At 65.9% G+C, this 55,813-nt stretch carries 52 protein-coding genes, 1 tRNA gene and 5 pseudogenes (1 of these 58 cut by a window edge); 30 read left to right on the plus strand and 28 right to left on the minus strand.

The features are described from left to right. Together ACTFO6_RS14965 and ACTFO6_RS14970 are read right to left on the minus strand one after the other, a co-directional pair. Nucleotides 1–363, minus strand: a 363-nt coding sequence (locus tag ACTFO6_RS14965; RefSeq protein ID WP_439935250.1) for a DUF523 domain-containing protein, incomplete at its 3' end; no start/stop codon positions are given. Between the two features lie 695 nt (nt 364–1,058). Next, nucleotides 1,059–1,892 (minus strand): prevent-host-death protein, encoded by an 834-nt coding sequence (locus tag ACTFO6_RS14970; RefSeq protein WP_439935251.1) that lies wholly within the window; start codon nt 1,890–1,892, stop codon nt 1,059–1,061. Nucleotides 1,893–2,381: 489 nt separating this feature from the next. Between ACTFO6_RS14970 and ACTFO6_RS14975 the strand changes: the two genes are divergently transcribed. From ACTFO6_RS14975 to ACTFO6_RS14985, 3 genes are all read left to right on the plus strand, one after another. After that, nucleotides 2,382–2,696, plus strand: coding sequence for a Cys/Met metabolism pyridoxal-phosphate-dependent enzyme (locus tag ACTFO6_RS14975; RefSeq protein ID WP_439935252.1), 315 nt, complete (start codon nt 2,382–2,384; stop codon nt 2,694–2,696). Then, on the plus strand, nt 2,693–3,361 hold the full coding sequence (locus tag ACTFO6_RS14980; protein WP_439935253.1) for a response regulator transcription factor: 669 nt from the start codon (nt 2,693–2,695) through the stop codon (nt 3,359–3,361). Before ACTFO6_RS14975 ends, ACTFO6_RS14980 begins: the two co-directional genes overlap by 4 nt. Before the next feature lie 104 nt (nt 3,362–3,465). Next, a complete protein-coding gene (locus ACTFO6_RS14985) occupies nt 3,466–4,656 on the plus strand; it encodes an ATP-binding protein (RefSeq protein WP_439935254.1) in 1,191 nt (396 codons plus the stop codon). Between the two features lie 444 nt (nt 4,657–5,100). Here ACTFO6_RS14985 and ACTFO6_RS14990 read toward each other — a convergent pair whose 3' ends face one another. Continuing rightward, entirely contained in the window at nt 5,101–6,015 is a 915-nt protein-coding gene (locus tag ACTFO6_RS14990) for a LysR family transcriptional regulator (RefSeq protein ID WP_439935255.1), read from the minus strand. Between the two features lie 105 nt (nt 6,016–6,120). Between ACTFO6_RS14990 and ACTFO6_RS14995 the strand changes: the two genes are divergently transcribed. Together ACTFO6_RS14995 and ACTFO6_RS15000 are read left to right on the plus strand one after the other, a co-directional pair. Then, nucleotides 6,121–7,692 carry a proton-conducting transporter transmembrane domain-containing protein gene (locus tag ACTFO6_RS14995; protein ID WP_439935256.1) on the plus strand — a complete coding sequence of 524 codons (1,572 nt, stop codon included), beginning with the start codon at nt 6,121–6,123 and terminating at the stop codon, nt 7,690–7,692. Nucleotides 7,693–7,739: 47 nt separating this feature from the next. Further along, nucleotides 7,740–10,142, plus strand: coding sequence for a YbcC family protein (locus ACTFO6_RS15000; protein WP_439935331.1), 2,403 nt, complete (start codon nt 7,740–7,742; stop codon nt 10,140–10,142). 274 nt (nt 10,143–10,416) lie between these two features. On the opposite strand, the gene ACTFO6_RS15005 is transcribed toward ACTFO6_RS15000, so the two are convergent. Beyond that, nucleotides 10,417–11,571 carry a hypothetical protein gene (locus ACTFO6_RS15005; RefSeq protein WP_439935257.1) on the minus strand — a complete coding sequence of 385 codons (1,155 nt, stop codon included), beginning with the start codon at nt 11,569–11,571 and terminating at the stop codon, nt 10,417–10,419. Nucleotides 11,572–12,205: 634 nt separating this feature from the next. Between ACTFO6_RS15005 and ACTFO6_RS15010 the strand changes: the two are divergent. The 4 genes and pseudogenes from ACTFO6_RS15010 to ACTFO6_RS15025 form a co-directional block, all read left to right on the plus strand. Beyond that, a pseudogene (locus ACTFO6_RS15010) lies at nt 12,206–12,320 on the plus strand (transposase); the annotation flags it as partial. Nucleotides 12,321–12,380: 60 nt separating this feature from the next. Beyond that, nucleotides 12,381–12,629 (plus strand): hypothetical protein, encoded by a 249-nt coding sequence (locus ACTFO6_RS15015; protein ID WP_439935258.1) that lies wholly within the window; start codon nt 12,381–12,383, stop codon nt 12,627–12,629. A 129-nt stretch (nt 12,630–12,758) separates the two neighbouring features. After that, the gene (locus ACTFO6_RS15020; RefSeq protein WP_439935259.1) at nt 12,759–13,175 is read left to right on the plus strand and encodes a curli assembly protein CsgG; all 417 of its coding nucleotides are present in this window, start codon (nt 12,759–12,761) and stop codon (nt 13,173–13,175) included. Between the two features lie 171 nt (nt 13,176–13,346). After that, nucleotides 13,347–13,529, plus strand: coding sequence for a hypothetical protein (locus tag ACTFO6_RS15025; protein ID WP_439935260.1), 183 nt, complete (start codon nt 13,347–13,349; stop codon nt 13,527–13,529). A 43-nt stretch (nt 13,530–13,572) separates the two neighbouring features. Here ACTFO6_RS15025 and ACTFO6_RS15030 read toward each other — a convergent pair whose 3' ends face one another. Both ACTFO6_RS15030 and ACTFO6_RS15035 read right to left on the minus strand, forming a co-directional pair. After that, entirely contained in the window at nt 13,573–13,959 is a 387-nt protein-coding gene (locus ACTFO6_RS15030; RefSeq protein WP_439935261.1) for a PepSY domain-containing protein, read from the minus strand. Between the two features lie 148 nt (nt 13,960–14,107). Next, nucleotides 14,108–14,266: a hypothetical protein gene (locus ACTFO6_RS15035; protein ID WP_205616990.1), complete on the minus strand. Its 159-nt coding sequence runs from the start codon at nt 14,264–14,266 to the stop codon at nt 14,108–14,110. Nucleotides 14,267–14,347: 81 nt separating this feature from the next. Between ACTFO6_RS15035 and ACTFO6_RS15040 the strand changes: the two genes are divergently transcribed. The 4 genes and pseudogenes from ACTFO6_RS15040 to ACTFO6_RS15055 all read left to right on the plus strand — a co-directional run bounded on the left by ACTFO6_RS15040 (nt 14,348) and on the right by ACTFO6_RS15055 (nt 17,663). Continuing rightward, complete coding sequence (locus tag ACTFO6_RS15040) at nt 14,348–15,031, plus strand: winged helix-turn-helix domain-containing protein (RefSeq protein WP_439935262.1); 684 nt, start codon at nt 14,348–14,350, stop codon at nt 15,029–15,031. Further along, the gene (locus ACTFO6_RS15045) at nt 15,031–16,440 is read left to right on the plus strand and encodes a HAMP domain-containing sensor histidine kinase (protein ID WP_439935263.1); all 1,410 of its coding nucleotides are present in this window, start codon (nt 15,031–15,033) and stop codon (nt 16,438–16,440) included. Before ACTFO6_RS15040 ends, ACTFO6_RS15045 begins: the two co-directional genes overlap by 1 nt. A 476-nt stretch (nt 16,441–16,916) precedes the next feature. Continuing rightward, complete coding sequence (locus ACTFO6_RS15050) at nt 16,917–17,207, plus strand: hypothetical protein (protein WP_439935264.1); 291 nt, start codon at nt 16,917–16,919, stop codon at nt 17,205–17,207. Between the two features lie 57 nt (nt 17,208–17,264). Further along, a pseudogene (locus ACTFO6_RS15055) lies at nt 17,265–17,663 on the plus strand (WYL domain-containing protein). Nucleotides 17,664–17,802: 139 nt separating this feature from the next. On the opposite strand, the gene ACTFO6_RS15060 reads toward ACTFO6_RS15055, so the two are convergent. Beyond that, nucleotides 17,803–18,102 (minus strand): HIRAN domain-containing protein, encoded by a 300-nt coding sequence (locus tag ACTFO6_RS15060; protein WP_439935265.1) that lies wholly within the window; start codon nt 18,100–18,102, stop codon nt 17,803–17,805. A 136-nt stretch (nt 18,103–18,238) separates the two neighbouring features. Then, on the minus strand, nt 18,239–19,585 hold the full coding sequence (locus ACTFO6_RS15065) for a sigma-54 interaction domain-containing protein (RefSeq protein WP_439935266.1): 1,347 nt from the start codon (nt 19,583–19,585) through the stop codon (nt 18,239–18,241). A 220-nt stretch (nt 19,586–19,805) separates the two neighbouring features. Here ACTFO6_RS15065 and ACTFO6_RS15070 point away from each other — a divergent pair, with 220 nt between their 5' ends. The 3 genes from ACTFO6_RS15070 to ACTFO6_RS15080 are packed head-to-tail and all read left to right on the plus strand — an operon-like array spanning nt 19,806 to nt 20,899. Further along, nucleotides 19,806–20,135, plus strand: a complete 330-nt coding sequence (locus tag ACTFO6_RS15070; RefSeq protein ID WP_439935267.1) for a DUF2173 family protein — start codon at nt 19,806–19,808, stop codon at nt 20,133–20,135. 16 nt (nt 20,136–20,151) lie between these two features. Then, entirely contained in the window at nt 20,152–20,481 is a 330-nt protein-coding gene (locus ACTFO6_RS15075) for a DUF2173 family protein (protein ID WP_439935268.1), read from the plus strand. 46 nt (nt 20,482–20,527) lie between these two features. Next, nucleotides 20,528–20,899: an SCP2 sterol-binding domain-containing protein gene (locus ACTFO6_RS15080; protein WP_439935269.1), complete on the plus strand. Its 372-nt coding sequence runs from the start codon at nt 20,528–20,530 to the stop codon at nt 20,897–20,899. A gap of 435 nt (nt 20,900–21,334) precedes the next feature. On the opposite strand, the gene ACTFO6_RS15085 is transcribed toward ACTFO6_RS15080, so the two are convergent. Continuing rightward, nucleotides 21,335–21,514: a hypothetical protein gene (locus ACTFO6_RS15085; protein ID WP_439935270.1), complete on the minus strand. Its 180-nt coding sequence runs from the start codon at nt 21,512–21,514 to the stop codon at nt 21,335–21,337. A gap of 27 nt (nt 21,515–21,541) precedes the next feature. Between ACTFO6_RS15085 and ACTFO6_RS15090 the strand changes: the two are divergent. Next, nucleotides 21,542–22,180: pseudogene (locus ACTFO6_RS15090) on the plus strand (IS3 family transposase); the annotation flags it as partial. Nucleotides 22,181–22,680: 500 nt separating this feature from the next. Here ACTFO6_RS15090 and ACTFO6_RS15095 read toward each other — a convergent pair. Beyond that, nucleotides 22,681–22,905 (minus strand): annotated as a pseudogene (locus tag ACTFO6_RS15095) (helix-turn-helix domain-containing protein); the annotation flags it as partial. A 109-nt stretch (nt 22,906–23,014) separates the two neighbouring features. Further along, nucleotides 23,015–25,030, minus strand: a complete 2,016-nt coding sequence (locus tag ACTFO6_RS15100; protein ID WP_439935271.1) for a VTT domain-containing protein — start codon at nt 25,028–25,030, stop codon at nt 23,015–23,017. Between the two features lie 324 nt (nt 25,031–25,354). Between ACTFO6_RS15100 and trxC the strand changes: the two genes are divergently transcribed. Together trxC and ACTFO6_RS15110 are read left to right on the plus strand one after the other, a co-directional pair. After that, nucleotides 25,355–25,789: a thioredoxin TrxC gene (trxC, locus tag ACTFO6_RS15105; protein WP_439935272.1), complete on the plus strand. Its 435-nt coding sequence runs from the start codon at nt 25,355–25,357 to the stop codon at nt 25,787–25,789. Nucleotides 25,790–25,852: 63 nt separating this feature from the next. Beyond that, a complete protein-coding gene (locus ACTFO6_RS15110) occupies nt 25,853–26,986 on the plus strand; it encodes a S1C family serine protease (RefSeq protein ID WP_439935273.1) in 1,134 nt (377 codons plus the stop codon). Nucleotides 26,987–27,000: 14 nt separating this feature from the next. Here the strand turns inward: ACTFO6_RS15110 and ACTFO6_RS15115 are convergent. The 4 genes and pseudogenes from ACTFO6_RS15115 to ACTFO6_RS15130 form a co-directional block, all read right to left on the minus strand. Further along, a pseudogene (locus tag ACTFO6_RS15115) lies at nt 27,001–28,459 on the minus strand (HD-GYP domain-containing protein). Nucleotides 28,460–28,648: 189 nt separating this feature from the next. Beyond that, a complete protein-coding gene (locus tag ACTFO6_RS15120; protein WP_147801039.1) occupies nt 28,649–29,083 on the minus strand; it encodes a group I truncated hemoglobin in 435 nt (144 codons plus the stop codon). Nucleotides 29,084–29,116: 33 nt separating this feature from the next. Further along, nucleotides 29,117–30,016 (minus strand): DUF3034 family protein, encoded by a 900-nt coding sequence (locus tag ACTFO6_RS15125; protein ID WP_439935274.1) that lies wholly within the window; start codon nt 30,014–30,016, stop codon nt 29,117–29,119. A gap of 289 nt (nt 30,017–30,305) precedes the next feature. Beyond that, nucleotides 30,306–30,488, minus strand: coding sequence for a hypothetical protein (locus ACTFO6_RS15130; protein ID WP_439935275.1), 183 nt, complete (start codon nt 30,486–30,488; stop codon nt 30,306–30,308). Between the two features lie 61 nt (nt 30,489–30,549). Between ACTFO6_RS15130 and ACTFO6_RS15135 the strand changes: the two genes are divergently transcribed. Continuing rightward, nucleotides 30,550–31,788, plus strand: coding sequence for an ISL3 family transposase (locus tag ACTFO6_RS15135; protein ID WP_439935276.1), 1,239 nt, complete (start codon nt 30,550–30,552; stop codon nt 31,786–31,788). A 1,298-nt stretch (nt 31,789–33,086) separates the two neighbouring features. On the opposite strand, the gene ACTFO6_RS15140 is transcribed toward ACTFO6_RS15135, so the two are convergent. Then, a tRNA-Ala gene (locus ACTFO6_RS15140) sits at nt 33,087–33,162 on the minus strand. A 51-nt stretch (nt 33,163–33,213) separates the two neighbouring features. Then, the gene (lgt, locus tag ACTFO6_RS15145; protein WP_439935277.1) at nt 33,214–34,014 is read right to left on the minus strand and encodes a prolipoprotein diacylglyceryl transferase; all 801 of its coding nucleotides are present in this window, start codon (nt 34,012–34,014) and stop codon (nt 33,214–33,216) included. A gap of 118 nt (nt 34,015–34,132) precedes the next feature. Here lgt and ilvD point away from each other — a divergent pair, with 118 nt between their 5' ends. The 10 genes from ilvD to ACTFO6_RS15195 all read left to right on the plus strand — a co-directional run bounded on the left by ilvD (nt 34,133) and on the right by ACTFO6_RS15195 (nt 44,912). After that, complete coding sequence (gene ilvD, locus ACTFO6_RS15150; RefSeq protein WP_439935278.1) at nt 34,133–35,806, plus strand: dihydroxy-acid dehydratase; 1,674 nt, start codon at nt 34,133–34,135, stop codon at nt 35,804–35,806. After that, complete coding sequence (locus ACTFO6_RS15155; RefSeq protein WP_439935279.1) at nt 35,807–36,274, plus strand: PA2779 family protein; 468 nt, start codon at nt 35,807–35,809, stop codon at nt 36,272–36,274. 43 nt (nt 36,275–36,317) lie between these two features. Further along, entirely contained in the window at nt 36,318–37,226 is a 909-nt protein-coding gene (locus ACTFO6_RS15160) for a PA2778 family cysteine peptidase (protein ID WP_439935280.1), read from the plus strand. 69 nt (nt 37,227–37,295) lie between these two features. Beyond that, nucleotides 37,296–39,344, plus strand: a complete 2,049-nt coding sequence (locus ACTFO6_RS15165; protein WP_439935281.1) for a thioredoxin domain-containing protein — start codon at nt 37,296–37,298, stop codon at nt 39,342–39,344. Between the two features lie 49 nt (nt 39,345–39,393). Further along, nucleotides 39,394–39,711 (plus strand): c-type cytochrome, encoded by a 318-nt coding sequence (locus tag ACTFO6_RS15170; protein ID WP_439935282.1) that lies wholly within the window; start codon nt 39,394–39,396, stop codon nt 39,709–39,711. Between the two features lie 181 nt (nt 39,712–39,892). Then, nucleotides 39,893–41,143, plus strand: a complete 1,251-nt coding sequence (locus ACTFO6_RS15175) for a branched-chain amino acid ABC transporter substrate-binding protein (protein WP_439935283.1) — start codon at nt 39,893–39,895, stop codon at nt 41,141–41,143. 294 nt (nt 41,144–41,437) lie between these two features. Beyond that, the gene (locus tag ACTFO6_RS15180) at nt 41,438–42,361 is read left to right on the plus strand and encodes a branched-chain amino acid ABC transporter permease (protein ID WP_439935284.1); all 924 of its coding nucleotides are present in this window, start codon (nt 41,438–41,440) and stop codon (nt 42,359–42,361) included. A gap of 9 nt (nt 42,362–42,370) precedes the next feature. Continuing rightward, nucleotides 42,371–43,441, plus strand: a complete 1,071-nt coding sequence (locus ACTFO6_RS15185) for an ABC transporter permease subunit (RefSeq protein ID WP_439935285.1) — start codon at nt 42,371–42,373, stop codon at nt 43,439–43,441. Then, nucleotides 43,438–44,205 carry an ABC transporter ATP-binding protein gene (locus ACTFO6_RS15190; protein ID WP_439935286.1) on the plus strand — a complete coding sequence of 256 codons (768 nt, stop codon included), beginning with the start codon at nt 43,438–43,440 and terminating at the stop codon, nt 44,203–44,205. Before ACTFO6_RS15185 ends, ACTFO6_RS15190 begins: the two co-directional genes overlap by 4 nt. Then, nucleotides 44,202–44,912: an ABC transporter ATP-binding protein gene (locus tag ACTFO6_RS15195; RefSeq protein WP_439935287.1), complete on the plus strand. Its 711-nt coding sequence runs from the start codon at nt 44,202–44,204 to the stop codon at nt 44,910–44,912. The genes ACTFO6_RS15190 and ACTFO6_RS15195 overlap by 4 nt, the downstream gene beginning before the upstream one ends. A gap of 15 nt (nt 44,913–44,927) precedes the next feature. On the opposite strand, the gene ACTFO6_RS15200 is transcribed toward ACTFO6_RS15195, so the two are convergent. The 11 genes from ACTFO6_RS15200 to murU all read right to left on the minus strand — a co-directional run. Further along, nucleotides 44,928–46,292, minus strand: a complete 1,365-nt coding sequence (locus tag ACTFO6_RS15200) for a sodium-dependent transporter (RefSeq protein ID WP_439935332.1) — start codon at nt 46,290–46,292, stop codon at nt 44,928–44,930. A gap of 48 nt (nt 46,293–46,340) precedes the next feature. Further along, a complete protein-coding gene (locus ACTFO6_RS15205) occupies nt 46,341–47,705 on the minus strand; it encodes a PFL family protein (RefSeq protein ID WP_439935288.1) in 1,365 nt (454 codons plus the stop codon). Between the two features lie 24 nt (nt 47,706–47,729). Continuing rightward, the gene (locus tag ACTFO6_RS15210) at nt 47,730–48,011 is read right to left on the minus strand and encodes an ACT domain-containing protein (protein ID WP_439935289.1); all 282 of its coding nucleotides are present in this window, start codon (nt 48,009–48,011) and stop codon (nt 47,730–47,732) included. A 5-nt stretch (nt 48,012–48,016) separates the two neighbouring features. After that, on the minus strand, nt 48,017–48,928 hold the full coding sequence (gene hemF / locus ACTFO6_RS15215; RefSeq protein WP_439935290.1) for an oxygen-dependent coproporphyrinogen oxidase: 912 nt from the start codon (nt 48,926–48,928) through the stop codon (nt 48,017–48,019). 55 nt (nt 48,929–48,983) lie between these two features. Beyond that, a complete protein-coding gene (gene purD / locus ACTFO6_RS15220) occupies nt 48,984–50,276 on the minus strand; it encodes a phosphoribosylamine--glycine ligase (RefSeq protein ID WP_439935291.1) in 1,293 nt (430 codons plus the stop codon). A gap of 16 nt (nt 50,277–50,292) precedes the next feature. Further along, nucleotides 50,293–51,849, minus strand: a complete 1,557-nt coding sequence (gene purH, locus ACTFO6_RS15225) for a bifunctional phosphoribosylaminoimidazolecarboxamide formyltransferase/IMP cyclohydrolase (RefSeq protein ID WP_439935333.1) — start codon at nt 51,847–51,849, stop codon at nt 50,293–50,295. Between the two features lie 70 nt (nt 51,850–51,919). Beyond that, nucleotides 51,920–52,156, minus strand: coding sequence for a helix-turn-helix domain-containing protein (locus tag ACTFO6_RS15230; protein ID WP_439935292.1), 237 nt, complete (start codon nt 52,154–52,156; stop codon nt 51,920–51,922). A gap of 164 nt (nt 52,157–52,320) precedes the next feature. After that, entirely contained in the window at nt 52,321–53,511 is a 1,191-nt protein-coding gene (locus ACTFO6_RS15235; protein WP_439935293.1) for an FAD-dependent monooxygenase, read from the minus strand. 22 nt (nt 53,512–53,533) lie between these two features. Next, a complete protein-coding gene (locus ACTFO6_RS15240; protein WP_439935294.1) occupies nt 53,534–54,847 on the minus strand; it encodes an aminopeptidase P N-terminal domain-containing protein in 1,314 nt (437 codons plus the stop codon). A 40-nt stretch (nt 54,848–54,887) separates the two neighbouring features. Further along, the gene (locus ACTFO6_RS15245; RefSeq protein WP_439935295.1) at nt 54,888–55,322 is read right to left on the minus strand and encodes a hypothetical protein; all 435 of its coding nucleotides are present in this window, start codon (nt 55,320–55,322) and stop codon (nt 54,888–54,890) included. After that, nucleotides 55,322–55,813, minus strand: the 3' portion of a protein-coding gene (gene murU / locus ACTFO6_RS15250; RefSeq protein ID WP_439935296.1) for an N-acetylmuramate alpha-1-phosphate uridylyltransferase MurU. Its footprint extends 195 nt past the window's final position; the window shows 492 of its 687 coding nt (coding positions 196–687); its start codon lies off the right edge, out of view; the stop codon is at nt 55,322–55,324. Before murU ends, ACTFO6_RS15245 begins: the two co-directional genes overlap by 1 nt.

Consider the following 55,813-nt stretch of genomic DNA (forward strand, 5'->3'; position numbering starts at 1 on the left):
CCGCACCCGCTCCATGCCGCAGGAGGGCGATGCGCGCTTGAAAACGTAGCCGCAAAGCCCCTTAAGCTCGGCCGCCATGCGCCGGCCGTAGGTCTCGAGCCGGTCGGTGAAGTCCTGGGAAGGATCGCGGGCGCCCACCGCGCGGATGCCCTGCGGACATCGCACCAGGCGGATGGTCTCGCGCGGCACCCCCAGGCCGATGGCCACCTCGGGGCACACCGGCACGAATTCGAAGTAGCGGGCGAGCGTCTCCGTCAGGTAGGCATCGCGTTTGTGCCCCCCGTCGAAACGCACCTCCGCCCCCAGCAGGCAACTGGAGATGCCGATGCGGATTCTCTCGGGTGTATCCTTTTGCGCGCTCATGGGAGCTTAGACAAGTAAGGGCAAGCTTCAGGCAGGTCTTCCTTCTGAGTAGCCTTAAGGCCCCAGCGTGAACCACGACCTATTAGACCCTTTCTTCGATCAGAAAGACAAGAAAAGCGGTGCGGCATCCTTCTCCTCCGCTCAAGGCCCGCGCCCGCTTCGCTCCTCCTGGATCGACCTCGTGTGGGCTATCCCCCGTTCATACACCAGCCCATGAAGCCGTATCAAATCGATCGCACAGGGAGATGCGCTCGGATCGCTTTTCGGTAGCAGGATCAATGGGTTCGGGCGCCTTTAGCAGCAAAGCGGTTCAGAACCGCTAGCGCACGACGTGGCGTATAACCGTAAACAGTTCTTCGGCCAGTTCAACCGCGACAAGCGCCGCGACGACTGCTACGGCGATCGCAAGCAGGAGGCAAAGTAGGCTGGATCGGAGATCCCCGCTAGCAGCAGCCGCTGGGGGAAGCTCGCCGCATGCGGCGGCCGACGAGGTCCGATCCGCGTAACGCGCTGCCCAGCAGCTCGGGCCCGAGCTTGCGCGGACAGCGAGCCCGCCGCCGGACCCGACGGGACGGCGGCGGCTCCGAGCCTCTCGAGGTGCACGGAAAGCCGGGCAATTTCCTCACGCAGGGTCTCGAGTTCGGCTTACACCCCCCGGAGGAGATGTCGTAAACCTCTGTCATTGCTCCTCTTCCTCAGCGCGTCCAGAGCCGTTCGCGTTCGACCCGACCCCGGTCGTCGAGCCGCACCTCGACCGTCTCGCCATAGGGGTTCACCGCCACCGCCTCGACATGGCGCGGGCCACGCTCGATAAAGCCGATGTTCGTGTAGCCGAGCGCGGAGAGGCGCTCACGCGCAGCGGTTTCGGACAGGCCCCCCCGGTCGTTAAGCTTGCGCTCATACTCGCGCAGGCGCCCGTCGCGGTCGAATTTTGCCTCGATCCGCATCCCGTCGCGGGTGTAGCCCTCGACCTCGATCTCGCCGCGGGGTCCATGCTCTAGGTCAATCTCGGTGATGCGAGCGAAGTCCGCCAACCGCGGCTCGCGGCGCAGCTGGGGCGGCAAGAGCGCCGCGACTATACTTTCGGGCAGGCCGACTCCGTCGCTCTTCACTTGTCTGACCTGCTCGCCCTGGGCTTCGGCCCGGATCCAGCCACCTCCAGGCAGGCGGGCGTGGAACTTGGTTTCACCGCGTTCGCCGCGTCGGCTCACGACCTCACTCAGGCCAAGACCGCGCAGCGGGGCCGGAAGCCCAGCCTCGCTCGAAGCCGTTGCCTGCGCCGTAGCGATGCTTAGATCGGTCGCCGCAAAGGTCATCCCCTCGCGCGTGCCGGTCAGATCGACCCGTGTCCCTGGCGCGGGCGCCAACACGCCTTCGGGCAGCGTCGCTAAGATTCGCCCTTCGGGCGTGGCGATAATCACTTGTCGGCCAAAGGACTCGGCTACGGTACCGGTGAGCCGCGCCTCCTGCGCGGCAAGCGGCCCGGCCAGGGCGGCCGATAGCATAATCGTGGTCATGAAGTTGCGCATAACGCTCTCCTTTAAGTGTTGACGATTCGTTTATGGCAGATTCGCGTTGAATACAACTGAAACGGCGTGGTTCGGGATTCGTTGAGAGTATTCTCCGGTCGCAGGGTGCGACTCAGTGCCGGACGCGGCTGAGAAATGCGTAACGACCTTGTCTAGCTTAGAGAGCGAGCCGTCGAACAGAGCCAGATTGGCTATCGTGGCGGTAAACTCTCTTGGTGCCCTGTTGTCGCAGCTCAGTTCGCTGTCGGGCACCAAAAGCAGCACGATAGTCACTCCAATGGCAACGCTTGACCAAGATAAGCCAGACAAGACACTTGACAGAGCAAGGTTCGACACGGGGGCGAGCCAGTCAGTCGGTGGCCATAATGATCATAAAACTCGTTCTCTCGCTTTTTTTTCCGAATTTTTTTCTCGCTTAACACGGTCGAATGCAGGGGAAACGATTCTGTTTGGTTTTTGTTGAGGGCTCGACGTGTAAAAGAAGAAGGCATGCGCTCTGTTCTGCTGAACTTCCTGCTAGCCCTGTGGCTGATGCAGGCCACGACCCTTCCGGCGAGCGCCGGCACACCCGCTGACGCCGCGCTCCTTGGCCCCGAGGCTGCACTCGCCTGTGCCGCTGCGCGCTACCGGGGCGAGGCACTGCGGATCGCGCCAAAAGAGGGCGGCCGCGTGCAAGAGTTAAGCTGGCGTACACCCGCAGGCAACATGTTGCGCATCCGCTTGGTCGCTCCCGGCTGCCGCTTTGTCGAGGTGCGGGGTGTGGGCCAGGCCGAAGCACGCATCCTGCCAGGAGACAGCCCATGAAGGTACTGGTGGTCGAGGACGACCCTGACCTCGCAGCCCAGATCGGCGCAGCACTGGCCGAGGCGGGCTATACGGTCGAAACCGCCCATGACGGGGCGGAGGGAGAATATCTTGGTGCAACCGAAACGGTGGGCGCAGCGGTGCTCGACCTCGGCCTGCCGGCGATGGACGGGATCGAGGTGCTGCGGCGCTGGCGTGCCGGGGGCCTGACTTTTCCAGTGCTGATCCTGACTGCGCGCGAGTCCTGGGCCGACAAGGTGGCTGGCTTTCGCGCCGGGGCGGACGATTATGTGCTCAAACCTTTCCGAATGGAGGAGGTAGTGCTGCGGCTTTCGACCCTGATCAGGCGTGCGGCCGGCCATGCGAGGGCTGAAATCGCGGCGGGAGGGCTCGTACTCGACACCGCCACGGGGCTTGTGACGCTGGACGGGTTGCCGCTGAAGCTTACCGCCTTTGAGGCGCGACTTTTGCGCTATCTGATGCTCAATCGCGGCCGAGTGGTCAGCCGTACGGAGTTGTTCGAACACATGTACGACCGAGACGCTGACCGCGACTTCCGCTCGCTCGAAGTGGTGATCGGGCGCATCCGGCGCAAGATTGGCGAGGGTCGGATCGAGACGCACCGGGGCGAAGGCTACCGGCTTCTGCCCGGTGACCCCACATGAGGGCACGTCCCCCCGCCCTGCACTCGATTCGGGCGCGGCTTCTGCTGTGGTCGGGAGTGCTGACGGCGGTAGCGCTTATCGTAGCCTGGGTAGCGCTTTCGACAGTGCTGTCGGATCTCGTGACCCGTCGCCTTCAGGCCGAGCTTGCCGCCGCGGCGCGGGGGGTGATGGCGGCCGCGGTTTGGGACGAGGGGACAAGCACATTGCGCCTCGATCCCCCGCCCGCGGATCCGCGCTTCGAACGCCCGCTTTCGGGCTGGTACTGGCAGGTGGCGGACGGCGTGCAAGTGCTTGCCCGCGCCCCAGCGCTCGTGGGCGGGGATTTCGGCCCCGAAGGCCGCAACACCGAAGGGCCGGACGGGGCAGCGCTGATCGCCCACCGTGAAGACTTCACCGCGCCAGGGGACGGACGGGCCCTGACTGTCACCGTCACGCTGCCTGCGGCCGCGGCTGAAGCCGAGCTCGCCGCAATCCGCCGTCTCGTAGCGCTGACGCTTCTTGTACTGGGTGCGGCGTTACTCGCTGCGCAAGGACTTGCGGTTCGGGCAGGGCTTCTCGACCTCGAGCGTTTTGCCCGCGCCGTGGCCGCGGTGCGCGATGGTAAAGCACGAACGCTGCCGCCGCCTGCCGCGGCCGAGCTGGCGCCCTTGGCCGCCGAGCTCGATAGACTGATTGCCGCCCAGGCCGTGCAGGTTGAACGCGCCCGCGCTCATGCCGCTGACCTAGCCCACGCGCTGAAGACGCCCCTCGCAGTGCTCGCAAACCGCGCCCGGACCGAGGATGCGCCGCTTCTCGACCGCATGGACCGCATCATCCGTTGGCACCTTAAGCGCGCCCGGGCGGCGGCCGGCTTCGACCCCACGGCGCGGGCAGCCGTCGCGCCGGTGCTGGAGGAGGTGGCTCTGGTCATGGGCCCCGCGGCGCGCCGGCGTGGACTAACCCTGACCATAGACTCCGCGAGTGTGCCCGACTTCCGCGGCGACGCCGAGGATCTAGCCGAGATTCTGGGCGCACTCGTCGAAAACGCGGTGAAATGGGCGCGCAGCACCGTGCGGGTCGCGGCGAGCGGCGCGGGCGGACGACTTCTCCTCGAGATCGTCGACGACGGCCCCGGCATCCCGGCCGAGGCGCGCACCCACCTTCTGACTCGCGGCGCGCGCTTCGATGAGAGCGCTCCCGGCCACGGCCTCGGCCTCGCCATCGCCGCAGACCGCATCCGTGCCTATGGCGGTTGTCTCGCACTGGAAGACGCGCCCGGAGGCGGTCTTCTCGCCCGCGTTACCCTGCCCGCCTGACCAACGCCGGGTGCGATCGTGTCCCTTTACCCTTATCCGTCTTCTGCGACGGCGGTAAAATCTTCCACCCCTTGCGGGTAGCGAAAGCGGTAGTGTGGTCGAAAAGGTTGTCGAGTATGCGGCGCGAGCGAGAGCGCCGATGGCGCCCATCGCGTCTTTCGCGAGATGCCGAACGGCAGGGCGGTCTGCCGAGCGAGTGCGGCGGTCTGCTAGCCGAGACGCACGCTGGAATGGGCGGTTCAAGAGCCCGCTTCGGGGCCTAAGGGGCCCTGTCTTGACGCTCGGTAAAGCGACCGATGGTCCAAACAAAACACCATAATGGGATGGGTGGCCGCAACCGATACCGCACCCGATAAGACGCGCAACTTGCGCTGGGCAGCAGAGAAATTGAAAGCGTAGCGCCGCAACGCAGAAAACGGGGATACCGCTCAGCCGGCTGCCGGCTCAAGCACCACGCGCGTCACTGCTCACGGCGCTTGACTCGACGTTAGGATGCAAAAGTGCACGCAGAAGCGGATTGGGAAAGCGTCGCTCCATCGTCACTGCGTAAAAGGTCTCCGCGATACCCGGCAACTGGTGGGCCTCCACCAATACACCCGTCGCGATCTCGTCCCTAATGACGATCAGCGGCAACACGGCAAGTCCGACGTCGTCGCGGGCGAGCAGGCGCATCATGGCCATATCCTCGACTTCTGCTGCGATTCGCGGGCGAATGCCCAGCCGGCCTACCAGCGCGTCGAAACCGATCCTCACGCCGCTGTCGGTGGTCGGCACGATGACCGGATGGGTGCGCAAGCGATCGGCGAGACTGCTCTTCTTCTTGCCCAAGCGTTTCGGCGTTCCGACGAGGCTGACGGGCTGTTCGGCGAGGCGATGCGCGACGAATGGCGTGAGCGTGTCGCGTGCTGGCACCTGATTGATGAGCACGACGTCCAAGCTAAGCGCTTCGAGCGATCGCAGCAGCTCGGCTGCGCTTCCCGAGCGCAGGATGAGCTCTATGTCGGTACGGCCGAGGATCGGGCGAAGAAACGCGAGCAGAAAGTTCCGCGAGAGCGTGGCAAGCGCGCCGACGCGCAATGCCTGCCGCGCCGAGCCTGTCTGGCGTAGCGTAGCGATAAGCTCGTCGCCCGTTGCGAAGATTGCGTCGGCATGGTCGAGTACGATGCGGCCAGCTTCTGTCAGATGCAATTGACGGCCGCGACGCTCGAACAGTGCATGGCCTAAACGTTCTTCGAGTTTGCGTATCTGCAGCGAGAGTGCGGACTGGGTAAGGTTCAGCCGCCGGGCGGTGCGCGTAAGTTTGCCGTCATGGGCGACCGCCCAAAAGTAGCGAAGATGATGGTAATTGAGCGCAGCCATATAGTTCTATTATATAGAACGAAATCGTAAAAACAATGCATTTTATTTAGAAAAGCTTGGAGGTTATCCTTGCCGCGAAGGTACATCCCAGACCTGGAGACGTCCGTGTCCCTCGATCACTTGCCTCTTGCCGCCCCCCTGCCATTGCTCCTCGCCGCGAGCATGGCGTTTTTTTGGCCCGGTCGACGCCCGCGCCTGATACCTGCACTGGCAGAGGGCGCAGCGCTCACCGCCATCGTGGTCGCGCTGGGCGCGCTTGGCTTACTTCTCGTTAACGGTCCTAGCACCAGTCCGCTGATCGGCGCTGGTGGGATCGGGCTCTCAGCGCGGCTCGACGCGGTCAGCATTACCATGCTCCTGCTCGTTTCGTTCGTCGGCTGGACTGTGATCCGCTACGCGCGCACCTATCTCGACGGCGAGGCTCGTCAGGGCGCTTTCACCGGCTGGATCTGCGCTGGGGTTGCCGCCGTACTCCTGTTGGTCCAAGCTGGCAATCTCGCGCAGCTCGCTGGCGCCTGGATCGCGACCAGCCTCTGTCTGCATCGGCTCCTGCTCTTTTATCCCGAGCGCGCAGCGGCACAGCGCGTCGCGCGCAAGAAAGCCCTGTTCTCCGGCATGGGTGCAACCGCACTCTTGATCGCGACGGTACTCCTCGGCACCGGCTACAGCACCGCGGACATCGCCGCGATTAACGCCGCCGCCCGCGCGGGCGAGGCGCCGGTCGCGGCGCTAGTCGCCGCCGCGCTGTTAGCGCTTGCCGCGCTATTGAAGTCGGCTCAGTTTCCGACCCATAGCTGGCTAACCGAGGTAATGGAGGCACCCACACCGGTGTCTGCGCTGCTGCATGCCGGCGTAGTCAACGCCGGCGGCTTTCTCTTGATCCGCTTCGCCGACGTGATGCTTCAGGCGCCAGGGATACTAGCCGCGCTGGCGATGATAGGCGGCTTCAGCGCGCTATTCGGTGCGCTGGTAATGCTGACGCAGCCGGCGGTGAAGACCTCGCTCGCGTGGTCGACGCTGGCGCAGATGGGTTTCATGATCCTGCAATGCGGGCTGGCGCTGTTTCCGCTCGCGCTGCTGCACATCGTCGCCCACTCGCTGTACAAGGCACATGCGTTCCTCGCCTCGGGCGGAGCGGTCGAGCGAGTGGCATCCATCCGACGGCCTGGGCCGGTGGCGATTCCGAACGCAGCCGCCGTGGCGCGCGCCTTCGCACTTGCGCTGGCGATCTACACGGCGATCGGCGCCGGCTTCGCCGCCGCGTTTGGGCTACAATCCAAGTCCCCGCAGTCGCTAGCGCTCGGGACGATCCTGATTTTCGGCGTAGCTTATCTAATCGCGCAGGGCCTAGCCGACGCCGTCCCGCGTGCGCTGACGCGGCGCACCGCGATGTATTCGGTCGCAACCGCGGTCGGTTACTTTGCGCTGCAGACCGCCGCCGAATGGCTGACCGCCGACACGCTGCCGCCAGCGCCGGAGCCCGGACGGCTAGAGTGGACGCTGATGGCGCTGGCAGTGCTGAGTTTTGGCGCGGTGGCGCTGGCCCAGGCGATGCTACCGCTGTGGGCCGACCATCCAGCGGTACTTGGCTTGCGCGTGCACCTGGCCAACGGCTTTTACATCAATGCAGCCCTCGACCGCTGGCTCGATGGCTGGCGCGTAAGGAAAACGACATGACTATAGGGCAACCCTCACCGATGCCGATTGCTACCGCCGGCGCGGTCATGGTCGGCGCCGATGCGGTGCAAAGCGCCGTGCGCTGCGCCGCGCAGATGATCCCGCCGCTGTGGCCGCTTGAAGCCACGGTGGCCGTCAACCCGTTCCTCGGCATGAGCGGTGAGCCGCTCGCGACCGCGGCGGCACGGCTGCGGCGCGTCGCTGGCATCCGCGTGACGCTGCCGCGGCACGTGTACCGCGAGCGCATACGATCCGGTGAAATCACCGATGTCGATCTCGCTGCCGCGGCGAACGTCGCCCCGGCGTGGGCGGCGCCGGTGCGGGTGGCTGAACTCAAAGCCGCCGCCGAGTCCGACCGCGGATTGCCGGTGCCGCTTGCCACCGTGGCCGATCTCGCCGCGCAAGCCTGCGGCATCGATTGGCCGGCGCTGGTGACCGATCGCATCAGCCACTGGGCCGCCGGCTATTTCGATCGCGGTCAAGCTTTATGGGCGGCGCCGCGCGGCCGCCATGCGTACGAGTCCTGGCGTGCGGCGGCAGAACACGATCTTACGCCAGAAATCGCCGGGCTAGATGGCTTTTGCACCTTCGCCGCCCGATTGCCGGAGTCGGCCGATGCTGCGATCGCCAATGCAGTGGTGCGGCTCGGTCTGCGCGCTACAGCGCTAGAGGTATATTTCCACCGGCTGTTGACGACGCTGGGCGGTTGGGCGCAGTTTGCGCGCTACCTATCGTGGCAGGCAGAACTGAATGGTGCTGTTGACGGTACGCTGCGCGATTTGCTGGCGATTCGGTTGACTTGGGAAGTGGCGCTCCTTTGTCAGTACGGCAATGCGATCGGGGACGGCTGGCGCACGGCCGCCGCGGCGTACGCCGAGCCGATCGCGCCGACGCGCGACGACGTGCTTGACGCGCTGCTGCAAGAGGCGGCCGAGCGCGCCGCGCAGCGCCAGCTGCTGGCTGCGCTGAGGATGCCTACGCCGGCCCCACCGCCAGTGCGGCCCGCGGTGCAGATGGTCTTTTGCATCGACGTGCGCTCTGAGGTCTTCAGACGCGCGCTGGAAAGTCTGGATCCGGCTATCGAGACACTGGGCTTCGCCGGCTTCTTCGGTCTTGGCGTCGCGCATCGGCGTTTTGCCTCGGATGTGGACGAGCTGCGACTGCCGGTGCTGCTTTCGCCCAGCCTGCGCAGTTGCGCCGGCGTTGGCAACGACGCCGAGCGCAACGACACGGCTGCGCGTATCGCCGCGCGCGCGCATCGCGCCTGGGGCCGCTTCAAGCTCGCCGCGGTGTCCTCTTTCGCTTTCGTCGAGGCGATGGGGCCAACGTACATCGGCAAGCTGCTGCGCGACGCTATGGGCTGGTCCGGTACCGCGCCACAGCGCGACCCGCCACCGCGCTTCGCGCCGGCGTTGGACGTATCAGCCGGCGCCGCACTGGCGCTGCAAGTGCTGCGCACGATGTCGCTGACGGAGCGCTTCGCGCGGCTAGTGGTGTTGACCGGTCATGGCGCTAACGTCGTCAACAATCCGCACGCGAGCGCCCTACAATGCGGCGCTTGCGGCGGCTACTCGGGCGAGGTCAATGCCAGGCTGCTGGCATCGCTGCTCAACGACGGCGCGGTGCGCGCCGCTTTAGCGCAGCACGGTGTTGAGGTCCCAGAAGACACGCTGTTCCTGGCGGCACTGCATGACACCACTACGGATGAGGTCGCCTTATACGACGCGGACAGGCCAAGCGCCGAGCATGCTGCAGATATCGCGCGCCTGCGGTGCTGGCTGCAGCGGGCAGCGCTGCTGGCACGCGGCGAGCGCGCGTTGCGGTTGCCGCGCGCCGCACGCGCTGCCGACCTGCCACGTCGCGCGCGCGACTGGGCTGAAGTGCGGCCGGAGTGGGGGCTGGCAGGCTGCCAGGCATTCATCGCTGCGCCGCGCGCGCGCACCGCAGGGCTTAACTTGGCCGGCCGCGCGTTCCTGCACGATTACGATTGGCGTGCCGATGCCGGCTTCGATGTGCTGCGGCTGATCCTCACCGCCCCGGTGGTCGTCGCTAGCTGGATTAGCCTACAGTACTACGGCTCGACGGTGGCGCCTAATCTTTTCGGTGCCGGCAATAAACTGCTGCACAACGTCACTGGCGGCCTGGGCGTGGTCGAAGGAAGCGGCGGTCCGTTGCGCGCCGGACTGCCGTGGCAGTCGGTGCACGACGGCGAACGCCTAGTGCACGAACCGCTGCGGCTGGCGGTGCTGATCGAAGCGCCGCGTGAAGCAATCGCCGGTGTGTTGGTACGCTACCCAGAAGTACGAGCGCTGTTCGACAACCGCTGGCTGCACCTGTTTGCGCTCGACGGCACCGGTCGGCCAGTCTGGCGCTACGCGGGGGCGCTCGGGTGGACCCCCTGGGACGCCGAGCTACACGATGCTTTACCGCAGCACGAGCCTGTTTGGTAGGCGTGGCTACGGCGGCGCGGCTGAACAACCGCCCGCGCAAAACGCTCGGCTGGATGACTCCGAATGAGGCGTGGGCGGCTCAACTACAATCCCCTACCTTGCACTTGGAACTTGAGGGCAAGGAGGTTCTAGAGGCATACCCCATGAGCGCCAGGGTCAACAGTCCCCAAAACGACGAGCCGGCGCTGGTAGCGCCCGCGCTTTCTTTCGTAGCCGCAATACCGCTTTGCCGCTGGCATCCCTTTTGCAGCCCTCCTCCGTGTCGGCGATGGGCTCAAAACCGAGTGGTGATTCCAACGACAGCCGACCAGTCCGCCGTCAGTTGCACTCCGTTCACGTACTGATAGAGGGGTAACTGCACGAAGCCGTAGATTTGCGTCCCCTTGGCGATGGCGTAGCCCACACCTGGGCTCACGAACAGGAACTTGCCCCCGGTATCCTCCGATTCCGCCTGCGAGCCCCGATCGCGTCCTCGGTAAAGGGCGTTGAGCTGGATCATCAAACCAACCCGATCGGTCGCCTCGTAGCGGTAGCCGACGTCGAGCGACAGCCGCGCCCCCGGCCGGTAGTCTTCCTTGTCGTTCAACGGCTTCTGCCACAGCGTTTGGACGAACCAGGCCGAATCGGCGTTCGGCAGCCAGCGGCTGTAAAAGGCGCCAAGGAGCGCGTCCGTCGTGCCGGTTCCCGGTTGCAACGTGCGCTCCGCCCGATCTCCCTCGGCATTACGCACGTCCCGCACGCCTGTCGGCAGCTTCAATCCGAAATTGATCCCATAAAAGGAAAAGGCGGGTTTTTCGCTGTCTTCCGAGTCCAATTGATAGCGCCCGAGAAGGCGCGCGTCGCCGAGACGGTTGAAATTCCATCGCTCCAGGAGCTGCACTCCGTGATGGTTATGGATGTGCGAATGGGAGCGGTCCACGAAGGGAACGATGACCGACACGCCCCAGTTTCGGTTGAACGTGTAATCCAACGTCCCAAGATAGTTCCTGTTTATCGTGCGTATCTCGTCATGGTGACGGTGTATCTGGCCGACTGCGACCTTGTCGCCGCCTGCCATCGGCTGGTCTTGATCGATGTATTCGTAGCGCAAATCCAAGCGCAGTCCGGGCTCCGGCGCGAACCCTTGTAGATTCCAGTGAGTGTTGACCGCGCATACCGCCGAGCCACAAGAGGCATATGCGCCCGATTGGATGAGGACCGCGCACACCACTGCGCCCACTTTCGTAACGTGCGCGTAAATAGCAGGCTTTCTTTGCGCCAGCCTACCGAATAGGGTGCCCGCGACTCCCGGGTTGCAATACGCGGTGGTCTTCATGATGTTTCTTTCTCTCCTCTGTAGAGTACGATCCGGCGCCGGAGCAATGGCCGCGACGGTGGGGCGCCATTGCCAATGCGCGATGGCTTTTTTGCCGTGCAGCGCCAATGTCATGGGCACGCTAAAGCAGCGCACGCCGGCCTGGAGCTCGGCGGTGCGCCTTAGCGTTACGACGGCGGGAGTTTAGGCGGTAACGGTCGGGGGTGCCTGGGCGGGCGGAAGGCGAAGACGTTCGACCGCCAGAGGCGGAACTTCGAAGGGTGCAGAGATCTCTGCGTCGGCCAGAACGACCGGCGCCGTGACCGTTGTCAATGAAGGCGGGAGGAGCTTCCCGCCGAGCTGAAAGGCTGCGCACACCGGGCACGGGATCTTTGTGCCGGGGGCTGGGCCTTGATCGCCAGGGCTGTGCGCAGGGTCCGTGACGCAATAATCCTGCGCAAAGACGAAGGGGAGATCGGAGCCGAACGCACGGTAGGTCAACGAGCCATGGGCGAACGGTGCCGTCACATGGGAGAGGAGCGTCAGGACGGTCAGAAACCATCCTATACACCGTCGCCGCCGGCTCATCGACCCGTCTCTGGTAGGCTTAGAGAATCTTTTTCGATGCTAACCCGGGCGGAGAGAATAGACAAGCGAATGTATGCGTCCACCACCTTTGGCACTGGGGTTGATGCTGGAGGAGGAATGATAGGGGTGGTTTCTGGCCGAGGCGATGGAGGGGGCGCTGGGTGTTGGATAAGAGCGATCTGTGGCAAGTATCTTCCCGAATCCGGATTCCTGTCTCAGGCTGATCTGGCGCTTTGCTTGCCGAGCTGGACGACGAGTGGCTGACCGGCGAGGTCTACCTCACCTTCAACCGATAACCTCGGCGTCATGACACCCGCTACGGAAATTTACAGAAAAGGGGTTGCACAATCCTGTTCATGGACCGCGTAGTCACCGAGGTCGATCTGCCGTGGCTAGACGAGATCGTCCGCCCGAAGAAGCCGCGCAGGGCACCGACCGTGCCGTGCAGGTCCGAGGTCGCGCGTATGCTCGCGGCGATGGAAGGTACGCCTGCGCTGATGGTACGCATGGGGCTTGAGGAGGGTGTGCGGCTGCGCGTAAAGGATGTGGACTTCGAGCGTGGCGAGATTCTGTGCGGGTCGGCAAGGGCGCCAAGGATCGCGTGACGATGCTGCCGCGCCGTCTGGAGCAGCCGCTGCGAGCCCGCGCGACCTGGGAGGGCGATGCGGCGAACCCATGCGGTTTGTACGAGTCGCCCTCGCCCGGGCAATCGAAATTTCAAACGGACGGGCGGTGTGTTGCTTTCGGCCGACTACACCCTCGTGCCCTCGGTCACCTTCGCCGAACCTTCAGGATTTACCTTGAGCACCGGGCTGGGCGGGTTGTTCGGCCGCAGTTCGGACAAGATGGACACCTCCGCCCGAGTCCAGGCCTTGGGGGCGTCGACGACCCTGCTGTTGCTGGACAACGCGAGTGGCGCGCAGATCGTGGCCGCGCAGGGCAGCGCCAAGAACTACAACCTGGGCGCGGGCGTGGGCGTGTTGGGCGGCCTGATTGCCGGCGTTAACGCCTATGCCAATACGCCGCAGGGCAAGATCGTGGCGGCGGCGTTCCTGGATGCCTACAACAAGCTCGTGATCGCCGCCCGGCAATACGCCCCGCAAAAGGCCCAAGGGGCGGTCGGACAAGGCGGCAAACTCAAAGGACCGTAAAGGAGATCGACATGAACAATAGACTCGTGGGAACGCTTTTTTCAGCTTGACCAGCATCCCGAAACGAAAGGCGCGTACAGCCCAGACGGCACCGTTGCAGATTATCTCGCCAGTCAAGGGACCGCCCCCTATCTCGCGGTCGTCGAACGTTACCGACGGTTGCGCGACCGAATGAATGCGGTGCTGCAAGACATCGCGGGCGAAGACGGGGCCGAAGCAGCGATCGCAGCCGATCGCGCAGCCCTTCTCGATGATCTTGCTTCGAGCGATTGGATGGACATCGATACGGTAACCACCCGCTTTTGCGAACGTCACGGCCTGGCCATAGTGCACCCTGCCAGGCGCACTATATGAAGAAGACCGGCCTTACGGCCGGCCCTATTAAAGGCGGCTTGCATCAACGGCGCTCGTTTCGATCCTCGTGGTCGTCATCATCTTCGGCCTCCATGGCGAGGACCTTGGCGTTACCGGCATCGACGGCGACTTCGGTGACGCCTGTGGTGTGCTTGACGTCGATCTGCCAGACCAGGTAACCGTCTTCGTCGTCGAGCTTGGCCTTGACCACCTCGCCCGGCAGGGCGGAGAGCGCGGCCGCTTCGGCTTCCTGTTGCGCGACCTTGGCGTGCTTGGCGAATTCGGCTTGCGATTCGACGCCACGCGGCAGCTTGATGCTGGAGGACTTCACCTCGTCCGGGAAGTCAATCGCGCCAGCGGCAAAAGCCGCGCCAGTGCCCAGGGCGGCGACGAGGCTCAGGGCGGTAAGGGCTTGAGTGCTGCGTTTCATGATGCTTTCCTTTCGTTGAAAGCCGGCGGTATTGCCGTGATGTGAAGATTACGCAGCGGGACTCGCGGCAACCTGACGCCCACATTACCGTTCGGTGAGGTTCAACCCAGTGCGCTGGCGGCTGATTGGGGGCACGGGGCGGTGGTTGTCAGCAGCAGGTCCAGGCTACCCCCGCCACGGCGGCAAAGTCGAGATAACCCCGGTGGGCGGCGTAGCCGGCGAGCAGGAGCAGCGTCTCCCCCTCCAGCAGGCAGCCGAGAAAGACCGCTAGCAGTCCATATCGGCTGATCAGCAGGGCAAGGTCCATGCAGCATGGTCAAAGCATCGAGTGATTGGTATCTTATACATGCCTTGGGCGAAACTGGCCGTTTCTGTCTCATCTTGTCACATGCATCTGCTCATCGTCGAAGACGATCGCGCCGCCGCCGATTATTTGCGTCAGGGCCTGACCGAGGCGGGGCATGTGGTGGACGTGGCCTTCGATGGCGAGAGCGGATTGATGCTGGCGCTGGAGGGCGGGCATGACGTGCTGGTGGTCGATCGCATGCTGCCGCGCCGCGACGGTTTGACCCTCATCCGCATGCTGCGCGCCGGTGGATCGACCACCCCGGTGCTGGTGCTTTCCGCCCTGGGGCAGGTGGATCAGCGCGTCGAGGGCTTGCGCGCCGGTGGCGACGATTATCTGGTCAAGCCCTACGCCTTCAGCGAGCTCCTCGCCCGCGTCGAGGCCCTGGGCCGGCGCGGACATTCGCCCAACGTCGCGGCACCGAGCGTGCTCAGGGTGGCCGATCTGGAGTACGACCTGGAACGGCGGCGCGTCACCCGCGCCGGTCGTCTCATCCGTCTGCAGCCGCGCGAGCTGCGCCTGCTCGAATACCTCATGCGCCGCGCCGGGCGGGTGGTCACTCGCACCATGCTGCTGGAGCAGGTGTGGGACTTGAGCTTCGACCCGCAGACCAACGTGGTGGACAGCCAAATCAGCCGCCTGCGTGCCAAGATCGATCGCGATTTCGACCGCCCCCTGCTGCATACCCTGCGCGGCATCGGCTACCGGCTGGGAGATGAGACCTGATGTGGTCCCGCGCCCGGGCGCTGCTGCGCACCACGGCCTTGCGCATGGCCTTGCGCCATGCCCTGCTGCAAGTGCTGGCGCTGGCGGCCATGCTGGTCGCGCTGTTTGTCGTGCTCGACCGCTATGCCGCGCGCCAGATCGACTCGGCCCTGCTCGGTGAGGCGCGCGCCCTGGCCGCCCTGCCGGCGGAGCACAGAGCCGAGAGCGTGGCTCTCCTGGCACAGTTGCGCGGCGAGGATCACCGGCTACGCCATTACCGCCTTGAGGACGCGACGGGCCACCGCCTGGCGGGCAACCTGCCTCGTTGGCCCGAAGACTTGCCGGCGGATGCCCGGGTGCGTCGGGTGGCACTCGAGTTGCCCCACGAGGCGGGGGAAGATCATGACGCCCGCGCCCGACTGCCCAGTGTCGGACTCGCCCTGCCCGGCGGCGGGCGTCTGCTGGTGGCTCAAGCGCCTGGCGAGATCGAGGATCTGCGCGAGGTGGCCTTCGGCCTGGCGGCGGCCATGCTGGCCCTGGCCGCGCTGCTGGCGTTGACGCTGGGGGTGTTGCTTGGCTGGCGCTGGCTCTCTCGCATCGAGGCGATCAATACCGTGGCTGCCCGCATCGCCGCCGGCGACCTCTCCCAGCGCGTGCAAAGCCGTGGCCAGGGGGACGAATTCGATCTGTTGGCAGGCCATTTGAACGCCATGCTGGCACGCATCGAAGCGGCGGTGGAGGGCATGCGCGAGGTCTCCGACCACGTCGCCCACGACCTGCGCCGGCCGCTGGCGCGCCTCAAGACGCGCATCGAGGTGGCGCTGCGCCAGCCGCGCGACGCCGCCAACTATCGTACCGTCCTGGAAGAGACCTTGCAGGATAGCGAGGAGATCCTGGCCACCTTCGAGTCCCTGCTCACCATCGCTCGTCTGGAAGCAGGCAGTGAACTCGTCGCGGTGCAACCCTTCGATCTGGCCGCCGTGGTGCGGGACGTTGCCGAACTGTATGCCGCCCAGGCCGAAGAGGGCGGCCGCCCGTTCACCCCTCCGGCGGCGCCAGCGACGCCTGTGGCCGGCTCGGCCGCGCTCGTCGCCCAGGCCCTGGCCAATCTGCTCGACAACGCTTTCAAATATACTCCGCCACACAGCCCGATCGAAATCGATCTCGTACGGGCCGATGGCCAGGCCCAGCTCGCCGTCATCGACCACGGCTGCGGCCTGTCCGACGCCGACAAGGCACGGCTCGTCGCGCGCTTCGCGCGAGGCGATGCCGCGCGCAGCCAGCCGGGCAGCGGGCTTGGGTTGCCGCTTGCCGCCGCCGTTGCCCGTGCCCACGGCGGCCGGCTCGTTCTCACCGACACCCCCGGCGGTGGGCTCACCGCCCGGCTCGATCTACCGCTGGTGAAGGAAGAGGCGTCACGTCCGACCTGAGCGATCCGCGCGTGTTGTTCGCCGCCGAGCGCCCCCTGCCCGGGAACCGCGCCGCCGTCGATCTAGCGGGCTTCGGCTTTCTGGTGGAACGCTTTGGCTTGTTGCTGCCCGTTGTGATGGGCACCGGTCCCGAGCCTTGGCACTGGCCATCGGCGCGGTCTTCATCCCGCTCGGCGTGGCAACCGGTGTGCTTTCGCTGGATACTCGATGCGCGGATAGGGCGCAAAATATGTGCTCGCCATCCTTATTCGAAGCTGTATGAACCGCACCGAACGCTTCTACAAAATCGACCAGATGCTGCATGAGCGGCGCGTCGTGCCGACCGAGGTTTTTCTGGAGGAGCTCGCCGTCTCCCGCGCCTCCTTCAAGCGCGACATCGAATACATGCGCGAGCGTTTGCGCGCGCCCATCGTCTGGGATCGCGAAGCGCGCGGTTACCGCTTTGAGACCGGCAAGACGACGGGCCTGCCTATGAGTTGCCGGGGCTGTGGTTTTCCGCCGGCGAACTCCATGCGCTGCTCGCCGCGCAGAAGTTGCTGGCCGACATCGAACCGGGCATTCTCTCTTCCCACGTCGCGCCCTTGCAGGCGCGAGTGGCCGCCCTGCTCGAATCCTCAGGTCATCCGGCCGCCGAGATCGCCCGGCGTGTGCGCCTGCTTTCCGTGGCCAAGCGAAGCGTCGAGCCGCGCTTTTTCGCAGACATTGCAAGCGCGCTCCTGGAGCGCAAGCGCATCGAGATCGACGCCTGGAACCGCAGCCGCGACTAAATCAACACGCGCATCGTCTCGCCGCAGCGGCTTGTGCATTAACGCGACAACTGGTACCTGGATGCCTTTTGCCACTGGCGCCGCGCGCTTCGCAGCTTCGGCCTCGACGCCATCCGGCGGGTGAAAACGCTGCCGCAAAAGGCGAAATAGATCGGCGACGAGACCCTCGACGCCCACTATGCCGCGGCCTACGGCATTTTCGCCGGACGCCCCAAGGCCATGGCCGTGCTGCGCTTTTCGGCAGAGCGCGCCCGCTGGGTGCAGGCGGAGCGATGGCACAAGGAGCAGAAAGCCGAATGGCTGCCCGATGGCAGCTACCGGCTGCGCGTGCCCTACGCCGACGAACGAGAGTTGCTGATGGACACCCTGCGCCACGGGCGGCACGTGGTGATCGAAGCGCCGCCATCCCTGCGGCGGCGGGTGGCGGAGGAAGCCGAAGCACTGGCGCGCCTTTAGCCTCGGACGGTATTGGTTGTTGAGCCACCTGCGCGCAGAATCGAAACGCCACCAGGACGACCGAGTTCTTTTCGGCCTCGATCCATTGCGCGTCGAAGGCGTAATCCCCCTCTTCGCGCCTGGTGGCGCCGAGCCTGCTTTAGTTGGGCATGGCTTGGATGACGAACGCCACCCGCTCCCAAGGCTCGGCCTGCCGATCGATGTTCGCCACGCTTGCGGTCAGCCTTTCACCGGCATCGAGCCGCCGCGCGATCTCTACGTTCTTAGGCCGTGGCACGTAGCCGAGCTTGTGACCTTGCCAGTCGAGGCGCACGGCCGAGCCGACATGGGGATTGTCCGGCTCGCGCACGAGATTGAGCGGCTGGCCCTCGGCCAGGCGGTCTTGCAGCTGCGGCCCCGCGTGATATTGGTAGCCCGCAATCGGGGCGGAAAGCAGCACTTCTGGCGCGGGTGGTGATCTTGGGAAAGAAAGAGCGCCCACTATCCCCAGAAGACGAAGGCGAGAAAGGCGGGCAGATACCAGGTTTGCATGGTCGTGTTCCTGTGCTGGAAGTCGCGAGGGATGGAAGCGCTCGTCAGGCCAATCCCAAGCGGCGCATGCGTCGCCATAGGGTGGTGCGGTCGATCCCCAGCATCTTCGCCGCAGCGGCCTTGTTGCCGTCGCAGCGTTTGAGGGCGAACAAGATCTGGCCGCGCAGGTGGCTGTCGGCATCCTCGCTCTTGGGGACTGCGGCGGGCGCCCCGCCCTGGCCGTGATAGTCGCGAATGTCCTGGGGCAAGCTCTCCGGCTGGATCACCCCACCCACGGCGCAGATCAAGGCGTGCTCTAGGGCATTTTCCAGTTCGCGCACGTTGCCCGGCCAGGGATAGTCGAGAAGCAGGCGCAAGGCCTCGGGCGCGAGCACCGCGCGGGCGTAGCCGCGGGTGTGGAGCCGGTCCAGAAAATGGTCAATAAGCAGGGGAATGTCCGCCTTGCGCGCGCGCAGCGGTGGGATGTGCAGGGTGATCACTGACAGGCGGTAGTAGAGGTCCGCGCGAAATTGCCGCGCCTCCACGGCGTCCTTGAGGTTGCGGTTGGAAGCGGAGACGATGCGCACATCCACCGTCTTGCTACGGTTGGAGCCCACCGGCTCGAAACTTCTTTCCTGCACCGCCTTCAGGAATTTTGCCTGCAAGTGGAGAGGCACCTCACCCACTTCGTCCAGAAACAGCGTGCCATGGTCGGCCGCTGCGAAGCGGCCTGCGCGGTCGCTGGCCGCGCCCGTGAAAGCCCCCTTCACGTGGCCGAAGAACTCGGACTCCAAAAGCTCGGAGGGAATGGCGGCGCAGTTGACTTCCACAAGCGGCTGGGCGGCGCGCGGGCTCAATCGGTGCAATTGGCGCGCAAGCACGTTTTTGCCCGTGCCGGACTCGCCCTGCATCAACACATAGGCCTCTGTGGGCGCGGCCTGGCGCAACTGGCGCAGCACTTCCAGCATGCGCGGATCGCGGGTGATGAAGTTTTGACCCGAGCCGCCCGTTATACCTTCGCGCAGGCGGGCCATTTCCGTCACGTCGCGCAGCAGCACCAGCCGCACTGAACCGCCCCGCTCCCGCTCGATGATGCCGGTACGCAGACAGAAGCAGCGCCGGCCCGAGGGCAGATCTAGCCAGCGTTCCAGTTCCACCACCCCTTTCTGGCGCCGGCTTACCGCGTCGTTGAAACCGTGTTCGATGAGCCCGCGGGTGATGGCGAGCTTGAGATTCAACCCGCCCACGTCGTTGAGGCTGCGGGGCGTCTCACCTACGGGAAGTTCCAACAAATGGCGCAAGGCGTCGTTGACAAAGAGAATCTGCCCCTCCACCGTGGCGAGCAGCACGCCCTGGTCGATGCCTGCCAGCAAGCCCTCCAGAATCTCCTCGTTTTGCAGCAATTCCCGCATGCAGTGATGTTGCGCAACGGCAACGTATTTTTCAACCATTTGATTTACAAGGATATCAATTCTAGATGCAGCAAGTCAGCAACACTTGCTTGCAACATCGGTGCCGCGGTGTGTACATAACCAATTGATTTTATGTGAACTTCATTCCTGGCATGGGCGCTGCTCTTGTCTTGGGCGCAGGGATAATCCCTGTTTCAGTCAAACCCAAGGAGAGTGAACGATGGCAGATCTCATGAAAGCAATGAGCATCCCGGGGGCGTTTGCCGCCGGGGAGTTCTCGCCCACCGGCGAGCTTGTCAACTACGTGGGCAACATCTCGCTGCAGGCGGCGAAGATAGCGGCCCAGATGTGCGCGGCCAACATGCTCATGGCCAAGATGGAAGCCTCGGGCTGGACAGCCTACACGGGTAAGGACGGCTTCGAACCGGCACGCGGCTTCGCCGTCTCCGGACCGGAGAACTCAGCCCTGATCGTGGGCAACGTGGGGGTGTTCGTGAAGAATAAGGACACCGATTTCGACAAAGCCTTCGCCATCCTGGCGTCCCTGTAACGAGAAGGAGATCATCATGGCCGATCTGAACCTGCTTCTCAAAATCAAGGGCGTGTTCGCCGCGGGCACCTTCTCCGACGACGGTAAGCTGACCGGCTACGCCGGCGACATCACCGAGGACGAGGCCGCCATGGCCGCCGCCATGTGCGCCGCCAACATGCACATGGCCCGCATGCAAGCCGATGGCTACACCGCCATGAGCGGAGAATCCGGCTGGACGCCCGCCACGGGTTTTGCCGTAGCCGGTCCCAAGTACGCGGTGTGCGTTATGGGCAACACGGGGGTCTTCGCGCGTGTGGGCGAAGCCTCCTTCAACGAAATCTTTAAGGCGCTTTCCGCGGCCTGATGCCGCATCCGGCCGGCTTTTCCGGCCGGTTTTTTTAGGAGAAACAATGGACGATTTTTTGTCGGCCCACTGGGCCGAACGTTACAAAGAGTTGTGGAACCGCAATGAGGCCTTGGTGGCTGGCCTCAAAGGCTTCAACGCCTTGATCGAATACGGCTGGGAGGATGGATGCCGCCCCAGCGCCTTTATCGAAGTGCTGGATGGCCGCGTTGTTTCCACGGCCTTCAAAGACGCGCCGCGCAAGCCGGATTTCGTGATGAAAGCCAGCGCCGAGAACTGGCAGCGCCTGCGCGATGGATCCCTCTCGGGCCGAGCCGCCCTGCTCACCAAGAAACTCAAGTTCCAGGGTTCCATGATCACCGCCATGAAGTACATGGGCCCCTTCGAACAGAGCATCGCTCTCTTGGGTAAGACCTGAAGCTACGTCGCATGATCGCTTGGTGCCTGGCGTGGCGAAGGCACGAACCGCGGGGCACGGAGTTTTTTGACACGTCTTCGGTTTGAGCCCGGCCCGCTTGGCGCGACCAGGCGCAGCAAGAGATCTATTGATCCGAAACGAATGAACTGGATTCATGCGGCATACCGGACGGGTCTATGCTGGAAATAAGGCATCACCCGTTTGGGCGATTTTTAGCAGCCTGCGCAGATGGCTGATGGTGGCCTTCTTCAGGTCGCCTTTGGCGCGGGCCGGGGCCTTGCTGGACACGACGACCTTGGAGGTCGGCGTTGAGCATCTCATCGGGGCATTACTGTCCAAAATAGCCAAAGCCCGGTGAAGACCCTCTTGAATTGATGCGGGTTTTGGACGGGTGATCGCAGGTTTTCAAGATAATGCCTCGGATGCTGTCCAAGATCAGGCGAAGGTCAAAGTGGCCTGCGGGTTGTCCTGGGGATCGGGCGGGATGGCGAAGGGCTTATCGAGCCAGGCCATCAAATCGCGATGGGTGAACAGATTCATGCGCAGGAGCGCTACGAGGTTGGCCAGGTTCCAACCGAAGCGAGAGGACAGTTGCAAGTAGCGCAGGAGCAGCATCGCGATCAATGCTGTCCAAATTTGGAGATCGATCAGCACGTGAAGCAATACCCGCTGGTCGCGCTGTGCGACACGCTGGAGGTCAGCATCAGCGGCTACCGGGCCTGGAAACGCGGCGGCAGGCCTAATCGGCAGCGGCTGACCGATGACCAGTTACTGGCGCTAATCCGCGCCATCCACGCGCAGTTCAAGGGGGCCTACGGCAGCCCGAGGATAGTCGACGAGGTTCGCGGACGCGGCTTCAAGGCGTCCAAGGAGCGGGTGGGACGACTGATGCGCGAGAACGGCATCCGGGCGCGGCACAAGCGCCGCTACAAGGCCACCACGGACTCGAAACACGACCTGCCGGTGGCAGCGAACCTGTTGGAAAGAAACTTCGCACCGGCAGCGCCGAATCCGGTGTGGACGGCGGACCTGACCTACCTCCGGACGGACGAAGGCTGGCTGTACCTGGCGGTGGTGATCGACCTGTTCAACCGCGAGATCGTCGGCTGGGCGACCAAGCCGCGCATGACGGCGGATATTGTGGTCGATGCGCTGACCATGGCCTGGTTCCGCAGGAAGCCTGCGCCTGGTCTGATCCACCACTCGAACCGGGGCGGCCAGTACGCGAGCCATGCGTTCCAGGCCAGGCTCGCCGAGTACGGCAATTCGGTTCCGTTGTCGGAGAGCAGGGTTTGGGGCTGTTGCGGCATGAGCGACAGTCCGAGTGTCAAGGCGCGCGCGGTGTGACGGGCGTGCTTGGAGGAGGTGGCCCACGCGAAGGCGAAGTGGGAGACGGGGCCGATGAAGGTCGCGAGGTAGCGACGCAAGCCATCGCGGATGCGCTCGATGGTGTCAACGGCCAACACTTCCAGAGGCTTAGCCCAGACCCTCTTGGGCTTTCTGGGTTTGACGGGTCGTCGCAGGGGTGAGCGATGGCCCCGGCTGTCCAGCCTGGTGGGTGCGTGGCGCATCCTGTCCGGGGCGCGCTGGATGATCCTGCCGAGGGTGGACACCGACGGCAGCCTCATGCGCCTTTCCTCGCACCAGGGGGCAAGCAGGACGTGGAGCTTTTCCTTGCCGAGGTTGGGATGAAGGCGGCGCAGCCGTCTGATCTCGGCCACCAGCCGCGCATCGGTCTTGGGGGCTCTGAGCCTTTTGGGCGCGCAGGACTTCGCCGCCAGCGCCGCCGGATCGAACCCGGCCTCGCGCAGGGCCTGCTTCCACCGATAAAGCGTCCTTCGGCAAACCCCGAAGGCATCCCGGGTGGCTTGCAGGCCGTGTTTGTCCCAGAAGCGCAGGATTTGGAGTCTTCGTTGGGCATCTTGGGGGGTCATCTCCCAAAGATGCCCGAGCTTCGCTACCCGGTAAAACCCCCGGATTCCGTATCCAATTCCCTGAACTTGCATGGCCCTCCTCCAAACTCGAAGGAGTGCCAAAGGTTTCTGAACTTATGCATCGCGGGGGGCTACGCTGGCGCAGCGTCTGGGCATTGAGAAAGTTACCCGGTGAACAAGTTCATGGCTGGGCCAGGATGGTTCGCCCGTTGCAAGTGCCTGCGTCAGCGCCTCGCGCGCTCCCCACAGCCTGGGCCTTCGGCAGGGGCAGGAGCAGCGCATCGCCGTCACAGGCCGCGCGCTTTGACCGCAGGGGGATCGAGAGTTGCCCCCAAGGATGCTGGACCTCCTCGAATACGATGGAAGCGAGCAGCAGGGTCGACCGACTGCCGTCGGGTTCGCGGATTCCTTGCGGCCACGCCCGCAAGACGAAGCGTCCGGCCCCGCCCGCCCACTGCCCAGCCCGGATCAAGGTGACGGCGGGTCGATGCCCGTCGTGGAACACGGGGACAACGGGCAGCGCCGTTGCGGCCGTGCTCGCCTCGACGAAACCGTTCAGTGTCTCCAGCGACCAGGGCGGCGGTTGTACCCAGCCGTGGCCCTCAAGCTGGGCGGCCAGGGACGCGCCGCTTCCCCGCCATTGCAATAGAAACGGTTCCTCGGCCTCCCCGGCGATGTCGATGCGCGCGGAGGGAAGCTCTCTCCAGCCGCCCTCCCGCCAGGCTGAAGTCAATGTCACGGGTTGAGGGGGCCGCCGGGCGTAGGCCGCCAGGCCGGCTTCGAAGTTGCGAACGACATGCCAGGCGCCCACGAGGACGAAGGCGGTCCCGCACGCGGCGAGCAACCCGAGGACGGCCCGGGAAGGCAGGCCGGTGTCCCGAAAAACCAGCGCGAACGCGGCGGTGACGCCGGCGCCGAAGACCAAGCCGGCGGCGACGTCGGAAGGCCCGTGCGCTGCCAGGTAGACGCGGGAAAACGCGATCGCCGCGATCAAGCCGGCAAGGGTGGCGAGCACGAGCTTCCTGCCGATGCCCTTCAGGCCGCGCGCGAAAAGCCAGCCGAGGGCACCATACAAGGCCGCTGCCAGGGTCGCGTGCCCGCTCGGAAAAGAAAAAGCGCTCGCCCCCCGGGCGAAGTCGATCGGCCGCACCGCGTCGATGACCCACTTCATGCCCTGGACAAAGACCACTGAACTCAGCACAACGACGAGCAGCCCGGCCGCAAGGCGGCCCCGCCGATGAGCCAGCAAGACGGCGGAGGCGACGACGGCGACCGAAGCGGTGACGGAGCTGTCTCCGAGCAGGGTGACGGCGACCATGACCGCATCGGTCCACACCGTCCGCAGCGCTTGCACGAACTGACTGAAAGCGTGGTCAAAGCGGACGAGGGCTCCCCCGCTGACGACACCCTCGAAGAGGGCCGCCAATCCAACGACTGAGCCGATGAGGACCGCCGTCAGAAGGACGAGCAGACGGAAATCGGCATGATCCGCGGAGACCAGCCAAAAGATCGCGCCTGCGGGCCTGCCCCGGCGCGCATCGGCCCACCGTGCCACGGCCGACTGGGCGCGGGGCAAGTAACGCAGGCTCACCGCCACTAGAAATTTCGCGAGCCACACGAGCAGCAAGGCCAACACCGCCAGACCCACCAGGACGATGACGAGGCGTTTGCTGACGAGGCCCAGCCCGCCCAGCGCTGCGCCGGCGAGCACGCCGGGGAGAATGTGCGCCGGGGCCCAAAGCAAAGCCGATGCGATGTTCGCGACATAGAACCGGAGCGGGCGCATGCCCAGGATCCCGGCGACGACGGGCACGATCGCCCGCATCACCGGCACGAAGCGACCGACCACCACGCTGAGCGCGCCGTAGCGTAGGAAAAAGGCCTCGCCCCGGTCGATCAATTCGGGCCGCCGGGAAAACGGCCACCGCTGGCGGATGCTCTCCTTGTAGGCGTGGCCGATCCAGTAGGAGATCCCGTCGCCCACAACCGCACCGGCAACCGCCCAGGCAAGGATCGGCCAGAGCTCGAGGTGCCCGTATCCGACCAGCGCCCCGATACCGATCAGGATCGTGGTGCCGGGCACCAGCGAGCCGACGATGGCGATCGCTTCCGCTGCCGCCGTCAGAAAGGTGATCAAGCCCGCCAGATGCGGATGCAGGCTGACGAAATCGAGAAAACTTTGGATGTCACCGGTCATGTCACGCTCGACGACTCAGTTTGAACGGTCCGGTCGAGCTTGGACGCTGGCTTCGCGCGAGGGCTCCACGCTCCAGGTCTTCGGTACTCCGGCTTCGTACGAGACGGAATACGGCCATCGGGATTCGGGTCACGTGACGTCCACCGTTTGCCCAAACTTATAGGCTCCCCAGCCGAAAGGCAAATCGCCGCTTTCCGGCCTTGGCAGTCGGTTGCGGCCTTTTCTGCCCCGATTCGCACAATCGTCTCCGTGCCCCGCCCACCCTCTTGGCAGCCGGTAGCGCCGGCCCCATATCATGAGCATTCAGGCACTCAAGGAGCATTCATGAACGATTCGCTACATCTCGTCTGCCCCCACTGCCATGCGGTCAACCGCGTGCCCGCGGCCCGGCTGGCGGAGCGCCCGAACTGCGGTCAATGCCACCAGCCGCTGTTCACCGGTCAGCCGGTGGAGCTGACCGCTGCCCACTTCGCCCAGCACATCACGCGCAGCGATATCCCCGTCCTGGTGGATTTCTGGGCACCTTGGTGCGGCCCGTGCCGGATGATGGCACCCCACTTCGCCCAGGCCGCCAAACTGCTGGAGCCCCACGTGCGCCTGGCCAAGGTGAACACGGAGGAAGAACAAGCGCTGAGTGCTCAATACCACATCCGTAGCATCCCGACGCTGGCCCTGTTCAAGGGCGGGGACGAAGTCGCCCGGCAGGCCGGCGCCATGGGAGCGGCAGATATCGTGCGCTGGGTCCAGGCGCAGCGCTGATCCAGACAAAATCACCGCCGGGCGGCCCCTGCTTCCGGCCCCAGCCCAAGAGGAGTGACCGACATGCGCCCAAGTCGAAACCCGTTTCTCTACGGCTTTCTTCTCCTGACGGTTGCCGCAGCCGCCCTGCTGTTCGTATGGCAGGCGCTGCCCTGGATTGAGCAGGCCTTTTGGGGTGTCCAGGCGAGCCCCCGGGTGGTGACGCCCCGAGGGGACCTCGCGGCCGACGAAAAAGCCACCATCGAGCTGTTCGAGAAGACCAAGGATTCGGTCGTCTACATCACCACCCGCGAGCGGGTGGTGGATCTGTGGACGCGCAATATTTTCACCATCCCCCGGGGCACGGGCTCGGGCTTCATCTGGGACGAGAAGGGTCACGTGGTGACCAACTACCACGTGATCGCCGGAGCGTCGGAAGCCCGCGTGCGCCTGAGCGACGGCCGCGACTACGGCGCTGCGCTCGTGGGCGCAAGCCCTGCCCACGATCTGGCGGTGCTGCGCATCGGCGTCGGCCCTAACCGGCCGCCGCCGGTACCCCTGGGAACCAGCCACGACCTCAAGGTCGGGCAGAAGGTGTTCGCCATCGGCAACCCCTTCGGCCTGGACTGGACGCTCACCACGGGCATCGTTTCCGCCCTGGACCGGTCGCTACCCGCGGAGGACGGCCAGAGCCTCATCGAGCACCTGATCCAGACCGATGCCGCGATCAACCCCGGCAACTCGGGCGGCCCCTTGTTGGATTCCGCCGGTCGGCTCATCGGCGTCAACACCGCCATCTACAGTCCCTCCGGGGCCTTCGCTGGCGTGGGCTTTGCTGTCCCGGTGGACACCGTCAACCGGGTGGTGCCCCAGCTCATCGCCCGCGGCAGGTACGTGCGACCCGCTCTGGGCATCGAGGTGGACGAGGGACTCAACCGCGTCATTACCCAACGCCTCGGCGTGGAAGGCGTGCTGGTGCTCAAGGTGAACCCCGGCTCCGCGGCGGAGGCGGCGGGGCTGAGAGGCGCAAGGATGGAGCCCGATGGCCGCTTCGTGCCGGGCGACATCATCACCGGCATCAACGACCAGCCCGTGGACAGCGTGGCGAGACTCCTCGCCCGGCTGGATGACTTCCAGATCGGCGACACGGTCAAATTGAACCTGCTGCGCGAAGGTCGCAAGATCGATGTGAACGTCACCCTGCAGGCGGGAAGCTGAGCGTCAACAGCAAATCAAACGAGCCCCGGATTCTCACCGCTCGAAAGTGGTCTGTCCGTCCGGTCCCCTGCTCGCCTGGTGCTCTGGCTGGATCGCTTTGCACCCAGCTGGATTTCCTGGATGCCTTCCATCAGCGCGTTGTAGCAGCAAGCGTCTAGCGCCGTGCCGACCATGCGGCCCATGATTTCCGCGGCCTCTGGGACCGGGACCGGACCACGGTAGGGCCGCGGGGCGGTGAGGGCATCAAAGATGTCGCTGATGGTGATGATGCGGGTCTCCAGCGTCAGCTCGCTGGCCACCAGGCCTTTCGGATACCCCTTGCCATCCAAGCGTTCGTGATGGGCGCCAGCGATGATGGCGAGTTCCCGGAAAGGTGAAATGCGCGCCAGGATCTCTTCCGTATAGGTGGGGTGCCGGCGGACCTCTTTGCCATTCCTCTGGGGTCAGTGAGCCTTCTTTGTCGAGAATGGAATTGCTCACGCCGAGTTTACCGAGATCGTGGAGCAGAGCACCACGTTTGAGCCAGCGGCGGCGCGAATCCTCGACGCCCATCTTGGTGGCAATGATGTCCGCGTACAGGGCAACCCGTTTACTGTGGCCAGCAGTCCAAGGACTCTTCGCGTCCACCACCTGGCCGAAAGCCTCGGCGATTTCATCAAGTAGGTCGTCGTCAACCATGAGGAACCGGCCTTCCGGTTCCAGTTCCTGCACCAACCGATCCAAATGGTCGACCTTCAGTGATTCCCAGAATACATCGTCGGAAAACAGGCCGGAGGCTACCTCCACCAGTGCTGGATCGAACCAGGTACCGCTGCGATTGCGCAACTCTCGAAGCGCGGCGTTGCGCCCGCCGATTTGATGAAACACATCGATCACCTGCGCCATGAGCGCGATGCGCGCATGGATGGGAATCTCTTCTCCCTTAAGACCCTGCGGCTTGCCGCGGCCGTTCCAGTGTTCGTCAAGAGCGTAAATGCCAGTGGCCACGGCTTCGCCGAAACCCAAGCGCCGGGCAATGTCGGCACCCCGCTCACAGCGGGTCTGGATCAACTCGGTGGCTAGTTTCTCGCCTTCACGGGCGAGCCGCAGCACCCGCTTGAAGCGGTCGGCCAGAGACCCTTTCACGCCGGCATGGTTGAGCACAAATTGCACCAGTTGCACGAGGCTGTCCGTATCCACCGATTTGAAGTCGCGCTTGGTGATGCGGTCGTCCTGGCCATAGAGCTCGCACAGCCGTGCCGCATTGCTGCTGCAGCCAACATCCTTGAGCAACAGTGTGTAGTAAAGATCCCACAAGGTCGCCGGGTCCATCCCGATCCGCTGGCCAATGTGGAAACCGATCCAGCAGCAACGGATGCAGTGTCCCGCGGGCTGGCCCTCAGTAAGGTCGAGCGCGTAAGTGAGGGCGGAAATTATTTCTGCAAGCGCGAAATCGGTTTGCGCCTTGGATTGGATTTGCTGGGCTGCGTTCATCGGATTTTCGAGTATCGGGACTGGAAGTGGGTCACTGGCACCATCGTGGATACCATCCTCATCAACGTCCCGTTTTCGGCCAGGAACAAAGGTCAGAATCGACGAAGCGCAACACTCGAAGAACAAAACCAAGTCGAAGGCACGGAGTGAGGTAGAGCCTCTGATTCGCGAAATCAAGCACCCGTCAACTTATCGGGTGATGACGTCGCGATGCATCGGTGCTAGCTTGGCGAGCAGCTTGTTTTGGGCGCGGAAAGGCACCTGGTGTTTATCCATGGCGATTTGCAGGTTTTCCACCAAGGCGTTGAAATGCTCCTGGCGGATGGCGAGATGGGCGTGGGCCTGCTTCATGTCCAGGCCGCCGTACTTGCAGGGCCCGCCCAGGAGCTCGCAAAACTGCTCCACCAGCTGCGCCTTGATCCGCTCTTGGTTCGCCTTCTCGAAAAAAGGCCGGGTGCGAGGATCGGCGAGCAGGTTGTTCATGAAATCGTCCATGATGCGCACGAGCCCCGGCCTCTCGCCGAAATCCTTGTAGAGCGCATCGTCGGCCGATGCCAGGCTACTGCAGCCGAAGACCAACAAGATGAGGACGATCCATCGACGCGAACAGCGGCTGAAGGACATTTCGGACTCTCCTTTGAGCGGGATGCGAGGGCTTTAGAAACCGATTTGAAGGGACAGATAAAGGCCCTTCTGGTCGTCTCGGATCACCACGTTGCCCAGATTGACATAAGCAGCGGTGAGCGACACGTTCTTGGTGGGCGCCCAGGCGACGAAGACGTCCCACCAGTCGTCTTCCTTGGCAATGCCAAGATTGTTCGGCTTGGAGCGATACTCGGCGCCGACCGCCAGGTCGCGGCGCAGTAGCAGCGCCGCGGACCCTTCGAACTGGGGCTTGTAGCGGTCCTCCTTGTCGCCGCCGAAACCCAGGATGCCGAGCTGATTCGCCTTGGTGGCGCGCAGCGTGCCGTTGAGCAACAGGCTCTGATCCAGAAAGAGCTTGGTCGCCGCGATGTAGAAGTCGGTGCCGGAATCGCGCTTCGCTCCCACGGCCCGCACGATTTCGCCCTGATCGTTCTTCTTGTACTGCGCGCCGACGGCAATCTGCGGCAGCCAAGTATCCTGCTCGAGCACCGCGTCTCCCGCGACCTTGACCTTCAGGCCGTAGACATCCACATGGAATTTAAAGCCATCGCCCAGCCCCAGGGCACCGCCGACCGCCCGCGTGTCGAAGCTTTGCCGGGCGTAGGAAAGCTCGACACGATCGTAGAGGCCCACCAGGACACCGGCGGCTTGGAAGCGGTAGTCGCCCGTTCGGGCATGGGTAAAAAAAGCGTTGGCCCCGAGCTGGTCGCGGGTACCGTAGCCGCCGATGACTGCCCAGGGCGTCAGCCCGCCCCCGGCCGCACCCTCGATTTGGGTCACACCTCCGGTCAGCAGCAGTTTGCCGCCACTACCTAACGAGAGGCTATCGGCGTGGACCGCGCCCGCCCACACCATGGCACCGCTCACAATGACCGCCCAGGTACGGCGGGGTTTGCTTCCTTGATCGGGCATGGGAACCTCCCCTTCGCGCTTTCGTCGTTGCAGGGCCCAGAGGGCTTCCCTGCCAGCGCAGCACTCAAGGGAGACACTGAACCGTCAGCCCCGGCGCCATCGCTTGGCATTAACCACAGTACGTTTTAGCGCCCCATTTGGATTCAAGGAGGCTGGCCACGGGGGTTCGACTTCACGCCAGAAAGCTGCCGCGGCGCCGAGGTCGAGGAGCGAGCGGTGGTTGCCCGCCCCAGGCAGCGCTTCGGGAGACTTCAGATCACTAACAGCGGCCGCGTCGATCAGTTCCGGCTCACGAGCGGGATCGAATGGGCCGTTTCGGATGCAGTTCCGACCGCGACCCCGGGCCGCCGCCGTGGAACAAGATCGCCGCCAGCGCCAGCGCGCTGAATGCCGCCCCGACGATGAAGGTCTGTGCTGCGCCGAAGCGATCCCACAGGAACCCCGCCAGGGCGCTGGCGGCGAGCATCGCCACACCGCTCACCAGATTGAAAGGCTCTTCCCCTGATCGAGTGGGTAGCTTAGCCTGTTGAGCCATGAGAGACATAGAGCTGTACGCCCAGATTCTTGGATTGCGGTCGCCGTGGAAGGTGGCCGAGGTGCAGTTGCTGAGCGAAGCCGAGGAGGTTCGGGTTCACGTCGTGCCGGAGCCTGGCGCGACGTGGACGTGTCCGTACTGTGGTCGGCCAAGCCCCGGCTATGACAGCCGGCGGCGCCGATGGCGGCATCTGGATACCTGCCAGTACAAGACGGTGCTGGAGGCGGACGTGCCGCGGGTGCGGTGTGCGGAGCACGGCGTGGTGACGGTGTCTGTGCCGTGGGCCGAGCCGGGTTCGGGCTTCACGGCTTTGTTCGAGGCGCTGATCATCGACTGGCTGAAAGAGGCGAGTACCCAGGCGGTGGCGCGGCAATTGAAACTGAGCTGGCATGCCATCGACAGGGTGATGCAACGCGCAGTGAAACGGGGCATGGCCCGGCGCAAGGTGAGTTCGCCTCAGTATCCGAGTGTGGACGAGACGGCTTTTGCCCGGCGCCATGAATACGTGACGGTGGTGACCGACCAGGAGCGTGGTGTGGTGCTGCACGTGGCGGATGAGCGCAAGACGGAGAGCCTGGCGGCGTACTACGCCGAGCTGAGCGATGAGCAGAAGGCCCGTATCCAGGCGGTGGCGATGGACATGTGGCCGGCCTATATCCGCGCCACCGAGGCGCACATTCCGCAGGCCGAAGAGAAGATCGCCTTCGATAAGTTTCATGTCGCAAAGTATCTGAGCGAGGCGGTGGACAAGGTGCGTCGACAGGAGCATCGCGGCCTGCTGGCCGTGGGCGAAGACTGCCTCAAGGGCAGCAAATATGACTGGCTCACCAATCCGGCCAATAGGACGTGCGCGCAGCAGAATCGGTTTCGTGCATTGCGCGACAGTAGCCTGAAGACGGCGCGTGCCTGGGCCATCAAGGAATTTGCCATGGGCCTGTGGCACTACAACAGCCGCACCTGGGCCGCCAAAGGCTGGGCGCGCTGGCTGGCCTGGGCGGTGCGCAGCCGGCTGGAACCGGTAAAAAGAACGGCTGCGACCATCAAGAAACATCTGTGGGGCATCATCAACGCCGTCGTTTTGAAGGTGCACAACGGCCATGCCGAGAGCATCAACAGCCCCATCCAGCGCATAAAGAGCCGGGCGCTGGGCTTTCGCAATCGAGAGCGCTTCCGCAATGCCATCTACTTTCATCTCGGCGGCCTCGACCTATACCCGGCTCGGGTCGGAAATTGGTGATTCAACCCACTCGATTTGCTGAAGACCCAATATGTCGAGCGGGCACGCACCAATAGCATGTCGGGCAGTAATCGGTGCGCCATAACGGAGTAAAATGCATTTGAGAGGCAAATCCACATGCTAGATCCTCGGTCAAAGGAATTCGAGGAGCGGTTTCGGGCGCGATACGAGGCGTTGGTGCCTGTGCCGGCGTTTCCTGGTGAGCGCACCTGGCTCGATAGGGTGTGCACTTGGGAAGAATTCCGTGATCGCGGTCATTATGTCGCTACGATGCTGCGCCATAAGCTGCGCGAAGGGGCAGAAGACTGGGAGAGAGAAGAAATCGCTGCGGCCCCAGAGCTCGCGCGCCTGGTCCTCGAGGCATTCCCGGACTCATAATTTTCTCGCCGGGTAATCGCCCCCGATGACGAGGTACCCTGTTTCCGACGGCATCAAATACCGTTACCGTTCACCTTGCCAGTAAGCCTTGAGTACACGAGAAACGGGCACTCCGAGCTCTATGCGGTAGGGCCTGCTGAACGGCGCATCCAGGGCAAATAAGGCTACCGCATTAGGCGTGAATCTTCGCCTCGCGTGCTGCGCAGCGTATTCCGCCCTATCCATACCATACCGCAAGGCGATATCCTTCCAGCCATGGATGCAGCGCAGGCAGTACTGGTGTAAGGCATCCTCGATGTCCAAAAACCGGTATAGCTTGTCCAGGCTTGGCCGGTAGCCCGGAGGGTGCGCCGCACGTGCTCTGTGACCCGCTCGGCAATCCCAGTCGCCACTCCATGATAGTTGATTGCCGCGCTAAGCGATCAGTAGCTCTTGATTAATGCCGCAGCCGGTGCACTGCTCGACCTAACCCATCCTCGGCTTCTACCACCGATCATGATCCGCGCCGACTACGGCGCCCAGACGTCCAGCTCTTCGTCGAGCAGCCGCTCAATGCTTGGGCAGCAGATTTTGCTTGACGTTCTCCCCGCGCCGCGCACCGCCGACAGCGCAAATTACATCAACCGATTACCAGATCGCGCATTTGCACACCTTGCCGCACGCAACTTCTCTCCCCGGTCGCCCTCGCCCGGGCAATCTCACTTTCATACCCCGGCCCGTGGACCCGCATGAATACGGGCCATCGTGCGAAGGGCGCCCTTCGCAGAAACGGAGAACAGAGAGGAAAATGAGGCCCAAACCCGGCCAGACGGGGGGTTCGCCGCCTCGCGCGCCCTTCGCAGGTTTTGCCAAACCCTCGCGAAAACTCGCGTTTTTCTCGGGCGCAAAAAAGCCCGGAGAACGTCCGGGCTCGGGAATCTTGGTGGAGCGGAGGAGGATCGAACTCCCGACCTTCGCATTGCGAACGCGACGCTCTCCCAGCTGAGCTACCGCCCCACGGAGGGGCAACATGATACCGGCAAACGCCGCAGGCGTAAATCGCGGTATCTACGGGCGTTTAGCAGAAGCCCCGCGTCCCCGGTACGCCCAGACCCACAGGGCCACGCCCGCCAGGATCATGGGCACGGACAGCCACTGGCCCATGGTGAGCCCTAAGGCCAGGAAACCCAGGAAGGCGTCGGGCTCCCGGGCAAATTCCACGAGGAAGCGGAAGACGCCGTAGCCTATCAGGAACACCGCCGACACCGCGCCCATCGGCCGCGGTTTGGCCGAGAACCACCAGAGCAGGGCGAATAGGGCAACCCCCTCTAAGGCAAACTCGTAGAGCTGGGAGGGATGCCGGGGAGTCGCATCCACTTGGGGGAAAACCATGGCCCAGGGCACCTCGGTGGGTCGGCCCCACAGCTCCCCGTTGATGAAGTTGCCGATGCGGCCTGCCCCCAGCCCAATGGGCACCAGGGGAGCGACGAAGTCGGTGACGGCGAGCCAGGCAAGCTCGTGACGCCGGGCAAACAGCCAGAGGGCGAAAATCACCCCCAGAAAGCCGCCGTGGAAGGACATGCCCCCTTCCCACAAATAAAGGATGCGCCAGGGCTCGGCGAAATATTCCGCAGGCTTGTAGAAGAGCACGTAGCCCAACCGGCCGCCGAGGATGACGCCCAGCACCGCATAGAAAAGCAGATCGTCCACCGTGCGGGCAGTGAAGCCCAGCTCCGGCCGGGTGCGCGCACGGACCTTGCCGAGCCAAAGCCCTCCGAGAAACCCCACCAGGTACATGAGCCCGTACCAGCGCACGGCGAGCGGCCCGAGCTGGAAGGCCACGGGATCGAACTGGGGATGGACGAGCACGGGGGGGTCGGCGCGGCGTTTGGGCTAAAATTCAAGTTTACCTTGTCGCCGGGACCTCCATAAAGCTTCTTCGCACCGCGTTTTGCGCCCGGCGGCCGACTAAGAAGGAGACCGCACCGTGCCCAACAATCTGCGCAGCCGAATCATCACCCAAGGTGTCGAGCGCAGCCCCAACCGGGCCATGCTCCGGGCCGTGGGCTTCCGCGACGAAGACTTCGACAAGCCCATCGTGGGCATCGCCAACGGCCATAGCACCATGAACCCGTGCAACGCCGGCCTGCAGCCGCTCGCGCTGCGGGCGGAGGCAGCGCTCAAGGAGGCGGGGGCCATGCCCCAGATGTTCGGCGTGCCCACGGTGACCGACGGTATCTCCATGGGCACCGAGGGCATGAAGTACTCGCTCGTCTCCCGCGAGGTGATCGCCGACGCGATCGAGACCGCGGTGCAGAGCCAGTTCATGGACGGGGTGCTGGTGCTGGGCGCCTGCGACAAGAACATGCCGGGAGGCATGATGGCGATCCTGCGCATGAACGTGCCGGCCGTCTATTGCTACGGCGGCACCATCAAGCCCGGCAAGTGGAAGGGACAGGATCTCACCATCGTCTCCGCCTTCGAAGCGGTGGGCGCCTACACCCACGGCAAGATGTCAGAGGAGGACTTCGTCGGCGTGGAGAAGAACGCCTGTCCCACCTTCGGCGCCTGCGGGGGCATGTACACGGCCAACACCATGTCCAGCGCCTTCGAGGCCCTGGGCATGAGCCTGCCCTACTCCTCCACCATGGCCAACCCCGACCCCGAAAAGGCCGACAGCGTGGCCGAGTCGGCCCGGGTGCTGGTGGAGGCGATCAAGAAGCAGATCCTGCCGCGGCAAATCGTGACCCGCGAATCGATCGAGAACGCGGTCGCCCTCATCATGGCGGTGGGCGGCTCCACCAACGCGGTGCTGCACTTCCTCGCCATCGCCCACGCAGCCGAGGTGGAGTGGACCCTGGACGACTTCGAGCGGGTGCGCCAGAAAGTGCCGGTGCTGTGCGACCTGAAGCCCTCCGGCCGCTACGTCACGACCCAGTTCCACCAGGCAGGCGGCGTGCCCCAGGTGCTGAAGATGCTGCTCAACGCGGGGCTCCTGCACGGCGACTGCCTCACCGTCACCGGCAAGACCCTCGGTGAGCTGCTGGAGGGCGTGCCGGACCGGCCGCCCACGGGGCAGGACGTGATCCGGCCCTTCGACAACCCCCTCTATCCCCAGGGGCATCTTGCGATCCTCAAGGGAAATCTCGCCACCGAGGGGTGCGTGGCCAAAATCACCGGCCTCAAAAAAACCTCCATCACCGGCCCGGCCCGGGTCTTCGATTCCGAGCCCGAGGCCATGGCCGCCATCGTCGGCGGCAGGATCCGGCCGGGGGACGTGATCGTGATCCGCTACGAGGGGCCCAAGGGGGGACCCGGCATGCGGGAGATGCTCTCCCCCACCTCCGCCCTCATCGGGGCGGGCTTGGGCGAGTCGGTGGGACTGATTACCGACGGGCGATTCTCCGGCGGCACCTGGGGCATGGTGGTGGGCCACGTGGCGCCCGAGGCGGCGGTGGGCGGCACCATCGCCCTCGTGAAAGAAGGCGACTCCGTCACCATCGACGCGGAGAAGCGGCTCGTCCAACTCAACGTGCCCGACGACGAGCTCGAGCGGCGCCGCCAAGCCTGGCAGCCCCCCAAGCCCCGCTATACCCGGGGCGTGCTGGCCAAATACGCAAGGCTGGTGTCTTCCGCCAGCCGGGGCGCCGTGACGGATTGATTGACGCCTTCCCGAGAGCTCTTCTATGCTGCCGAGACCGCGCCCTCCAACGGCGCTTTCCAGGGAGAGTCCAAAATGATGCGCAAGTTCAATCGGTTCGTCGCAAGCGTCCTCATCGTCTGCACGGCGGGGCTGGGGCTGCCCTTGCCCGCCCAGGCGGGCCTAGTGGGCACCCAGGAAGTGATGGCGAGCGCGCAGCGGAGCGAGATCCAGCGCTATCTTGACCGGCAGGAGGTCCGGGACCAGCTTCAGGCAATGGGTATCGACGCCGCCCTGGTGGAAGCCCGGGTGGCGGCCTTGAGCGACGAGGAGGCGCGGACCCTGGCCGAGCGCTTGAACGCGCTGCCGGCGGGCGGCGACGGGGTGGGCGCGGTGGTGGGCGCTCTCCTCGTCATCTTCGTCATCCTGCTGATTACTGATCTTCTCGGCTGGACCAAGGTCTTCCCCTTCACTCGCACCATTAAGTAGCACCTTGCATGGCAAATCGCTCCCCCGCCTGCGGGCGGGGGCGATGCTCCTTCTCCTCGCCCTGCTCGCTGGCTGCGCGGGGCCCCAAACCGCTCTTCTGGTCAAAGAGCGTCCGGCGGACCTGCCCCAGCGGGCGGAAATCGAATCTGCGCCCTTCTATCCCCAGGAGCGCTACCAGTGCGGCCCCGCGGCTCTAGCCACGGTGCTGGTTCACGCTGGCGTGGACACTTTCCCCGAGGCGCTCGTGCCCCTGGTGTACCTGCCCGCGCGGCAAGGGTCCTTGCAGGCGGAAATGCTGGCGGCCACCCGCCGCCACGGGCTTATCGCCTACCCCCTGGCACCCCGGCTGGAAGACGCGCTGCGGGAGGTGGCGGCGGGCAACCCGGTGGTGGTGCTCCAGAACCTGGCCCTCGATCTCTGGCCCGTCTGGCACTACGCGGTGGTGGTGGGCTACGACCAGGGGGCGCAGGAAATCGTGCTCCGCTCCGGCGTGACCCGGCGGCTTGTCCAGTCGTGGAGTAGCTTCGAGCGCACCTGGGCTCGAAGCGGCTACTGGGCCATGGTGGCCCTTCCCCCCCAGCGGCTGCCCGCCACCGCCCAGGAGAGGACCTACGTGGCGGCGGCGGTGGCCCTGGAGCGGGTGGATCCGGACGCCGCCCGCCGGGCCTACGCCACCGCCCTCGAGCGCTGGCCCCGGAGCCTCACCGCCCGGATCGGGCTGGGGAACACCGCCTACACCCGGGGCGATCTCGCCGGCGCGGAGGCGGCGTACCGGCAGGCCGTCCTGGATTACCCCCAGTCGGCGGACGCCTGGAACAATCTGGCCCAGGTGCTGGTCGAGTCAGGAAAGAAGGCCGAAGCCCTGACCGCCGCGGAGCGCGCGGTTTCCCTGGGCGGCCCCCGGCTGTCCCAGTATCGCGCCACGCTGGAAGCGATCCAGAACGCCCGGTAATTCGCCCGGGTTCGTCCCTCGGGGCGCTTCCTGAGATAATGAGGGCACATCTCTTCGGGATTTCCCGCCATGCCCAACCGCCTCGCTCAAAGTCCCAGCCCTTATCTTCGCCAGCACGCCGACAATCCGGTGGATTGGTACCCCTGGTGCGAGGAAGCCCTGGCGCGGGCCCGCGCCGAGGACAAGCCCATTCTGCTCTCCATCGGCTATTCCGCCTGCCACTGGTGCCACGTGATGGCCCACGAGTCCTTCGAGGACCCGGAAGTGGCCGAGCTCATGAATCGCGACTATGTGAACATCAAGGTGGACCGGGAGGAGCGCCCCGACCTGGACCAGATCTACCAGACCGCCCACGCCATGCTCACCGGCCGTGCCGGCGGCTGGCCCCTCACCGTGTTCCTCATGCCCGACGACCACACGCCCTTTTTCGCCGGGACCTACTTCCCCAAGACCTCCCGCTACAACCTGCCCGGCTTCAAGGACATCCTGCCCCGAGTGGCGGAGGTCTATCGCACCCAGAAGGAAGAGATCCGTCGGCAGAACGCGGCCCTGCTTGAGGCCCTGGCCGGCACCCTGCCCCCTTCTCCCGCCGGCCGCCCCGCGTTCGACCCCGCCCTCACCCGCCGGGCCATCGGGGAGCTGGCCGCCCTCTTCGACGAGGTCCATGGGGGCTTCGGCACGGCGCCCAAGTTCCCTCACCCGGCCGAGCTGGAGCTGTGCCTTTCCCGCTACGGCACCGAAGGGTCGGGGGTAGGGCTGGAAATGGCGCGCCTCACCCTCACCCGCATGGCCGAGGGAGGCATCTATGACCAGATAGGCGGCGGCTTCTGCCGCTACAGCGTAGACCAGTTCTGGACCATCCCCCACTTCGAGAAGATGCTCTACGACAACGGGCCCCTGCTCGCCCTGTACGCCGACGCCTGGCTGGTCGCCAGGGAGCCCCTCTACGAGCAGGTGGTGGCCGACACCGCCGCCTGGGTGATGCGGGAGATGCAGTCCCCCGAGGGGGGCTACTATTCCACCCTAGACGCCGACTCGGAGCACGAGGAAGGCAAGTTCTATGTGTGGGACCGGAACGAAGTCGCCGCCCTCCTGACCGAAGAAGAGTACGCCGTGGTGGCCCCCTACTACGGCTTCGACCGGCCGCCCAACTTCGAGAACAAGCACTGGCATCCCCGGGTCGCCAAAAGCCTGAAGCTGGTCGCCGAGCAGGCCGGAATGCCCTTGGAGCGCTGCCGGGAGCTCCTCGCCTCGGCCCGCAAGAAGCTCTTCGCCCACCGGGAGCGCCGGGTGCGCCCGGGCCGGGACGAAAAGATCCTCACGAGCTGGAACGGCCTCATGATCCGGGGCATGGCCCGGGCCGGGCGGGTATTCCGCCGTCCCGAGTGGATTGCCTCGGCCCGGCAGGCGGCCGACTTCCTGCGCACGCGCCAGTGGCGCGACGGGCGCCTGCTGGCCGCTCACAAGGACGGCACGTCCTACCTCAACGCCTATCTCGACGACTACGCTTTCCTTCTTGAAGGGCTCCTGGAGCTTCTTCAGGCCGAGTTCCGCCCCGTGGACCTCGCCTTCGCCCGGGATCTCGCGGAGACCCTCCTCGCCCGCTTCGAAGACCCCAAGGACGGGGGCTTCTTCTTCGTGAGCCACGACCACGAGCGGCTGATCCTGCGGCCCAAGCCGGGCCCTGACCAGGCGATCCCCTCCGGCAATGGGGTGGCGGCCCTCGCCCTGCTCCGGCTCGGCCACCTGCTGGGAGAGCACCGCTATCTGGAAGCCGCGGAGCGGACCTTGGCGCTCTTCTATCCCGCCATGAAACGCCAGCCAAGCGCCTTCGCCACTCTGCTGCGTGCCATGGAGGAGCTCATCGCCCCGCCCACCGTGGTGATCCTGCGGGGGGAAGCCGCCGAGCGCATCCGTTGGCAGGCGGTGCTGGACGAGGTCTACGCCCCCCACCGGCTAACCCTATCCATCGGTGATTACCCCGACCTTCCTCCCACCCTGGGGCGCCCGGTCATGGGAGCGGTCAACGCCTGGGTGTGCGAAGGCGTTAAATGCTTGCCTGCCATCACCCGGGTGGAAGAGTTGCGCCGTGTTTGCAACCCGCAGAAAGTCATCTAATATTCGGTTGTTCTGATCGTCAACCCCAGGGAGCACAAAGGAGAAGCGGATGAAAAGCGTGTTGATCGGTATCTTAGGCGCCGCCGGCTTGATGGCCGCGGGTCTCGCCCAAGCCCAGGAGGCCAAGGAGCTCGCTCAGAAAAGCGGTTGCCTCGCCTGTCATGCCGAGGACAAGAAGCTGGTGGGGCCCTCGATGAAGGAAATCGCCAACAAGTATCGGGGCCAGAAGGACGCCGTGGCGAAGCTCTCGGAAAAGGTGAAGAAGGGCGGCGCCGGCGTCTGGGGCCAGGTGCCCATGCCCCCCCATCCTCACCTGAAAGACGAGGACATCAAAAAGATGGTGGAGTGGTATCTCGCCCACAAATAAGCGCCATTCCATCCCCTGACGAAGGCCGGCCTGCGCCGGCTTTCGTTTTTGGGCCGGCCGTCACCGGCCAAATTGACAGCCTACGGGTGAGCCCCGATAATCAGCCATCCTTAAGTCTCGGATTTTGAAGGTCCGGTGTCCCGCCGGGTGACCTCAATCGTAAAACCCGAGGAGCAACCCCATGAGTCGTGCCCATCCCCTGCGCCTGTTGGTCCTTGGTTTCGCTCTCCTCACCCTCGCCGCCTGCGGCAAGAAGGAGGAGGCGCCGCCTCCCCAGGCCCAGGCCCCCGCGCCCCAGGCCGCCCAGGAAGTGGTGGTCAAGATCGGCCTGGCCGCGCCCCTCACCGGGCCCCAGGCCCACATCGGCCAGGACATCAAGAACGGCGCCCAGCTCGCCATTGACGACCTGAACACCCGGGGCGTCGAGATCGGCGGTAAGAAGGTGAGATTCCAGTTGATCGCCGAGGACGACGAGGCGAACCCCACCAAGGCCACCACGGTGGCCCAGAAGCTGGTGGATTCCGGCGTCGTGGCGGTGGTGGGGCACTTCAACTCCGGCGCCTCCATCCCCGCCTCCAAGATCTATTCCGACGCCGGCATTCCCCAGATCTCCCCCTCCTCCACCAACCCCAAGTACACCCTGCAGGGCTTCAAGACCACCTTCCGCGTGGTGGCCCACGACGACCAGCAGGGACCGGTGGATGCCCGGTTCGCGGTGGAGAGGCTCGGCGCCAAGCGCATCGCGGTGATCGACGACTCCACTGCCTACGGCCAGGGGCTGGCGGACGCCTTCGCCGCGACGGCCAAGAGCCTGGGCGCCGAGATCGTGGCCCGGGAGCACACCACCGACAAGGACACCGACTTCAAGGCCATTCTCACCCGGATCAAGGGCAAGAACCCGGACCTCGTGTTCTTCGGCGGCATCGATCCCCAGGCGGGCCCGATGAAGAAGCAGATGGCCGAGCTGGGCATCAACGCCAAATTCATGGGCGGCGACGGCATGCAGACCCCCAATTTCATCAAGCTCGCGGGCGAGGCGGCCGAAGGCGCCATGGCCTCCATCCCGGGCTTGCCCAAGGACAAGATGCCGGGCGGCAAGGAGTTCCTCGAGCGCTTCAAGCAGAAATTCGGCGTGGAGGTGGAACTCTTCGCCCCCATGGCCTATGACGCGGTGATGGTGTTCGCCGATTCCATGAAGCGCGCTGGCTCCACCGATCCGGCCAAGTTCCTGCCCGAAGTGGGCGAGACCCAGTACCAGGGCGTGATCGGCCCCATCGCCTTCGACGAGAAAGGGGACCTGAAGGACGGCCCCATCACCATCTACGTGGTGAAGAACGGCCAATGGGAGCCCCTCGAGACAGTAACGCCCACCGCGGCGGCGCCGGCAAAGCAGGCCGAGGCGCCGGCTCCGCCCCAGGCGGTGCAGAAATAATCGCCCTTAAGATCGCGGCACCCTTCGGGTGCCGCGAGCGCCCTGCCCGGATATTTCACGAGGAACTCGGGGGGATGGCGCGGGGCCGGACGAGAGAGGCTTCGCGTAGCCGACAAAGCCCATGGCGAAGCCCACGGGCGAGGACAGCAAGTGCAAGATGGCCGCCCCGCCCCCGCCATGACCCGAGTAGCCCGACTGGACAAATCGCACCTTCGTTCTCCGTACACCAAGGCGCTGATCCTATGTGGCTTAGGTCCATCCCAGGGGCGTCTTCGTGAAATATCCGGGTTAACCGTGGACGTCTTTCTCCAGCAGCTCGTCAACGGCCTGATCCTCGGCAGCATCTACGCCATCGTGGCGCTGGGCTACACGATGGTGTACGGGATCATCGGCCTCATCAACTTCGCCCACGGCGACATCGTCATGGTGGGCGCGCTGGTGGCCTGGACCGTGTGCACCGCCCTGGCGGGCAGCGCCGTGCCCGCCCCCCTCATCCTCCTCGCGGCGGCGGGGGCGGCGATGGTCGTGTGCATGACCTTGGGCGTGTCCATCGAGCGGGTGGCGTACCGGCCCCTGCGCCGCGCGCCGCGGCTGGCGCCCCTCATCACCGCCATCGGTATGTCGATCCTGCTCCAGTACAGCGCCGCCCTCATCTGGTCGAAGCAGTATCTGGCGCTGCCGGCCATCCTCCAGCCCACCATGTACACCGTCGCCGGGGCGACCGTCACCGACCTGCAGGTCTTCATCTTCCTGCTCGCCTGCGCTCTGATGGCGGCCCTCGCCTGGTTCATCAAGCGCACCAGGATCGGCAAGGCGATGCGGGCCACCGAGCAGAACCGGGACGTGGCCGGGCTCATGGGCATCGACGTCAACCGCATCATCGCCTTCACCTTCCTGGTGGGCTCGGGCTTGGCCGCCATCGCCGGGCTGATGGTGATCCTTTATTACGGCATCGGCCATTACTTCATGGGCTTCATGCTGGGGTTGAAAGCCTTCACCGCCGCTGTGCTGGGAGGCATCGGCAAGGTGAACGGGGCCATGCTGGGCGGCATGCTGCTGGGGGTGGTGGAGGCCCTCGCCTCGGGCTACATCGGGGATCTCACCGGCGGCTGGCTGGGCAGCAACTACCGGGACGTCTTCGCCTTCCTGGTGCTGGTGCTGGTGCTGGTGCTGCGCCCCTCGGGCTTGATCGGCGGGCCCGTCTCCGAGCGGGCGTAAGGACGGGCCATGACGGTGCTCGCGGGAAACCATCCGGGGCTCAAACGGCTCGCCTTCACCGGCGTGGCCGTGGCGCTCGCCGTTCTGCCTTTCCTCGTCGACGCGACCCTGGGGCGCACCTGGGTGCGCATCGTGGACGTGGCGCTCCTCTACGTGATGCTCGCCCTGGGGCTCAACATCGTGGTGGGGTTCGCGGGGCTCCTGGACCTCGGCTACATCGCGTTTTTCGCGGTGGGCGCCTACAGCTACGCCCTCCTCGCCTCGCCCCAGTTCGACATCCACGCCTCCTTCCTGGTGCTGCTGCCCCTGGGAGCGTTTCTCGCGGCGGTGTTCGGAGTGCTGCTGGGAGCCCCCACCCTGCGGCTGCGGGGCGATTACCTCGCCATCGTGACCCTGGGGTTCGGGGAAATCATCCGCATCTTCCTCAACAACCTGAACCGGCCGGTCAACATCACCAACGGCCCCCTGGGCATCACCCTCATCGACCCCATTTCCCTGGGGGGCATCTCCCTGAGCAAGACCTACGCTCTGGGGCCCCTCACCTTCTCTCCCGTGCACAGCTATTACTACGTGTTCCTCTTGTGCGCGCTCGCTTCCATCGTGATCTCGGTGCGGCTGGAAGACTCCCGCATCGGCCGGGCCTGGATCGCCATCCGGGAGGACGAGCAGGCGGCCAAGGCCATGGGTATCAACACCCGCGACGTAAAGCTCCTCGCCTTCGCCATGGGGGCAACCTTCGGCGGCGTGGCCGGGGGCCTGTTCGCCTCCTTCCAGGGGTTCATCAGCCCCGAGAGCTTCACCCTGCTCGACTCCATCATGGTGCTGTGCATGGTGGTGCTGGGCGGCATGGGCAACGTGGGCGGGGTGGTGCTGGGGGCGGCGCTGCTTACGGCGCTGCCCGAGGCCCTGCGCTACGTGGGCCCCCTGCAGCAGGCTTGGTTCGGGCAGGTGTTAGTGGACCCGTCCGACCTGCGCATGCTCATGTTCGGCCTCGCCCTGGTGCTCATGATGCTGTTCCGCCCGGCGGGTCTGTGGCCGTCGAAGATCCGCAAACGCGAGCTCGCCACCGCCGCCGAATGACCGCGCTGCTCGAGGCCCGGGGCATCACCAAACGCTTCGGCGGCCTGGAGGCCCTCTCGGGTGTCTCCCTCACCGTGCAGCGCGGCGAGATCTACGGGCTGATCGGCCCCAACGGCGCCGGCAAGACCACCTTCTTCAACGTGCTCACCGGCTTCTACACGCCAGACGCCGGGGAGATCCACTTCGAGGGCAAGCCCCTGGACGTGGGCACGCCTCACCGGGTGGCCGCCGCCGGCATCGCTCGCACCTTCCAGAACATCCGCCTGTTCGCCAACATGACCGCGCTGGAGAACGTCATGGTGGGCCGGCACGCCCGCTCCCGCGCTGGGGTCCTGGGGGCGGTGCTGCGGGACCGGGCCACCCGGCGGGAAGAAGCCGACATCCACGCGCGGGCCCTCGCGCTCCTTCGCTACGTGGGCATCGAGCACCACGCCAACAACCTGGCCCGCAACCTCCCCTACGGGGACCAGCGCAAGCTGGAAATCGCCCGCGCCTTGGCCCTGGAGCCCCGGCTCCTCGCCCTGGACGAGCCGGCGGCGGGCATGAACGCCACCGAAACGGCGGAGCTGCGCTCCCTGTTGGAACGCATCCGCCGCGACGGCGTCACCCTGCTCTTGATCGAGCACGACATCAAGCTGGTGATGGGCCTGTGCGACCGGGTAGCGGTCCTGGACTACGGCAAGAAGATCGCCGAAGGCACGCCCGCCGAGGTGCGGGCGGACCCAGCGGTGATCGAGGCCTACCTGGGCGGGAGCCTGGCGTGAACGTGCTGGAGGTGCGCGGCCTCAAAGTGGCCTACGGCCAGATCCTGGCGGTGAAAGGCATCGATCTCTCGATCCGGGAGCGGGAGCTGGTGGCGCTGATCGGCGCCAACGGGGCGGGCAAGACCACCACCCTCAAGGCCCTAGCCGGCATGATCCCGCCCGCCGCGGGGGAAATCCGCTACCTGGGCAGGCCGGTGACGGGCAAGCCTTCCTTCGAGCTGGTGCGGGAAGGGCTCGCCCTCGTGCCCGAAGGGCGCCAGGTGTTCGGCAAGCTCACGGTGGAAGAGAACCTGGAGCTGGGCGCCTACGCCCGCAGCGACGGCCCGGGCATTCAGCAGGACCTGGAGCGGGTCTACGGGCTCTTTCCCCGCCTCAAGGAGCGCCGGCGCCAGACCGCCGGCACCCTCTCCGGCGGCGAGCAGCAGATGCTCGCCATCGGCCGGGCCCTCATGAGCCGCCCCAAGCTCCTGCTCCTGGACGAGCCCAGCATGGGCCTCGCCCCCCTCATGGTGCAGCGGATCTTCGAGGTGATCCGGGAAATCTCCCGGGAAGGCGTCACCCTCCTGCTGGTGGAGCAGAACGCCCGCCTCGCCTTGGAGCTCGCCGACCGGGGCTACGTGATGGAAAGCGGTCTCATCACCTTGTCCGGGCCCGGCGCGGAGCTGCTCGGCAATCCCCAGGTGCGCCACGCTTACCTGGGTGAATGAAGTTTTACCCGTCCCTCAAGATCCAGGCAGCAGGCCTGTCAGATTGAGAAATACCAGCCCGATCGCCACCGGCGCCAGATACCTGGCTGCGAGGCGCCAGGCCTTGAACCAGCCCTCGTTGAGGTCCAGCTCCTCGCGGGCATGGGTGTGTCGCATCACCCAGGCGCCGAAGACCACGATGGCGAGCCCGCCCAGAGGCAGGAGAATGTTGGAGGCCAGGTAGTCGAGGGCGTCGAAGATCGAGAGCCCGAAGATCCTGAGCCCTTCCCATACGTTGAAGGAAAGAAGCGCCGCCACGCCCGCGAGCCACACCACGACGCCGAAGACTGTGCACGCCCGCCCGCGCGCGAGGCGCAGGTTCTCCACCATCCAGGCGACTCCCGGCTCGGCGATGGAGATGGCCGAGGTCCAGGCGGCGAAGACCACCAGTAGGAAGAACAGGGTGCCCAGCACCGAGCCGCCGGGCATGGCGCCGAAGGTGATGGGCAGCGTCTGCATGACGAGACCCGGTCCCGCCGCGGGCGCCATCCCGTGGGCGAAGACGATGGAGAAGACCGCCAGCCCTGCGAGCAAGGCGAAGGCGGTATCGGCGGTGGCGACGTACACCGATACCCGGACAATGGAGATGTGACGCTGCAGGTACGACCCGTAGACCATAACCGCCCCCATGCCCAGGCTCAGGCTGAAGAACGCCTGGCCCATGGCCGCCAGCACCACCTGGGGGGAGATGCGGGAGAAATCCGGATCGAACAGGAAGGCGGCGGCGCCCGCCATGTCGCCCCGCGCGAGCCCGTAGCCCACCAGCACCAGGAGGATCGCGGCGAGGGCCGGCATCATGATCTTGGTCGCCCGCTCCAAGCCCCGGGTGACCCCATAGGCCACCACCCCCATGGTGAGAAACATGAAGACGATATGCCACAGGGCGAGCTCGTAGGGGCTCGCCAGCAAGGCCCCGAACCCCGCTTTGGCCTCCTCCGGGCCCATGCCGTGGAAGCGTCCCGCCCCTGCGCGGATCAAGTAGTCCAACATCCAGCCGGCCACTACGCTGTAAAAGGACAGGATCACCGCCCCGGTGAAGACGCCCAGGATACCCACCAGCTTCCAGGCCCGGGGAGCGCCCGCCTCCCGCGCCAGCCGCTCCATGGCGGCCACCGGGTTGCGCTGGGCCCGCCGTCCCAGCATGATTTCGGTCATCATCACCGGGAGCCCCACCAGGACGATGCAGGCCAGGTAGACGAGGACGAAGGCGCCTCCCCCGTTTTCCCCCGTCATGTAGGGAAACTTCCAGATGTTGCCGAGACCGATCGCCGAGCCGGCGGTGGCCAGCACGAAGGCCCAGCGGTTGGACCAGTGGGCCCGGTGGGCCGCCTGCGCAGCCATGGCCATCCCCTTGCCTCCTATGACTGAAACGGCCGCATCGAGACGGGTTCAGTTGTTCAACGCTTGCAACGGCGCAGGAATGCGCCCGCCGCGCCGCACGAAGGCCCGGCTCGAGAGGGTATGGACCGCCATCACCGGGGCGCGTCCCAGCAAGCCCCCGAACTCCACCCGATCGCCCACGCCCTTGCCCGGCACGGGGATCAGGCGCACCGCGGTGGTCTTGCGGTTGATCATGCCGATGGCCGCCTCGTCGGCGATGATGGCGGCCAGAGTCTCGGGAGGCGTATCGCCGGGGACGGCGATCATGTCCAGCCCCACGGAGCACACGCTGGTCATGGCTTCCAGCTTGTCGAAGGTGACGCTCCCCAGGGCCGCCGCCTCCATCATGCCTGCGTCCTCCGACACGGGAATGAAGGCCCCCGAGAGCCCGCCCACGTAGCCCGAGGCCATGGCGCCGCCCTTCTTCACCGCGTCGTTGAGCAGGGCCAGCGCCGCGGTGGAGCCGTGGGCGCCCACCCGCTCTAATCCCATCGCCTCCAGAATGCGCGCCACACTGTCGCCGGCGGCGGGCGTAGGGGCGAGGGATAGGTCCACCACACCGAAGGGCAGTCCCAGCCGCTCGGAGGCGGCCCGCCCCACCAGCTCTCCCATGCGCGTCACCTTGAACGCGGTGCGCTTGATGATGCCGGCCAGCTCGCCGAAATCGGCGCCGGGCTCCTTCTGCACCGCGGAGAGCACCACGCCGGGGCCGGAAACGCCCACGTTGACGACCCCGTCCGGCTCGCCGATGCCGTGGAAGGCGCCGGCCATGAAGGGATTGTCGTCCACGGCGTTGCAGAAGGTGACCAGCTTGGCGCAGCCGATCCCGTCGCGGTCGCGCGTCGCGCGGGCCGTCTCGGCGATGACTTCGCCCATCCAGGCCACGGCGTCCATGTTGATGCCGGCGCGAGTGGAGGCCACGTTCACCGAGGCGCAGACGCGCTCCGTGGTGGCCAGGGCCTCGGGGATGGAGCGGATGAGGGCCATATCCCCCGGGGTCGCGCCCTTCTGCACCAGGGCCGAATAGCCGCCCAGGAAATTGACCCCCACCTCCGCCGCGGCCCGGTCCAGGTAGCGGGCGATGCGAGGGTAGTCCCCGGTGCCGCTCGCCTCCGCGACCAGCGCCACGGGGGTGACCGCCACCCGCTTGTGGACGATGGGAATGCCGTACTCCTGCTCGATGGCCTGGGCCACCGCCGTGAGCCGGCCGGCCACCCGACAGATCTTGTCGTAGGCCCGGCGGCCCAGGGTGTCCAGATCCGGATGGGCGCAGTCGCGCAGCGAAATGCCCAGGGTGATGGTGCGAATGTCGAGATTTTCCATCTGCACCATGCGGATGGTCTCGATGATCTCCTGAGCGGAAAAGCGCGTCATGGCCGCAATGTCTCCGGGAGCGCCTCAAATGCGGTGCATGTACTTGAACACGTCCTCGTGCTGGGCGTCGATGCGCAGACCCATCTCCTCCCCTTTGGCCGTCAGGCGCCGCTTGATCTCCTCCAGGGGCACGTTCGCCTGGGAAAGGTCCACCATCATGATCATGGCGAAGAACTCCTGGAGGGTGGTTTGGGAGATGTCCAGGATGTTGGCGTTCGCCTCGGCCAGGATGGTGGCGACGGCGGCGATGATCCCGACCCGGTCCTCACCGGTCACGGTGACGATGATGCGGTTGCTCTTCGGCATGGAGGCTAGATCCATTCCCTGGGCTTGAGGAATTCCTCGTAGAGCCGGGCCTCCGGCGTGCCCGGCGAAGGCTGCCAGGCGTAGCGCCAACGCACTACGGGCGGCAGGGACATGAGGATGGACTCGGTGCGGCCGCCGGACTGGAGCCCGAACAAGGTGCCCCGGTCGTAGACCAGGTTGAACTCCACGTAGCGCCCGCGCCGGTACGCCTGGAAGTCCCGCTCCCGCTCCCCGTAGGGAAGCCCCCGGCGGCGCTCCACGATGGGCAGATAGGCTTCGAGAAAATGGCCGCCCACGCTTTTCACGAGGGCGAAGCAGCGCTCGAAGCCTCCCTCGTTCAAGTCGTCGAAAAAAATCCCGCCGACGCCCCGCGGCTCGCCCCGGTGCCGGAGGTAAAAATACTCATCGCACCAGCGCTTGAACCGGGGGTAGTACTCGGAACCGAAAGGGGCGAGGGCCTTGCGGCAGGTGGCGTGGAAATGCCGGGCGTCCTCCTCGAAACCGTAGTAGGGCGTCAAATCCATGCCGCCGCCGAACCACCAGACAGGCTCGGCACTCGCATCCGGCCCGATGGGACCCTGGGCGCAGAAAAAGCGCGTGTTCATGTGCACGGTAGGCACGTACGGGTTGCGCGGGTGCAGCACCAGGGAGAGGCCCATGGCCTGGAAGGTGCGGCCCGTCAGCTCCGGCCGGCGCTCGCTCGCGGAGGGCGGCAGCCCCGAACCATGGACGTGGGAGAAGGCCACCCCGCCCCGTTCGAATACCCGCCCCTCCTCCATCACCCGGGTATCGCCCCCGCCGCCATCGGGGCGCTCCCACAGGTCGCGCCGGAACCGCTCCCCGTCCACCGCCTCCAGGGCGGAGACGATCTCCTCCTGGAGGGAAGTCAAAAACCCTTTGACCGCTTCGAGCTCCATGGAACCTGATCCGGCGGCTTCATCCGCTTGGGTCGTGCGAAAGGCGGCGCACGGCTCAGCCGCGCCTCGCCCCCGCGGTGCGGGGACGGATCGCCCGGTGGCCGATGTCCCGGCGCATTTGCACGCCGGGAAAGCGGATTTGCTCCGCGACCTGATACGCCCGGCGCTGGGCGAGCTCGATGTTGTCCCCCAGGGCGGTCACGGTGAGCACCCGCCCGCCGGCGGTCACCAGGGCGCCGTCCTTCATCGCCGTGCCGGCATGGAACACGTGGAAATCGGGCTCCGGCGCAAGAATCCCGGTGATGGGGTCTCCCTTGCGGGGATTGTCGGGATAGCCTGGAGCGGCCAGGACCACGCCCAGGGCGGCGCGGCGATCCCACTCGGCCTCCGCCTGGTCCAGGGTGCCCTGGACCCCGTGCTCCAGCAGGGTCACCAGGTCGGTCTTGAGCCGGAACAGGACCGACTGCGCTTCCGGGTCGCCCAGCCGGCAATTGAACTCCAGCACCTTGACCTGACCGCTCGGGCCGATCATGAGGCCGGCGTAGAGAAAGCCCACGTAGGGCTCGCCCTCCGCCGCCATGCCCTGGACCGCCGGCTGGATCACCTCCCGCATGATGCGGGCATGGACCTGGGGGGTCACCACCGGTGCGGGGGAGTAGGCGCCCATGCCTCCGGTGTTCGGCCCCCGATCACCGTCCAGGAGACGCTTGTGGTCCTGGCTAGCGGCCAGGGGCAGCACGTTCTTGCCGTCCGCCATGACGATGAAGCTCGCCTCCTCGCCCTCCAGGAAGTCTTCGATGATCACCCGGTGGCCGGCCTCTCCCAGCCGATGGTCCCGCAGCCAGGCGTCCACCGCGGCATGGGCCTCCTGGGCGCTCAGGGCCACCACCACGCCCTTGCCCGCCGCCAGCCCGTCCGCCTTCACCACCAGGGGCGCGCCGTGGCGCTCGATGTAGGCGTGGGCGGTATCCGCGTCCGTGAACGCCTGGTAGCCGGCGGTGGGAATGCCATGGCGGGCCATGAAGCTCTTGGCGAATTCCTTGGAGCTTTCGAGCTGGGCGGCGCGGCGGGTGGGACCGAAGATCTTGAGCCCCTCGGCCCGGAAGGCGTCCACGATGCCTTCGGCGAGGGGCGCCTCGGGTCCCACCACCGTGAGGGCGACCTCTTCCCGCCGGGCGAAGTCCGCCAGCTCGGGAATGCGGGTCAAGGCTACGTTCTCGACCCCTTCCTCCAAGGCCGTGCCCGCGTTGCCCGGCGCCACGAACACCTTGGGATTACGGGGAGAGCGGGCGAGCTTCCACGCCAGGGCATGCTCCCGCGCGCCGCCGCCGACCACCAGGATCTTCATCGTGCAATCCTGAAGCTCAATGGCGGAAATGCCGCACGCCGGTGAACACCATGGCGAGGCCCCGTTCGTCGGCAGCGGCGATCACCTCCTCGTCCCGCAGGCTGCCGCCCGGCTGGATGACGGCGGCGGCCCCGGCGTCGGCCACCACGTCCACACCGTCGCGGAAGGGGAAGAAGGCGTCGGAGGCCACCACCGAGCCGGCCAGGGAAAGCCCGGCGTTCTGGGCCTTGATGGCGGCGATGCGGGCGCTGTCCACCCGGCTCATCTGCCCTGCGCCCACCCCCAGGGTGCGCCCGCCGCCCGCGAACACGATGGCGTTGGACTTGACGTACTTGGCCACCCGCCAGGCGAACAGCAGGTCCTTGAGTTGCCGTTCCGTGGGCTGCCGGCGGGTCACGGTCTTGAGCTGGGCCGGGGTGACGTTGAGGACGTCCGGCGATTGCACGAGCAGCCCGCCACCCACCCGCTTGAGATCCAGGGCGTCGTGCTCGCCGCCGGAAGGCGCGAGGAGCACCCGGATGCCGCTCTTGGCGCGGAAGATCTCCAGGGCGGCGGGTTCGGCGTCGGCGGCGATCACCACTTCCACGAACTGCTGGGTCACGGCCTCCGCCGCGGCCCGGTCGATCGCCCGGTTGAAGGCGATGATACCGCCGAAGGCGGAGGTGGGATCGGTAGCGAAGGCTTTGGCGTAGGCCTCCGCCGGCGTCGCGGCCACCGCCACCCCGCAGGGATTCGCGTGCTTGACGATCACGCAGGCCGGCTCGTCGAAGGTCTTCACGCACTCCCACGCCGCATCGGCATCGGCGATGTTGTTGTAGGAGAGCTCCTTGCCCTGCACCTGGCGGTAGCCCGCCAGGGCGCCCTCAGGCACCCTGAGCTCCCGGTAGAACGCCGCCCGCTGGTGGGGGTTTTCCCCGTAGCGCAGGTCCTGCACCTTCTCGACGCACAAGTTGAGCTGGCCGGGAAAGTCGTCCCGGGTGCCGTCCAGGTGGGTGGCCGTCAGATAGTTGCTGATGGCGGCGTCATAGGCGGCGGTGTGGGAAAAGGCCTTGCGGGCAAGCCGGTAGCGGGTCTCCAGGCCGAGGGCCCCGCCGCTCGATTCCATTTCCGCCAAGATGGCCGGGTAGTCCGCCGGATCGGTCACCACCGCCACGTGCTGGAAGTTCTTCGCCGCCCCGCGCACCATGGAAGGGCCGCCGATGTCGATGTTCTCGATCGCCTCCTCCAGGGTGCAGCCGGGGCGCGCCACGGTGCCGGAAAAGGGGTAGAGGTTGACCACCACCAGGTCGATGGGGGCTATCCCCGTGGCCGCCAGCGCTTTCATGTGCTCCTCCAGGTCGCGCCGTGCCAGGATGCCGGCGTGGATCTTCGGGTGCAGGGTTTTCACCCGCCCGTCCAGCATCTCGGGGAAGCCCGTGTAGTCCTCCACGGCGGTGACCGGGATGCCCGTCTCCGCCAGAAGCCTGGCCGTGCCGCCGGTGGAGAGGATGCGCACCTGGAAGCGGGCGAGGCCCCGGGCTAGCTCCGCGAGGCCCGTCTTGTCGGAAACGCTGATGAGCGCCTGTTTGATGATAGTCATGGAACGCCTTGGCTGAGGAATGGTGGGCGGCCGGCGCGGGGAGAAAGGGATGCGGCGGCGCCCGCTACTTGAGGCGGTAGGCTTTCATCTTCTTGCGCAGGGTGTTGCGGTTCAATCCCAGGAATTCGGCGGCCCGGGTCTGGTTGCCCTCCGAATGGCGCAGCACCGTCTCGATGAGGGGTTTCTCTACGCAACGAATGACCATGTCATAGATACCGCAGGGCTTCTCTCCGTCCAGGTCCTTGAAATATCTTTCGATCGCGCGGCGCACAATGCGATCGATTTCGTTTTCGTTGATCATGGGCGAACTCCCTCCCCCGGGACTGGCGCCTGTGCCGGCGCACTCGTTCGGCGACCCGCGGATCCGCGAAGCGGAAATGCGAGCTGTCAGGGGAAAGGCAAAGATTGTAGCCGGATCGCAAGGCGAGGAAAAGTTCCGTGGAAAAATCGCTTCTACAGAAAAAGCTACAGCGCTCGCGGGCCGAAGATCATGCGCCGGGCAAGAAACCGTCTCGCCGGCGGCAGGAGACCGAGCCCCGCCAGTCCCGCAGTGCGACCCCAGCGCATCAGCAGGTTGGCGTTGGAATACACGCGCACCAGAGTGTCGGTAAAAGCTACACCCGCCCCCACGTCCAGCGAGCGCCTCCGCCGGTAGCGGTGGAGATGGGCGGGGTCGCCGATTTCGTCGCGGGGCGCTTGCGCCAGGTGCTCGGCCAGTTCCCACGCATCCCGCAACCCCAGGTTGAGACCCTGGCCCGCCACGGGATGCAAGGTGTGGGCGGCGTTGCCCACCAGCACGGTGCGCGGACCCACGATGTCCCGCGCCCGGCGCAGGACCAGGGGAAAGACCGCGCGGCCTTCCACCGTCCGGAAGCGTCCCAGGCGGTGGCCAAAGCCTTCCTGAAGCGCGGCGCAGAAGGCGTCCGGCGCGAGCGCCGCCAGCGCTGCCGCTCGTTCGGGCCCAGTGGTCCAGATCAGGGCGTAATCGTTCACGCAGGGCAGTAGAGCCACCGGGCCTTCCGGGGTGAAGCGCTCGAAGGCCACGCCCGAAGGAGCGCTGTCCGCCCGCACCCGCGCCGTGAGGGCGGACTGACGGTAGTCCCGGCTCGCGATTTCGAAACCCAGCCGCCTGGCCGTGGCGCCCCCGTCCGCCACCGCGAGCAACCGCGCCCGGAACGCTCTCGGCTCGTCCCGGTGGCGGAACCCCACCGCCACGCCGTCGTGACAGGCCTCGATCCGGGGCTCGCCGACGCCGGGCAGGTAGAGGAGGGCGCGAGTGGCTTGCAGGCGTTCGGCGAGGGCCGCCATGAGCCGCCCGTATTCCACGGTGTAGCCCAGGACGGGCACACCGGCCTCGGCGCCAGTCAGCTCGACCCGGGGCCAGGCGCCCTGTTCCGACACGTGCACCACCCGGATGGGGGAAACCTCCCGCAAGAGGGGCCAGACGTACAGCCGCTCCAGGAGCAGCCGGCTGCCGTGGGACAGGGCGAGGACCCGGGGGTCCTGCTGCGCCTCCTCCAGACCCCGGGTGTCCAGGGTCACGACCGAGAGGCCGCGCCGCGCCAGGGCCAGGGCCAGGGCGGCGCCCACCGGCCCCGCGCCCAGCACCGCCACGTCCACCGAAGGCGGGGCGGAAGAGGAGAGGAGCGCGTCCACGGAGCGGAAACCCCAGCCCGATTCAGGCCGCCGCCGGGCGGGCCATCAGCGCCTCGATCTCGGCGACGGTCTTGGGAGCATCCCGGGTGAGCACCTCGCACCCTTCGGCCGTCACCGCCACGTCGTCCTCGATGCGCACACCGATGTTCCAGAAGGCCTGGGGCACGTCGTCGGCGGGGCGGATGTAGCAGCCGGGCTCCACGGTCAAGGTCATGCCCGGCACGAGGGGCCGCCATTCGCCTTCCCGCTTGTAGTCGCCGGCGTCGTGCACGTCTAGCCCCAGCCAGTGGCCGGTGCGGTGCATGTAGAAGCGCCGGTAGGCTTCCTTCTCCAGCACCTCGTCGCGGGAGCCGGCGAGCAGCTTGAGATCGATCAGCCCCTGGGCCAGCACCTCCAGGGCCGCCCGGTGGGGCGCGTCCCAGCGGTTGCCCGGCTTCACCGCGGCGATGGCGGCCGCCTGGGCGGCCAGTACCAACTGGTACACGTCCCGCTGGGCGCCGCTGAAGCGCCCGTTCACCGGAAACGTCCGCGTGATGTCGGAGGCATAACCGTCGAGCTCGCAGCCGGCGTCGATCAGCAGCAGGTCCCCGTCCTTGAGGGGCGCGCAGTTGGCCACGTAGTGCAGCACGCAGGCGTTGGCCCCGCCGGCCACGATAGGGGGATAGGCCGGCGTCTGGGCGCCCTGGCGGCGGAACTCGTGCAGCAGCTCCGCTTCCACCTGGTACTCGTTCAGCCCCGGGCGCACGAAGCCCATGGCGCGCCGGTGGGCGGCGGCCGAGATGCGGGCCGCCCGGCGCATGAGGGAAAGCTCGTGGGCGTCCTTGACGAGCCGCATCTCGTCCAGGATCGCGCGCACGTCCTTGAGCTCGGAGGGAGCGGCCACACCGCTGCGTGCCTTCGCCCGCACCGCGTTCACCCAGCCCACCGCCCGGGCGTCCCACGCCGGGTCCTGGCCGATGGGGTAGAACAGGGCCGGCCGATCCGCCAGCAATTCCTCCATCGCCGCGTCCAGCCCGCCGATGGGGCGCGCCTCGTCGAAGCCGAAGGCTTCCCGGGCCCCCTCGGGCCCGTAGCGGAACCCGTCCCAAACCTCCTTCTCCGGATCTTTCTCCCGGCAGAAGAGGATGGACCGGGGCGCGTCCCCGGCAACGAGCACCAGCACCGCCTCGGGCTCGGTGAAGCCGGTGAGGTAATAGAAGTAGCTGTCGTAGCGGTAAGGGTATTGCGTGTCCCGGTTGCGCAGCCGCTCCGGCGCCGTGGGCACCACGGCGACGCCCCGCCCCAGGTGGCGGGCGAGCCGCTCCCGGCGCTCCCGGTAGAGGGAGATTTCCGTCATCGCTTGACCTCTCGCAGGAAAATTATATGGGCCCAGAAACTCAGTCCTCGTTCCCTGGCCCGCGGTTCAACGCTTCCAGGGTCGAGGCCCAACGGTTTTCCAGGGGCCGCAGTCCCTCCACCAGCGCTTCCAGCCGGCGGATCGCCGCTACGAGCGCTTGCGCCTCTTCGCCGCCGTCCACTTCTCGGGCTTGAGTCTCCAGTTGGGCCAGGCTCTCTCGCAGAGCCAGGGCGCTCGCCAGGGCGTTCTTGAGCTGCTCCCGGGGATGCGGGATCCAGGCCCGGTCCGCCCCCAGGGAGCGCAACCGCTCCCCCACCTCCAGCGCCCGCTTGCGCAGCCGGGTCGTGGCCCCGAGGCGGGAAGACTTCACGTCGCCGAACACCGCCAGCTCCATGAGGGCGAGCCACGCCGAACGCGCCTCGGCGAGCCAGGCCCGGTCCAGGGTCACCACCGCGTACACTTCGCCCGGTTCCATCAGCGCGGCTCTTCGGTTGCGAGGGCCTGGGCGAGGGCCAGCCGCTCGGGGGTACCCACGTCCACCCAGCGCCCGGGGTGATGCAGGCCCCGCACCCGCCCCGCCGCTGCAGCCGCCTTGAGACGCGGGCCCAGGGGCGCTTTAGCGCCGGGAGCGATGCCGGCGAAGAACCGGGGCCGGTAAAGCCCGATGCCGCTGTAGGTGAACCGGGGCGATCCTTCGATCTCCACTCGTCCTTCAATCAGGGCAAAATCGCCTTCCGGGCGATGGGACGGGTTGTCCACCAGCACCAGGCAGGCGTCCCATGGGGAGGGCAAGACCCGTTCCACGTCCACGAGCCGGGCGAAATCGAAGTCGGTATAGACGTCCGCGTTCACCAGCAGGAAGGGCGCCTCCCCCAGCAGGGGCAGAGCCAGGGCGACACCGCCGGCGGTTTCCAGGGCTTCAGGCTCCCGGGAGTAGGCGATCCGCGCCCCGTAGCGGGCGCCGCT

The sequence above is a fragment of the Pelomicrobium sp. G1 genome (assembly GCF_051905455.1).
Lineage (GTDB): Bacteria > Pseudomonadota > Gammaproteobacteria > Burkholderiales > UBA6910 > Pelomicrobium.

Coding starts and splice junctions, on each gene's coding strand:
- ACTFO6_RS15000 (WP_439935331.1), top strand. CDS start 7,740: ATGGTCGGCGCCGATGCGGTGCAAAGCGCCGTGCGCTGCGCCGCGCAG.
- ACTFO6_RS15065 (WP_439935266.1), bottom strand. CDS start 19,585: ATGCGGGAATTGCTGCAAAACGAGGAGATTCTGGAGGGCTTGCTGGCA.
- ACTFO6_RS15040 (WP_439935262.1), top strand. CDS start 14,348: ATGCATCTGCTCATCGTCGAAGACGATCGCGCCGCCGCCGATTATTTG.
- ACTFO6_RS15045 (WP_439935263.1), top strand. CDS start 15,031: ATGTGGTCCCGCGCCCGGGCGCTGCTGCGCACCACGGCCTTGCGCATG.
- ACTFO6_RS14980 (WP_439935253.1), top strand. CDS start 2,693: ATGAAGGTACTGGTGGTCGAGGACGACCCTGACCTCGCAGCCCAGATC.
- ACTFO6_RS15165 (WP_439935281.1), top strand. CDS start 37,296: ATGCCCAACCGCCTCGCTCAAAGTCCCAGCCCTTATCTTCGCCAGCAC.
- ACTFO6_RS14975 (WP_439935252.1), top strand. CDS start 2,382: ATGCGCTCTGTTCTGCTGAACTTCCTGCTAGCCCTGTGGCTGATGCAG.
- ACTFO6_RS15135 (WP_439935276.1), top strand. CDS start 30,550: ATGAGAGACATAGAGCTGTACGCCCAGATTCTTGGATTGCGGTCGCCG.
- ACTFO6_RS15075 (WP_439935268.1), top strand. CDS start 20,152: ATGGCCGATCTGAACCTGCTTCTCAAAATCAAGGGCGTGTTCGCCGCG.
- ACTFO6_RS15085 (WP_439935270.1), bottom strand. CDS start 21,514: ATGCTGCTCCTGCGCTACTTGCAACTGTCCTCTCGCTTCGGTTGGAAC.
- ACTFO6_RS15160 (WP_439935280.1), top strand. CDS start 36,318: ATGCTCCTTCTCCTCGCCCTGCTCGCTGGCTGCGCGGGGCCCCAAACC.
- ACTFO6_RS15245 (WP_439935295.1), bottom strand. CDS start 55,322: ATGGAACCGGGCGAAGTGTACGCGGTGGTGACCCTGGACCGGGCCTGG.
- ACTFO6_RS15210 (WP_439935289.1), bottom strand. CDS start 48,011: ATGCCGAAGAGCAACCGCATCATCGTCACCGTGACCGGTGAGGACCGG.
- hemF (WP_439935290.1), bottom strand. CDS start 48,928: ATGGAGCTCGAAGCGGTCAAAGGGTTTTTGACTTCCCTCCAGGAGGAG.
- ACTFO6_RS15170 (WP_439935282.1), top strand. CDS start 39,394: ATGAAAAGCGTGTTGATCGGTATCTTAGGCGCCGCCGGCTTGATGGCC.
- ACTFO6_RS15005 (WP_439935257.1), bottom strand. CDS start 11,571: ATGACATTGGCGCTGCACGGCAAAAAAGCCATCGCGCATTGGCAATGG.
- ACTFO6_RS15100 (WP_439935271.1), bottom strand. CDS start 25,030: ATGACCGGTGACATCCAAAGTTTTCTCGATTTCGTCAGCCTGCATCCG.
- ACTFO6_RS15025 (WP_439935260.1), top strand. CDS start 13,347: ATGAATGCGGTGCTGCAAGACATCGCGGGCGAAGACGGGGCCGAAGCA.
- purD (WP_439935291.1), bottom strand. CDS start 50,276: ATGAAGATCCTGGTGGTCGGCGGCGGCGCGCGGGAGCATGCCCTGGCG.
- ACTFO6_RS14970 (WP_439935251.1), bottom strand. CDS start 1,892: ATGCGCAACTTCATGACCACGATTATGCTATCGGCCGCCCTGGCCGGG.
- ACTFO6_RS15125 (WP_439935274.1), bottom strand. CDS start 30,016: ATGCCCGATCAAGGAAGCAAACCCCGCCGTACCTGGGCGGTCATTGTG.
- ACTFO6_RS15200 (WP_439935332.1), bottom strand. CDS start 46,292: ATGGCTGCGCAGGCGGCCCACCGGGCCCACTGGTCCAACCGCTGGGCC.
- ACTFO6_RS15230 (WP_439935292.1), bottom strand. CDS start 52,156: ATGATCAACGAAAACGAAATCGATCGCATTGTGCGCCGCGCGATCGAA.
- ACTFO6_RS15035 (WP_205616990.1), bottom strand. CDS start 14,266: ATGGACCTTGCCCTGCTGATCAGCCGATATGGACTGCTAGCGGTCTTT.
- ACTFO6_RS15120 (WP_147801039.1), bottom strand. CDS start 29,083: ATGTCCTTCAGCCGCTGTTCGCGTCGATGGATCGTCCTCATCTTGTTG.
- ACTFO6_RS15070 (WP_439935267.1), top strand. CDS start 19,806: ATGGCAGATCTCATGAAAGCAATGAGCATCCCGGGGGCGTTTGCCGCC.
- ACTFO6_RS15110 (WP_439935273.1), top strand. CDS start 25,853: ATGCGCCCAAGTCGAAACCCGTTTCTCTACGGCTTTCTTCTCCTGACG.
- ACTFO6_RS15205 (WP_439935288.1), bottom strand. CDS start 47,705: ATGACGCGCTTTTCCGCTCAGGAGATCATCGAGACCATCCGCATGGTG.
- ACTFO6_RS15080 (WP_439935269.1), top strand. CDS start 20,528: ATGGACGATTTTTTGTCGGCCCACTGGGCCGAACGTTACAAAGAGTTG.
- ACTFO6_RS15240 (WP_439935294.1), bottom strand. CDS start 54,847: ATGACGGAAATCTCCCTCTACCGGGAGCGCCGGGAGCGGCTCGCCCGC.
- ACTFO6_RS15030 (WP_439935261.1), bottom strand. CDS start 13,959: ATGAAACGCAGCACTCAAGCCCTTACCGCCCTGAGCCTCGTCGCCGCC.
- ACTFO6_RS15015 (WP_439935258.1), top strand. CDS start 12,381: ATGGACCGCGTAGTCACCGAGGTCGATCTGCCGTGGCTAGACGAGATC.
- ACTFO6_RS15190 (WP_439935286.1), top strand. CDS start 43,438: ATGACCGCGCTGCTCGAGGCCCGGGGCATCACCAAACGCTTCGGCGGC.
- ACTFO6_RS15185 (WP_439935285.1), top strand. CDS start 42,371: ATGACGGTGCTCGCGGGAAACCATCCGGGGCTCAAACGGCTCGCCTTC.
- trxC (WP_439935272.1), top strand. CDS start 25,355: ATGAACGATTCGCTACATCTCGTCTGCCCCCACTGCCATGCGGTCAAC.
- ACTFO6_RS14990 (WP_439935255.1), bottom strand. CDS start 6,015: ATGGCTGCGCTCAATTACCATCATCTTCGCTACTTTTGGGCGGTCGCC.
- ACTFO6_RS15175 (WP_439935283.1), top strand. CDS start 39,893: ATGAGTCGTGCCCATCCCCTGCGCCTGTTGGTCCTTGGTTTCGCTCTC.